The 57,671-nt window shown below is 72.8% G+C and carries 30 protein-coding genes (1 of these 30 running past the window's edge); 6 read left to right on the top strand and 24 right to left on the bottom strand.

What is annotated here, in order from left to right; genetic code table 11:
• From ACH4SP_RS05645 to ACH4SP_RS05610, 8 genes are all read right to left on the bottom strand, one after another.
• Positions 1 to 975 carry the 5' portion of a hypothetical protein gene (locus ACH4SP_RS05645; protein WP_398409671.1) on the bottom strand. 1,086 nt of this gene lie to the left of the window's left edge, so only the first 975 of its 2,061 coding nucleotides appear in the window; its start codon is at positions 973 to 975; its stop codon lies off the left edge, out of view.
• Positions 972 to 3,395 carry a hypothetical protein gene (locus ACH4SP_RS05640; protein WP_398409669.1) on the bottom strand — a complete coding sequence of 808 codons (2,424 nt, stop codon included), beginning with the start codon at positions 3,393 to 3,395 and terminating at the stop codon, positions 972 to 974. The genes ACH4SP_RS05645 and ACH4SP_RS05640 overlap by 4 nt, the downstream gene beginning before the upstream one ends.
• Positions 3,392 to 4,498, bottom strand: a complete 1,107-nt coding sequence (locus ACH4SP_RS05635) for a hypothetical protein (RefSeq protein ID WP_398409668.1) — start codon at positions 4,496 to 4,498, stop codon at positions 3,392 to 3,394. Before ACH4SP_RS05635 ends, ACH4SP_RS05640 begins: the two co-directional genes overlap by 4 nt.
• 68 nt (positions 4,499 to 4,566) lie before the next feature.
• Positions 4,567 to 5,349, bottom strand: coding sequence for a Crp/Fnr family transcriptional regulator (locus ACH4SP_RS05630; protein WP_398409666.1), 783 nt, complete (start codon positions 5,347 to 5,349; stop codon positions 4,567 to 4,569).
• Positions 5,350 to 5,717: 368 nt separating this feature from the next.
• Positions 5,718 to 8,282, bottom strand: coding sequence for a polynucleotide kinase-phosphatase (locus ACH4SP_RS05625; protein ID WP_398409665.1), 2,565 nt, complete (start codon positions 8,280 to 8,282; stop codon positions 5,718 to 5,720).
• Complete coding sequence (locus tag ACH4SP_RS05620) at positions 8,279 to 9,766, bottom strand: 3' terminal RNA ribose 2'-O-methyltransferase Hen1 (RefSeq protein ID WP_398409663.1); 1,488 nt, start codon at positions 9,764 to 9,766, stop codon at positions 8,279 to 8,281. Before ACH4SP_RS05620 ends, ACH4SP_RS05625 begins: the two co-directional genes overlap by 4 nt.
• Before the next feature lie 57 nt (positions 9,767 to 9,823).
• Positions 9,824 to 10,735 (bottom strand): homocysteine S-methyltransferase, encoded by a 912-nt coding sequence (gene mmuM / locus ACH4SP_RS05615; RefSeq protein WP_398409661.1) that lies wholly within the window; start codon positions 10,733 to 10,735, stop codon positions 9,824 to 9,826.
• A gap of 77 nt (positions 10,736 to 10,812) precedes the next feature.
• Positions 10,813 to 11,736, bottom strand: coding sequence for an LLM class F420-dependent oxidoreductase (locus ACH4SP_RS05610; RefSeq protein WP_398409659.1), 924 nt, complete (start codon positions 11,734 to 11,736; stop codon positions 10,813 to 10,815).
• Between the two features lie 246 nt (positions 11,737 to 11,982).
• On the opposite strand from ACH4SP_RS05610, the gene ACH4SP_RS05605 reads away from it, so the two are divergent.
• Complete coding sequence (locus ACH4SP_RS05605) at positions 11,983 to 12,282, top strand: hypothetical protein (RefSeq protein ID WP_398409657.1); 300 nt, start codon at positions 11,983 to 11,985, stop codon at positions 12,280 to 12,282.
• Between the two features lie 11 nt (positions 12,283 to 12,293).
• Here the strand turns inward: ACH4SP_RS05605 and ACH4SP_RS05600 are convergent, their stop codons facing one another.
• From ACH4SP_RS05600 to ACH4SP_RS05575, 6 genes are all read right to left on the bottom strand, one after another.
• Complete coding sequence (locus ACH4SP_RS05600) at positions 12,294 to 12,830, bottom strand: DUF6099 family protein (protein WP_398409655.1); 537 nt, start codon at positions 12,828 to 12,830, stop codon at positions 12,294 to 12,296.
• Between the two features lie 121 nt (positions 12,831 to 12,951).
• Positions 12,952 to 13,371 (bottom strand): nucleotide pyrophosphohydrolase, encoded by a 420-nt coding sequence (locus tag ACH4SP_RS05595; RefSeq protein ID WP_398411727.1) that lies wholly within the window; start codon positions 13,369 to 13,371, stop codon positions 12,952 to 12,954.
• A 104-nt stretch (positions 13,372 to 13,475) separates the two neighbouring features.
• Positions 13,476 to 14,657, bottom strand: coding sequence for an AAA family ATPase (locus tag ACH4SP_RS05590; RefSeq protein WP_398409652.1), 1,182 nt, complete (start codon positions 14,655 to 14,657; stop codon positions 13,476 to 13,478).
• A 56-nt stretch (positions 14,658 to 14,713) separates the two neighbouring features.
• Positions 14,714 to 15,103 carry a cell division protein SepF gene (locus tag ACH4SP_RS05585; protein WP_398409650.1) on the bottom strand — a complete coding sequence of 130 codons (390 nt, stop codon included), beginning with the start codon at positions 15,101 to 15,103 and terminating at the stop codon, positions 14,714 to 14,716.
• Between the two features lie 273 nt (positions 15,104 to 15,376).
• Complete coding sequence (locus ACH4SP_RS05580) at positions 15,377 to 16,732, bottom strand: carbohydrate-binding protein (protein WP_398409648.1); 1,356 nt, start codon at positions 16,730 to 16,732, stop codon at positions 15,377 to 15,379.
• 90 nt (positions 16,733 to 16,822) lie between these two features.
• The gene (locus ACH4SP_RS05575; RefSeq protein WP_398409646.1) at positions 16,823 to 18,163 is read right to left on the bottom strand and encodes a class II 3-deoxy-7-phosphoheptulonate synthase; all 1,341 of its coding nucleotides are present in this window, start codon (positions 18,161 to 18,163) and stop codon (positions 16,823 to 16,825) included.
• Between the two features lie 193 nt (positions 18,164 to 18,356).
• Between ACH4SP_RS05575 and ACH4SP_RS05570 the strand changes: the two genes are divergently transcribed.
• Both ACH4SP_RS05570 and ACH4SP_RS05565 read left to right on the top strand, forming a co-directional pair.
• Positions 18,357 to 19,931, top strand: coding sequence for an anthranilate synthase component I family protein (locus ACH4SP_RS05570; protein ID WP_398409643.1), 1,575 nt, complete (start codon positions 18,357 to 18,359; stop codon positions 19,929 to 19,931).
• Positions 19,932 to 19,999: 68 nt separating this feature from the next.
• Positions 20,000 to 20,575: an anthranilate synthase component II gene (locus ACH4SP_RS05565; RefSeq protein ID WP_398411725.1), complete on the top strand. Its 576-nt coding sequence runs from the start codon at positions 20,000 to 20,002 to the stop codon at positions 20,573 to 20,575.
• On the opposite strand, the gene ACH4SP_RS05560 is transcribed toward ACH4SP_RS05565, so the two are convergent.
• On the bottom strand, positions 20,514 to 21,977 hold the full coding sequence (locus ACH4SP_RS05560) for a PLP-dependent aminotransferase family protein (RefSeq protein ID WP_398409641.1): 1,464 nt from the start codon (positions 21,975 to 21,977) through the stop codon (positions 20,514 to 20,516). The genes ACH4SP_RS05565 and ACH4SP_RS05560 overlap by 62 nt on opposite strands.
• Before the next feature lie 121 nt (positions 21,978 to 22,098).
• On the opposite strand from ACH4SP_RS05560, the gene trpD reads away from it, so the two are divergent.
• Positions 22,099 to 23,157 carry an anthranilate phosphoribosyltransferase gene (gene trpD / locus ACH4SP_RS05555; RefSeq protein WP_398409639.1) on the top strand — a complete coding sequence of 353 codons (1,059 nt, stop codon included), beginning with the start codon at positions 22,099 to 22,101 and terminating at the stop codon, positions 23,155 to 23,157.
• 7 nt (positions 23,158 to 23,164) lie between these two features.
• Here the strand turns inward: trpD and trpC are convergent, their stop codons facing one another.
• From trpC to ACH4SP_RS05510, 9 genes are all read right to left on the bottom strand, one after another.
• On the bottom strand, positions 23,165 to 23,983 hold the full coding sequence (gene trpC, locus ACH4SP_RS05550) for an indole-3-glycerol phosphate synthase TrpC (protein ID WP_398409636.1): 819 nt from the start codon (positions 23,981 to 23,983) through the stop codon (positions 23,165 to 23,167).
• Positions 23,984 to 24,188: 205 nt separating this feature from the next.
• Positions 24,189 to 25,076, bottom strand: coding sequence for a DUF2268 domain-containing protein (locus ACH4SP_RS05545; RefSeq protein ID WP_398409634.1), 888 nt, complete (start codon positions 25,074 to 25,076; stop codon positions 24,189 to 24,191).
• A gap of 75 nt (positions 25,077 to 25,151) precedes the next feature.
• Positions 25,152 to 26,006 (bottom strand): thioesterase II family protein, encoded by an 855-nt coding sequence (locus tag ACH4SP_RS05540; protein WP_398409632.1) that lies wholly within the window; start codon positions 26,004 to 26,006, stop codon positions 25,152 to 25,154.
• Between the two features lie 164 nt (positions 26,007 to 26,170).
• Positions 26,171 to 30,844, bottom strand: a complete 4,674-nt coding sequence (locus ACH4SP_RS05535; protein ID WP_398409630.1) for an amino acid adenylation domain-containing protein — start codon at positions 30,842 to 30,844, stop codon at positions 26,171 to 26,173.
• 5 nt (positions 30,845 to 30,849) lie between these two features.
• Positions 30,850 to 43,848 (bottom strand): amino acid adenylation domain-containing protein, encoded by a 12,999-nt coding sequence (locus ACH4SP_RS05530; RefSeq protein ID WP_398409628.1) that lies wholly within the window; start codon positions 43,846 to 43,848, stop codon positions 30,850 to 30,852.
• 1 nt (position 43,849) lies between these two features.
• Entirely contained in the window at positions 43,850 to 50,383 is a 6,534-nt protein-coding gene (locus ACH4SP_RS05525; protein ID WP_398409626.1) for an amino acid adenylation domain-containing protein, read from the bottom strand.
• A 128-nt stretch (positions 50,384 to 50,511) separates the two neighbouring features.
• On the bottom strand, positions 50,512 to 51,846 hold the full coding sequence (locus ACH4SP_RS05520) for a serine hydrolase domain-containing protein (protein ID WP_398409623.1): 1,335 nt from the start codon (positions 51,844 to 51,846) through the stop codon (positions 50,512 to 50,514).
• 172 nt (positions 51,847 to 52,018) lie between these two features.
• Positions 52,019 to 54,592: an ABC transporter permease gene (locus ACH4SP_RS05515; RefSeq protein WP_398409621.1), complete on the bottom strand. Its 2,574-nt coding sequence runs from the start codon at positions 54,590 to 54,592 to the stop codon at positions 52,019 to 52,021.
• 4 nt (positions 54,593 to 54,596) lie between these two features.
• Positions 54,597 to 55,361: an ABC transporter ATP-binding protein gene (locus ACH4SP_RS05510; protein WP_398411723.1), complete on the bottom strand. Its 765-nt coding sequence runs from the start codon at positions 55,359 to 55,361 to the stop codon at positions 54,597 to 54,599.
• A gap of 294 nt (positions 55,362 to 55,655) precedes the next feature.
• Between ACH4SP_RS05510 and ACH4SP_RS05505 the strand changes: the two genes are divergently transcribed.
• Positions 55,656 to 56,900 (top strand): sensor histidine kinase, encoded by a 1,245-nt coding sequence (locus ACH4SP_RS05505; protein WP_398409619.1) that lies wholly within the window; start codon positions 55,656 to 55,658, stop codon positions 56,898 to 56,900.
• The gene (locus ACH4SP_RS05500) at positions 56,888 to 57,541 is read left to right on the top strand and encodes a LuxR C-terminal-related transcriptional regulator (RefSeq protein WP_398409617.1); all 654 of its coding nucleotides are present in this window, start codon (positions 56,888 to 56,890) and stop codon (positions 57,539 to 57,541) included. Before ACH4SP_RS05505 ends, ACH4SP_RS05500 begins: the two co-directional genes overlap by 13 nt.
• The last annotated feature ends 130 nt before the right edge of the window (positions 57,542 to 57,671 follow it).

Here is a 57,671-nt window from a genome sequence, read left to right as displayed (position 1 = left end):
CTTGACCTCCTCGCTGAGGTCGATGAAGACATGGACGCGGGTCGTCAGACCGAGGTCCCTGCCGAGGTCGATGTGGCCCGCCTCCACCTCGGCCCTGACCGCGTCGTCGGCGCGGTGCGAGTCGGTGAGCCGGAAGCGGCGCGACACGCTGCGCAGCCCGGCGAGGAGTTCGTCGTGCAGCAGCTCCCCCACGTCCCAGACGTTCTGGCGCACGACGGTGAGCGGGTCCTCCACCTCCCAGCGCACCCGCGCCGTCGCGTCGAAGAACGCCGCGTCGCCGTTGGCGGGCAGCCTCAGGTCGAAGGAGGTGACGTGCATCCCGAGCAGCACTTCGAAGATGGTGTAGGGCGAGCCGATCCAGGGCTTGTTGACGTCCTCGCGGCGGTCGGGCCACACGACGCTGTGGCCGCCGTTGTTGTAGCGCATGACGGCGGCGATCTGGCCGCTCCTGCGCACGTACGGCGGCCCGTACTCGCCGATCAGCGGGCCCAGCGGCTGCTGGTCCTGCCGCTGCCCCCGACCCGGTCCCAGGCCCTGGCCCTGGCCCCGGACCGGCTCGTTCGCCCGGCCCTGGCGCATCCCGCGCCCCCGGCCTTCGCCCCGGTCCTCGTCCCGGTCCTGGCCCTGCTCCCGGCCCTGGCCCCGGCCGGGACCCTGTCCCTGGCCAGGCCCCTGCCGACGTCCCGGCTGTTCCGCCCGTGCCCACTCGTCCCGCTCTTCCCGGTCTCCTCGGTCCGCCCGGTCCATCTGCTCCACCCGCTCCCGCTCCCGCTCCGTCCCGGTCCCGTGCTCGCCCCTCAACCAGGGCCTCTCATGCCCCTGCTGCTCCTGGCGCCCCGACCGCTCCTGCCGCCTCGGCTCTCCCTGCCGTGCCCGCTGCCCCCGCCGCTCCTGCTGTCCCGGCTGCCCCAGCCGGCCCGTCCACTCCTCGTCCTCCTCGTCCTCCCAGAGCTCCCGGCCCTCCCGGTCCGTCATCCCCCGGCCCCCTCTCCCACCGCGCTCCACATCCGATGGGCCGCCGACTTGTCCAGCGGGTCCCCCGGATCCCGTACGAGCCGGTCCAGCAGGTTCCGCAGCCGGTCGCGGTCCCGGCGGTCGGCGGCGAGCAGCGGCAGGAACCGGCAGACCAGGCGCAGCTGTCCGGCGTCGCCCGCCGACCGGCGCAGCCAGCTGCCGAGCGCGTCCAGCGCGGCCTCGCCCGACCGGGCGGTGGACAGGGCGTGCCGGATCAGGTCCGCGAGTCTGCGGGCCAGTTCGGGCCGCGTCAGCAGCAGCGCGGCGATCAGCGGCCGGGATCCGTGCCGCTCCATCTCCTTGTCCTCGTGCAGCCCCCAGAGGTACGTGGCCCTGGTCTGCAACGCCCTGATCACCGCGAGCAGTACGAGGTTGGCGAGGACGCGGCGGTCCTCGCGCAGCCAGCCGCCGAGCCGTTCGACGACCAGGGCGGGTTCGGCCCCGGCCAGCAGCCGGGTCACGCTGAAGGAGGCGGTGACGAGTTCGTCGATGTCCACGTCGTCCTGCCGCACCACCTTGGCCAGTTCGTCGAGCGAGGCGCCGACGGACCCCGCCGCCATGCCGTACCCGTGCGTCAGCAGCGCGGTCGTCCGCAGGGACCCGTCGCCGCTCTTCGCCCATTCCTTGAGCATGGCGCGGGCCGCCGGGCGCACCGTCGGCTCGCGGGACGCCTCGGCCAGGGCCGTGGCCGCGGCCAGCTGGAGGGTCGGGCTGTCCAGTGCGGCCATGGGGCGGAGCAGCTCCCCCGCTCCGTACACCCAGTCCCAGGAGCACAGCACTCCGGCGGCGATGGACGCCCGTACCCACAGCTGCGGGCGCGGGTCGTCGCACAGGGCGCGCAGCCAGCGCGACAGCGGTCCGCGCACGTTGTGGTAGCCGTGCCACACCTCCTGGAGCACGGCGGTGGCCAGGCCCCGCCCCTGGAAGCGGACGGCGCGCATCGGCACCTTGGCGTCGCCCAGGTCGAACTCGTCGTCCTCGACGACGGCCCGTGCGAGCGCCGGCCGGTCCACGTCGTGCACCGCGAACAGCCGCCTGCCCACGGCCTGTTCGGGGTCGAGCGTCATGGCCAGCTCCCAGGCCAGCTGCTCACCGGCCTCCGCCGTGAGGCTGTACGAGGAACCGTTGAACACCGCGACCGCGATGCGGAAGGCGGTGGCGTCGAGCACCGGAAGGGCCGCCGGAAGCGTGCCGGGACGGTCGGCGTCGGCGAACCAGGACCGCGCCTGCGCCCGTACGACCTCCGCGCAGCCGAGCATCAACTGAGCCTCCGTCAGCTTTCCGCCCACCCGGTGGGCCAGCTGTTCGGCGATGCGCGCGGCCTCCCGCGGCCGCAGCTCGTCCAGCCCGAGCGCGTCCTTGGTCTCCGCCCGCTCGAAGAGCCGCTGCGCCTCCCCCAGCGCACCCTCGGGCGCTTCCTTGAGCAGTACGCGCAGGTGGCGCTGGAGCACCTCGCCGGTGCGCGGCGGTCGGCACGGCAGCCCGTACCTTCCGCGCAGGAACTGCCCCGCCAGTTCGCCGCCCCCGGCCAGCACGACGGCGTACGCCTTGGACTCGGCGAGCAGCCCGCTCAGCCGGTCGAGGTGCAGCCCGGTGGGACGCCCGGTGTCCCGCCCGTACGCACCGCCCCGCTGCTCGCCGCGGCGCGGTTCCCTCTCGAACTCGGAGCCGTACGAGGGCTGTTGGCGGCCGTCGTCCGGGGGGAGTTCGAGCAGGTATCCGTGCCCCTCCTTGAGGTCGGACGCCTCGATGCGGCGCAGCGGGATGCCGGGGTCCAGCCGGTGGACCCGGTCCTGGTTGAGCTCGGAGAGGAGGGCCAGCGCGGTGGCCGTGCGGCCGCTTCCCGGCTCGCCGCAGAGCACCAGGAGGTGGCACGCCCGCAGGAGTTCCTTCATCCGCTGGTATCCGGTCGCCTCGCAGTAGACGTCCGCGAGCCGGTCCAGCTCCTCCTTGGGCACGGGGCCTGCGACCATGGCGCCGCCGGCCGCGCCCACCCCGTACTGGAGGATGGTGTTGCCCTGGAGCACCACGCTGTCGCCGCCGGTCGCGAAGTGGCTCCCGGCCGGCCCGCGCAGGGCGAAGTTCTGCAGCGCGGCGTGGGCCGTCCCCGACCCGCCGGTGCCGCCCGACCCGACGAGCGACCCCCGTCCCGCCTGGTCGAAGGGGCTGGCCTCGGCCTTCTGTCCGTCCCCGTCGGAGCCGCCTTCGCCGTCGGCGCCACCGGCCGGCCCGTCCCCCGGGCCCCTGCCGCCACGCCCGCCCCTGTCGCCGCCGCCCGCGCCGTCCCGGCCGGGTCCTGCGGCCTGCCCCGCCTCGGCACCGGCACCGGCTCCACCACCACCACCGGGATCGGGCGACGCTCCCTCGTCGGGATCGCTCATGTGCCGCTCCGGTGGGCGTCGTCGGCGGGCGCGGATGCGGGCGCGGGGCCGGATGCCGGGCCGGATGCGGACGCCGGGCCGGGCGCGGGGCCGGATGCGGGGTCGGCAGGCACGGGTGCCGGGGGATCGTCGAAGGCCGCCCCGCCCCCGTCACCCTCGCTGCCGACCGGCCCGCGCACCGGCTCCCCTCTCGGCCCCGGCTCCCTTCTCGGCTCCCGCTCCGGCTCCCGTTCCCGTTCCCGCCTCCGCGTCCCCTCCTTGCGGATCCCCGTGAAGCCCCCGTGGATCGTGCTGCCGGTCACGCTCAGGTTGTCGCCGCCCACGTGGAACTCCTGGGCCACCGACCCCACTTGCGGACCTCTCGCACCGGGCGGCGGTGGGCCGTCCCCCTCCCACGTCCCACCGCCGCGTCCGGGCTCCGCGGCCTGCTTCGCCGCGGTCGGAACCCCGGGCCCGGACACCGCCTCCACGGACGGTGCCTCCAGCCCCGGGACATGGAACCAGGCGGTCTCGTCGGTCTCCTTCGCACGCACCCGACCGCTCAGATACTGCTGCGGCTCGATGTACCGGCCGCCGTCGGCGACGACGTTCGCGTAGAGCCACTCGGAGACGACGAGCATCAGAGCGGACTCCGGCGCCGCCTCCATGACCCGCTTCGCGGTGTCGCTGTCGCACAGCCTGCAGGTCAGGTCGACGGCTCGGCCCACCAGCCCCCGCCCGTCGTCCAGCACCGGCCCGACATGCATCCCCACGCGCATCCGCAACCGGTCCGACCTGCCGTGATTGTGCTCGCGCAGATTCTCGTAGACGGTGCTCAGCCAGCGCCCGACCATGAGCGACGAGGGCACGTCAGCGGGCAGCGCGGCCAGGATCCCGTCGCCCCGGTCCTCCTGGTGGAGCCTGCCGGGCGGTACTCCGACGACCGCGAACGCCTCCCCGAACGCCGCGTACATCGCCTCCCGCATCCGCTTCTTCGTCTCCAGGCCCATGGACCCGGATCCGCAGACGTCGCCGAAGACCACGAGCCGGTTGACCGCTGCCGGCTGTGCTCCCGGCCCGCCAGGTCCCGCCCCGTTCGCCGCCGCGCCCGTCGATCCGTACACCGTCGCCTCCTGCGTCCTCGTCCGCCGGTTTCACTCTCGTACCGTCCGCCACCACGCGATGTAGCCGTTTACACATCCGGCCCGCCTTTCTCCCCGGGTCCCGGTCCGGTCCTCGTGCCGGGTCCCGCCCCCGGCCGTGCCCCTTGCCCGCCGCGCGGGGGCGGCCCGGCCCTGCCCTGTGCCAGCAGGAGGAGCAGCTCCATGTCGGTCACGGTCACCCGCCGATTTCCGGTGTGTACGACGTCCTGCTCGCGCAGCAGCCGCAATGCCTTGGCGACCGCCTCCCTGGTGGCGCCCACCGCGGAGGCCAAGTCGTGCTGGGGAAGCGGAAGTTCGACGACCACAGCGCCGTCCGCCGCGGTCCTTCCGGCCCGCTGCGCGAGTTCGAGGAGCCGTACGGCGAGCCGCCGCAGGACGGTCTCCGACGCGAGGGAACGCCGCTCGCTGTCGGCGCTGCGCAGCCGCGCACTGAACTGACGCATGATCAACGCGGTGGCGTGCGGCCGCGCGGAGAGGAAGTGCCGGAACCGCTCCCCGCTGATGGAGGTCGCCTCGACGGGACCGAGCGCGGTCACGGTCGCGCTGCGCGGTCCCTGGTCGACCGCGGCGAGGTCTCCTATCACCTCACCCGCCCCACGGAGCGCAAGGATGAGGCGGGCGCCGCGCTCGGTGGAGACGGAGACGACGGACCACCCGCTGCGCACGGCCAGCACGAAGGTGCCGGTGTCGCGCTCCTGGAGCATGACCTGCCCCGGTTCGTAGACGCACGGTGCTCCCAGGCCGAGCAGGGTTTCCCGGTCCTGCCGCGAAAGGGCATCGAGAAAGGGGCGGCCCTGCCCGAAAAGACTCATCGCCTCGCCCCCGTTGGCACCCAGGACGCGACGTGGTGACGATGCGTCAAGCAGAGAGGAAAGGAAGACTAGGCACCTGGCACACCCGAGTCAAGAACGATCAACTCCTCTTTCTCAGCAGCACAGTTGATGATCACTCAGATCGAAAAGGCATGCGAAGGACCCGGGTGCCCGACCCGCGCACGGGGCCGCGGCACCCCGGCAGCCGTACCCCCTGCTCCACCTGCCCCATCGCGCCCCGCCCGCCCGGAAACGACTGAGACCGCAGCCGTCCCGGCTGCGGTCTCAGTCGTACGGGCCGGCCCATCGAACGGCCCGGCGGCCCGGTAATCGGTCAGGCACTCGGTCGGGCACTCGACCGGCGACCCTCAGAGGCGAGGGTCCACCGGCTCCGACTCCAGTGCGAGCACTGCGAACACCGCTTCGTGCACCCGCCACAGCGGCTCGCCCCCGGCCAGCCGCTCCAGAGCCTCAAGCCCCAGCGCGTACTCCCGCAGCGCCAGCGAACGCTTGTGCCCGAGGAACCGCTGCCGCAGCTTCTCCAGCTGTTCCGGCCGGGTGTACTCGGGACCGTAGATGATCCGCAGGTACTCGCGGCCGCGCACCTTGATGCCCGGCTGCACGAGACGGCCCTTGCCGTCCCGCGCCAGCGCCTGGAGCGGCTTGACGACCATGCCCTCGCCGCCCCTGCTGGTCATCTCCAGCCACCAGTCGACACCCGCCTGCACCGACGACTCGTCGCCGGTCTCGACGACCAGCCGGCGGGTGGTCCTGAGCAGCCCGGTCGGGTCGTTCTCCACCAGCCGGTCCAGCCAGGCCAGCTGCCGGTCGTGCGGTACGCCCGCGAGCGAGCGCCCCTGCACGGCGAGCAGCTGGAAGGGGGCGAGCCGCACCCCGTCCAGGCCCTGGGTCGGCCAGCAGTACCGCCGGTAGGCCTCGGTGAACAGGCCGGCGTCCGCCGCCCGTTCGCGCTGCCGGACCAGCAGTTCGTCCGCACCTTCGACACCGCGCGACACGGCGGCCTCCAGGGCGGCGAGCGCGCCGGGGAAGGCGGCCCCCGACGCCGCACCGACGGCGGCGTACTGCTGCCGCAGCAGCCCGGACGCCTTCAGCGACCAGGGCATCAGCTCAGCGTCCAGCAGCAGCCAGTCGGTGTCGAGCTCCTCCCAGAGCCCGGCCTCGTCCACCGCGGTGCGCAGCCGGGCGAGCACCAGCTCGCCGATCGCCTCGTCGTCGAAGAACGGCCGCCCGGTGCGCGTGTGCACGACCCCGGTGGGACCGTCCGCCCCGAACCGCTCGCGCGCCGCCCGTGCGTCGCGGCACACCAGCACCACGGCCCGCGAGCCCATGTGCTTCTCCTCGCACACGACCTTCTCGACGCCGTCCGACCGGTACTGCGCGAACGCCTCGGCGGGGTGTTCGAGGTAGCCCTCCACCTTGGAGGTGCCCGTGGGCGCCATCGTCGGCGGCAGGTACATCAGCAGCTGCGGGTCGACGGCGAAGCGGCTCATCACTTCGAGCGCCGCCGCCGCGTTCTCCTCGCGGACCGCCACGCGCCCGTGCTCACTGGTCTCCACGGTCCGCCGCCCCGCGACATCGGCAAGGTCCAGCGGACGCCCGTCGTGACCGCCGGGCGCCTCGGCGAGCAGCGGCTTGACCGGCTCGTACCAGACCTTCTCGGCCGGTACGTCGACGAGTTCGCGCTCGGGCCAGCGCAGCGCGGTCATCTTCCCGCCGAACACCGCGCCGGTGTCGAGGCAGATGGTGTTGTTGATCCACGAGGTGTTGGGGACCGGCGTGTGCCCGTAGACGACGGCCGCACGGCCGCGGTACTCCTCGGCCCACGGGTAGCGCACGGGCAGACCGAACTCGTCGGTCTCGCCCGTGGTGTCCCCGTACAGCGCGTGGGAGCGGACGCGTCCGGACGTACGCCCGTGGTACTTCTCGGGCAGTCCGGCGTGGCAGACGACGAGGTCGCCGCCGTCGAGGACGTAGTGGCTGACGAGGCCGTCGATGAAGGTCTTCACCTGCTCCTTGAAGCCGTCCTCCTCCCTGTCCAACTGCTCGATGGTCTCCGCGAGTCCGTGGGTGTGCTGGACGTTCCTTCCCTTGAGCCAACGTCCGAGCTTGTTCTCGTGGTTCCCTGGCACGCACAGCGCGTTTCCGGAGGCGACCATTCCCATGACCCGGCGCAGTACGCCGGGGCTGTCCGGGCCGCGGTCGACGAGGTCGCCGACGAAGACGGCGGTCCGGCCCTCCGGGTGCGCCCCGTCGACGTAGCCCAGCTTCCCCAGCAGCGTCTCCAGTTCGGAGCGGCAGCCGTGGATGTCGCCGATGATGTCGAAGGGGCCGGTGAGGTGGGTGAGGTCGTTGAAGCGCTTCTCCAGGACTATCTCGGCCGCCTCGACCTCCTCGACGCTGCGCAGGACGTGCACCTTGCGGAACCCCTCGCGCTCCAGTCCGCGCAGCGAGCGGCGCAGTTCGCGCTTGTGCCGCTGGATGACGTGGCGGGGCATACCGGCCCGGTCGGGGCGCTCGGCGTTGCGTGCCGCGCACACCTCCTCGGGCAGGTCGAGGACGATCGCGATCGGCAGGACGTCGTACTTCCTGGCGAGCTGGACGAGCTGCTTGCGGCTCTCCGACTGGACGTTGGTGGCGTCGACGACGGTCAGCCGGCCGGCTTCGAGGCGCTTGCCCGCGATGTAGTGCAGCACGTCGAAGGCGTCCCGGCTCGCGCTCTGGTCGTTCTCGTCGTCGGCGACCAGACCGCGGCAGAAGTCCGAGGAGATGACCTCGGTGGGCCTGAAGTGCCGGCGCGCGAAGGTGGACTTGCCGGAGCCGGTGGCGCCGACCAGGACCACGAGGGACAGGTCGGTGACCGGGAGCCTGCGCGGTGCGGTGGTGCCCGGTGCTGCTTCGGTGGTGCTGCTCATGCGACCTTCGCCTCCTTCACGTTCTCGGTGTTCTTGTCGTCGGGCGTGGCCATGGTGAAGACGGCCATCTGCGTGGGCGGCCCCACCTCCGGGTCGTCCGGCCCGACGGGCACGAACTCGACGCCGTACCCGTGCCGTTCGGCCACCTTCCCCGCCCAGCCGCGGAACTCCTCCCGCGTCCACTCGAAGCGGTGGTCGCCGTGCCGGACATGCCCGGCGGGCAGGGTCTCCCAGCGCACGTTGTACTCGACATTCGGCGTGGTCACGACGACCGTCCTGGGCCGCGCCGACCCGAAGACGGCGTATTCGAGGGCGGGCAGCCGCGGCAGGTCCAGGTGCTCGATCACCTCGCTCAGCACGGCGGCGTCGTACCCGGCCAGCCGCTTGTCGGTGTACGTCAGCGAGCCCTGCAGCAGCGAGACCCGCTCGGCCTGCCGCTCGCCCATCCGGTCCAGCTTCAGCCGTCGCGAGGCAATGGTGAGCGCCCGCACGGACACGTCGACACCGACGATCTCGGTGAACTTCACATCCTTGAGCAGCGCCTGCACCAACTGCCCCTGCCCACAGCCGAGATCGAGCACCCGGCCGGACCCGGCCGCACGCAGCGCCCCGAGGATCGCCTCCCGGCGCTGCACGGCGAGCGGCGTCGGCCGCTCCTCCGTCTCGGTCTCCTCGGCCACCGCGTTGTCGATCTCCTCGACCACGATGTCGTCGGCGTCCGCGAGCCGCGCCAGCTCCAGCCTTTCAGTGGCCTGCCGGGTCAGTCCCCAGCGCCGCGACAGGTACCGGCTGGTGATCAGCTTCTGTTCGGGGTGCTGCGGCAGCCAGCCCTCGCCGGCCCGCAGCAGCTTGTCGACCTCGTCGGGCGAGACCCAGTAGTGCTTGGCGTCGTCGAGCACCGGCAGCAGTACGTAGAGGTGCCGCAGCGCCTCGGCCAGCCGCAGCTCTCCCTCCAGTACGAGCTGTACGTAGCGCGAGTCGCCCCACTCGGGGAACTGCGTGTCCAGCGCTACGGGCACCGCCTCCACCGTGCTCCAGCCCAGCGGTGCGAACAGCTTCTCCACCAGGGCGGCGCCCCCGCGCGCGGGCAGCGCCGGGACTTCGATGCGCAGCGGCAGCGGCTCGGCGGCACGCTCCGGGCGGGCGTTGCACACCCCGTGCAGGGCGCTCTTGAAGACGGTGCTCAGGGCCACGGCCAGCAGCGAAGAGGCCGCGTAGGGGCGGTCGTTGACGTACTGCGAGAGTGCCGCGTCGGGTGAGCCGCCACGCCCCTTGCCCTTGCCGCGCCGGACCAGCGCCACCGGATCCACCTCAAGGAGCAGCGCGGCCGTACAGCGCTCGGCGGTCGCCTCGGGATAGAGGACGTGCGCCGTGCCGTGAGAGGTGGAGAACGTCTGCTTCCGCTCGGGATGCTTGTGCAGCAGAAATCCGAGGTCGGTCGCCGGGCGTTCCTGGGTGCCGGTGGTACTGATCGTTATGAACACGCGTCCGAGTATCGCCCGGTTCGCCCGCTCCGACCATGGGTTTTCCCAGAAGAAGGCTCACTCTCCGCGGGATCCCACACCCGCCGCGAGACCGGCGATCTGCTCGGGTCCGACCCTGCAGCAGCCTCCGACCAGGCGTGCTCCGGCCGACTGCCAGGCCCGCACCCGGCCGGGGTCGAAGGTGCCTTCCCCCGTCCAGCCGCGCCCGGCCGCGTCCCACTCCTCGCCGCTGTTCGGGTAGACGACGACCGGCTTCCCCGTGACCTCGGCGGCGATCTCCACCGCCCGGTCGGCGTCGGCCGGTTCGCAGCAGTTCACCCCGACCGCGATCACCTGGTCGTTCCCCGAGGCGAGTGCGAACGCGTCGGCCAGCGGCTGTCCGGCCCGGGTCCGCTCCCCCGCGATGCTGTACGACAGCCAGACCGGCACCCCGCACCCTTCGGCCGCCCGCAGCAGCGCCTCGGCCTCGTCGGCGTCCGGCACCGTCTCCAGGGCGAGCACATCGGGCCCGGCCCCGGCCAGGGTCTCGATCCTCGGCCGGTGGAAACGCTCCAGCTCCCGCACCGACAGCCCGTACCGCCCCCGGTACTCGCTGCCGTCGGCGAGCATCGCCCCGTACGGCCCGACCGAGGCGGCCACCCACACCGGCCACGGCCCGGCCGCACCCGCCGCACGCGCCAGCATCACGCTGCGGGCCAGCAGCCCGGCCGCCTCCGCCCGCCCGGTGCCCCGCTCGGCGAACCCCTCGTACGTCGCCTGGTAGCTGGAGGTGATGAGCACCTGCGCACCCGCCCGCACATACGCGGCGTGCGCCGCCCCGATCTGCTCCGGGTCGTCGGCGAGCAGCCGCGCCGACCAGAGCGCGTCGGACAAGTCGCAGCCCTGGGCCTCCAACTGGTTGGACAGCCCGCCGTCGAGGACGAGAGTCCCCTCGGCGAGCACAGCGGAAAGCGGGCGGGTGGACTGCACGACGACTCCTGACGGCGGACGAAGGGAGGAGGGAAGGAGGTAGGTGGGGAGGGGAGACGAGGCCGGCTCAGCTCAGCTCAGCTCAGCTGGGACAGCACCTGCGAGGAGATCAGATCCAGGTGATCGAGGTCGTCCAGGTCCAGCATCTGGAGATAGACCCGGGACGATCCGATCGCCTCGAACTGTCCGATCCGGTCCACCACTTCGGCGGGCGATCCCGCCAGTCCGTTCGCCTTGAGCTCGTCCACCTCCCGTCCGACGGCCGCCGCCCGGCGCGCCACCTCCGCGTCGTTCTTGCCCACGCACGCCACCAGTGCGTTGGAGTACACCAGGTCGTCCGACTTCCGTCCGGCCTGCTCCGCCGCGGCCCTGACCCTGCCGAACTGCCGCGCGGTGTCGTCCAGCGAGGCGAACGGGATGTTGAACTCGTCGGCGTACTGCGCGGCGAGCCGCGGTGTACGGACGGCCCCGTGGCCTCCGATCAGCACCGGCACCTTGGCCTGGGCCGGCTTGGGCAGCGCCGGGGAGTCCGCCAGCTGGTAGTACGTCCCGTCGTAGCTGAAGGTCTGGCCGACCTCCGTCTCCCAGAGCCCCGTGACGATGGCCAGCTGTTCCTCCAGCCTGCCGAACTTCTCCTTCGGGAACGGGATTCCGTACGCCTTGTGCTCCTCCTCGAACCATCCCGCGCCCAGACCCAGTTCGACCCGGCCGCCCGACATCTGGTCGACCTGGGCGACCTGGATGGCCAGCACCCCGGGGAGCCGGAACGTGCCCGCGGTCATCAGCGTCCCCAGCCGGATCCGCTCGGTCTCCCGGGCGAGCCCGGCCAGCGTGATCCAGGCGTCGGTCGGTCCGGGCAGCCCGTCGGCGGCGCCCATGCTCAGATAGTGGTCCGACCGGAAGAAGGCGTCGAAGCCCAAAGCCTCGGTGGCCTTCGCGACGGTCAGCAGCTTCTCGTAGCTCGCCCCTTGCTGGGGCTCGGTGAAGATTCGAAGATCCATGCCTCCATCCTGCACCTTCGAACTGTCGTCAACCCCGCTGATCCCACCTGTCCCCCATCTGCCCGGTCGGGTGAAAACTCGTCATCGTGGGGGTCCTCGCACTGCCGTGCCAGTGACCGGTCCCCGAAGCGCTCGTTTCCTCGGGCGGAGCCGGACAGCCCGGCCCCCGCGCCGACGACCGCTGCCGGGGCGTTGACAGCAACACCGCCCTCCTCCACCGGGAGGGCCCGGGCCGAGGAGGCCGCCATGTCCCAGGAAGCCGTGCCTGATCAGACCGCGTCCGCAAATCCGGTGCAGCAGTCCGTACCGGGCCAGCAGGCCGCTCCGAAGGGCCTGTTGCAGCAGATGGAGGAACTGATGGCGGCGCTGACCGCCGATCTTTCGCAGCTCGACGCCGATCTGCAGACCACGGGCGACCGCCCGCCGACCACCGGCACCACCGGCACCACCGGCGCCCAGGAGGGTCACCGCGAAAGCCGTGGCGACGGCCGCTCCGACAGCCGCGCCGACGGCCGCCACAGCGGCGGCCACGACCGGTCCCACTGACCGGAGCAGGGTCATGACGGCCCCGCCGCCGAGTCGTGGGCGGCGCCCTGCAGCCTGCCGTGCTCCCACACCGTGAGCCGGCGCAGCAGTCCGCGCACCCGGTCGTTCGACTCGTCGGCGGCGTCGATCGCTTCGATCGTCTGCCAGTAGAACCCTTCCTCGTCCGCGGCGCAGGCCACCCCGACGAGCGCGATCCCCACCTCTCCCAGCAGACCGCCCAGGCCCACCAACGCCCCCCGCGCGTCGGTGACTTCACCGAGCTGCGCGGCCCTCGGCCGCAGTTCGGGCGGCTGCCCGGCCGGAAAGCCGGACACGGCCGACCCGCCGGCGCTCAGGGTCGACCAGTCGATCGTCCCGCAGCCCCTGCCACCGGCCTCGCAGAGCCCCTGTGCCTCTCCCCGCAGTTCCGGCGGGCCCTTCATGGCCAGCATCCCGCCGATGGCCTGGGTCAGCGCCTGCGCCTGCCAGGCTTCTGTCAGGATGTCCAGCGGCGCCTGGCTCTGCGCCAGCGCATGTCTGCCGACCCGAATGAGTCTCACCGCGTCCATCAGCGACCCCCGTTGCCGTCCCACTCTCTCCCTGTCCACTACCCAGAGTGAGGGGAAGGGGACAGGAAAACCAGGGCTATGCGGAAATCTGTGGACACAAATGCGGTTGTGGATATTGCCATCACTCCGAAGAGTGACGAATCTCCTTCTCTGCGGCTTCCGGACCCCCGGTTTCCGGCCCCCCGGTTTCCGGACCCCCCGATTCCCGCGCCCCTGCTTCCGGAAGCCCGGCCCCCGGTACGGGGAAGCGCAGTTCGTTCCGCTCGATCTTGGCGGCCAGCGCTGCCAGCGGGTCGATCCCCAGTACTTCGCAGAACTGCAGCAGATAGGCCAGGACGTCCGCGACCTCGTCGGCCACCCGGTGCGCGGAATCCGGCTTCTCCATCACGCGGGCGGACTGCTCCGGGGTCAACCACTGGAAGATCTCCACCAGTTCGGACGCCTCCACACTGAGCGCGGCCGCCAGGTTCTTGGGCGTGTGGTACTGCCCCCAGTCCCGCGCAGCGGCGAACGCGGCCAGCCGGCGCCGGAGCTCCGTCACCTGGTCCACCGCCCGGTCCGTCACCTGGTCCGCCGCCTGCTCCGCCGCCACCTCGGGTTCCGTACCGTCCACGCCCGCCGCCGTTCTCGAATCGTCTCTCACGGCTACAGGTCTACCACCGCCACACCTGCCGCCCCACGCACGCACGAGGCGTCCGTGACCGTACCGACCAGCCTGATGTGTCCACGCCCGCACATCCGCCCGGCCAGCTCTCCCAGCGCCCGCGCCTGCCGCCGGTCCAGGCCCCGGTCGAAGCCGTCGACCAGCACCGCGAGCGCCTGGTGCGCGTCGGGCACCTCGCCCACGTACTCCATGTCCAGCACCCGCGGCCCGGTCAGCAGCACCAGCGCGAGCGCCAGATACCTCAGCTCGCCCTCGCCCAGCCGCCCGAGGGGCGTCGCTCCCCCGGCGCCCCGGCCGAGCACCGCCCGGACCGTGCCGTCGGCCAGGTCCTCCGCCGTCAGGTCCTCGACCGGTCCTGCGCACCCCTCGCGCGCCGCCGCGACGAGTGCCGTGTGGCGGATCGCGCACTCGTGGCCGGTGCGCCGCAGGACCGCAGCGAGGTTGTCGCAGCCGCGCCGCAGCAGCCCCTCGCCGGGCACCACCGGCGCGCGCATCCGCTGCGGCTGCGGATCGCAGACGTACACCGACCGCAGTGCGACGAGCACTTGCTCGGCCGCGGCCAGCACCCGCAGCTCGCCCTCCGTCCGGCCGGCCACCCGCAGCGGCAGCAGGGCCGTGCCCAGCCGGTCGTCCGGCAGCGGCGCACGCGTCACCCGCGCCGCACCCGCCGTGTACCAGGCCGCCTGGACCGTGCTCCGCCCCGGGTCGCGCAGCACGGTGGTCAGGAGTTCCTGCCCTTCGCACGTCAAACGTTCGCTGACGATCCTGAGTTCCGGCTCCGCCTGAACCGCGAGGTCGAGATGGACGGGACCGGCCGGGCCGTCGACCGTGCAGCCGATGCGGAATCCGCGGCGTCCCTGTCCATCGGTGGCCACCCGCTCCGGCACGCAGTCGGCCGGTGCCGGGAACGCCTCGTCGAGTCCTTCGCCTGCCCCCAGCCTGGCCAGCGCCTCGTACACCCGCAGCACCGTCGTCTTGCCGCTCCCGCTCGGCCCAGCGACGAAGGTCAGCGGACCCAACGGAAACACCGCCCCGCGGTGCGGACCGAAGGCGGAGAGCCGCAGTTCGGTGACCTCGGGGCGGTGCGGGCGTACGGAGTGGGAGAGGGACGGAGGGGTGACGGAAACAGGAACGGGAGGGTGGGTGAGCGAAGGCACAGTCATGATGCGGACGCTATGCATCCGCATCATTGACGAACCGTTACACCTGGGAAGTCTTCCTACGATCGAGGGACGGCCGTGGCCTCGACGCCCTCGACCTCCATGCCGACCGGCGCGAGCAGGAACACGTTCCGGTCGACCCGGTGCATGCCGCTGCCGAGGCCGAAGACCACACCGCTGCTGAAGTCCAGGATCCGCTTGGCGACATCGGTCTCCGCGCTGGTCAGGTCCAGCAGCACCGGAATCTGCGCGATCAGGTACTCCGCGACCTCCCGCGCGTCCGAGAAGATCTGAACCCGCAGGACGATCATCCGCCGCTGCTCCACCGCCTCGTACTCCTGCGGCATCGTCCGGTGGTCGGTCCTGGACGGCCATTCGTTGCGGCTGCGCAGCGGTACGACCTGGGCGAGCCCTTCCCACTGCTCGTCGGTGACGTCATACCTGCTCACCGGACCACCCCACCCACGTGCTGTATCTGCATCCGGCAATTCTGACGCCCCTCACCCGTACGGCCTACCAGCGACACGGTACAGAAGGTAATCAGCCGCACATTCTCCGCCTCGGCCGCACATTCTCCGTCAGGGAATTCGCCGCACAGCGCCGCACAGCAGTGTGTCCGGTGCCGCGGAACACGGCACCGGACGACGGGTCACTGCCTGCCGCCTCCTCCATGAGGCGGCGGTTGCCTCTATGAGGCGGCGGTCACACGGATTGCCAGGCGGTCACACGGCCTGCCAGAGGGCCGGGACGTTCGGGGGCGTCCAGCCCTCCTGCGCCTGGTGGCCCTGGAGGCACCGGTAGGTGACACCCCCGTACGTCACCTGGGCGCCCGTCGCGTAGACGGTGCCCACCGCCCAGGTGCCGCCGGGCTCACCCGGGCCGGGGCCCGGGTCGTCGTTGGTGGTCTTGAGGGTCAGACCGTACCCCTGGAGCAGGGGGTTGATCGGCTGGTAGAAGGTCGTACCGCCGGATCTGCAGTTGCCGGAGCCGCCGGAGGTGACGCCCTGCGCCTGGCTGCCGGATATGAACGAGCCGCCGGAGTCGCCCGGTTCGGCACAGACCGAGGTGCGGGTCACCCCGGTGATGGTCCCCTCGGGGTACGTCACGCTGGTGTTGTGCTGCTGGATGGTGCCGCAGTGCCAGCCGGTGGTGGATCCCGACCGGCACACGGAGGCGCCGACCGCCGCCTGGGTCGATCCTGTGACCTGGACGTTCCCGCTGCTGCCCTTCACGTACGGCGTCGCGGTCCAGTTGGAGTTGGTGGCCACCCAGGCGGTGTCGCGGCCGGGGAAGGTGGAGGCCTGGAAGGAGCCCTGTGCGACCTGGTTGTAGCCGGTGGTGGTGGTGCCGGGCCGTCCGCAGTGTCCGGCGGTGGCGAAGCCCTGCTGCGTCCCCTTGGTGATGGCGAAGCCGACCGAACAGCGGCCGCTGCCGTTCATGTAGTACGCGTCGCCGCCCCTGATGTCGTAGAGCGGACGGGGCTGCTGCGCGGACTTCTCCGTCCGTACGAGCGCGGGGTCGACCCCTGCGGCTGCGACGAGGGCCTTCGCGGCGGCCGGGTGGACCGCCTGCAGGGTCACCTTGTTCGTCCTGACATTCACGAAGCGGACGGGTACGTCCTTCGCAGCTGTCGCCGCGGCGGCCCTGTCGAGCTTCGCCAGCGCTGTGTCCAGCTGCCGCAGGGTGTGCGGTACGACGAGGGCGCGTGCCCCCTTCGACTCGATGGACGGCACGTCGGCGGCGTCGGTGGTGGCCACGGTCAGCGTCCCGGAGTCGGCGCCCTGTACCCAGGCACCGCCGAAGTCCCGCCCGAGCGCGTTCTGCAGCAGGCCGGCGACGGCCCCCGCCTCGGCCTCGTTCACCAGTCGCGCGGTGGCCTGCTGCGCGGTGACGCCGAGGTCGCGCTGCATGGCCCGCAACAGTTCGGGGGATGCCTTGCCGACGCCCAGGGTGTCGGAGGCCGAACGTGCGGCGGCCGCGGCGGGGTCCGCGGACGCGGTGCCGGGCAGCCCGGCCAGCACGAGCGCGCCGACCGCGGCGAACGCGGCGCAGGCCGCCTTGGCATGTCTGTGGAGCATGCGGGTCTCTCCTCGTTCTCGGTGGGGGTACCGAAACCGTAGGAGGGACAACTGCTCTGCGGGAGCTGCCAGTTGACCCCTCGGTCGGTGTTATGGCCCGAGCGGGCCGCGGTACATCTCGGCGAGCAGGAACGCCAGGTCGAGGGACTGGGCGTGGTTGAGGCGGGGGTCGCAGGCCGTCTCGTACCGGTGGTGCAGGTCCTCCGCCAGTACCTCGTTGCCGCCGCCGGTGCACTCGGTGACGTCGTCGCCGGTGAGCTCGACGTGGATGCCGCCCGGGTGGGTGCCCAGCGCCTGGTGGACCTCCATGAAGCCGCGCACCTCGTCGAGCACGGTGTCGAACCTGCGGGTCTTGTGGCCGCTCGCCGCGGTGGTCGTGTTGCCGTGCATCGGGTCGCTGACCCAGCAGACCAGCGCGCCCTCGGCGTTGACCTTCTCCACGAGGGTGGGGAGCAGGTCCCGGACCCGGTCGGCGCCCGCACGCACCACGAAGGTCAGCCTGCCGGGTTCGCGGTCCGGGTCGAGCCGGTCGATGAGCTTCAGGACGGTGTCGGGCTGCGTGGCAGGGCCGAGCTTGACCGCGACGGGGTTGTGGACCTTGGAGAAGTACTCGACGTGCGCGCCGTCCAGGTCCCTGGTCCTTTCACCGATCCACAGCAGGTGGCCGCTGGTGGCGTAGGCCCGGCCGGTCGCCGGTTCGGTGCGGGTCAGGGCGGACTCGTAGTCGAGCAGCAGCCCTTCGTGGCCGACGAAGAACTCGGCGGTGCCCAGTTCCCGGGTGTCGACCCCGCACGCCTGCATGAAGTCCAGGCTGCGGCCGATCTCGTCGGCCAGTTCCTCGTAGCGCTCGCCGGCCCGCGAGTCGGCGACGAAGCCCCGGTTCCACTCGTGCACCTGGCGCAGGTCGGCGAATCCGCCCGTGGTCAGGGCCCGTACCAGGTTGAGCGTCCTGGCCGACGCCTCGTACATCAGGCGCAGCCGCCCGGGGTCGGCCCGGCGGGCCTCGGCGGTGAACTCCAGGCCGTTGACCGCGTCGCCGCGGTAGGAGGGCAGGGCGAGGCCGTCCCGGTGCTCGACCGGGCTGGAGCGCGGCTTGGCGTACTGTCCTGCCATCCGGCCGATCTTGACGACCGGCAGCGCGGTGGCGTGGGTGAGCACGACGGCCATCTGCAGAAGCGTCCTGAGGCTGCCGCGGATCGTGTCGGCGGTCACCCGGTCGAAGGTCTCGGCGCAGTCCCCGCCCTGGAGCAGGACGGCCTCGCCACGGGCGACGGCCGCCGTCCGGCGGCGCAGTCGGTCGCATTCGGCGGCGAAGACCAGCGGAGGGGCCGTCTCCAGCCAGCCGGTCACGGCACGCAGTTCTTCCGTGCCCTGCCAGTCCGGCTGCTGTCCTGCGGGAAAAGCACGCCAGGATTCTGCGGCTGTTCTCATGCTTCTTTTCATTACTGCCTTCCGGTGCGGAGGCCAATAAAGAACGTGTGCCCACTCAATCCGCGCGGCCCTTCCGGGTCAAGCTGTTCGGGAATGGCCCGCATCGGCTGCGGGGAATTGGTCTGGCCCGGCTCTCGCATCCGCTGATTCACTCGCTCCCGGCCGATTCCAAAGGGAGCAGAGGGAGTTCACCTTGCCGGAAACAACGACGATCGGCGTACGGGTCACCGCGGCGGGGCTGCCGCGGCACGACCCCCTCGATCTCTACGTACGTCTGCGGGACTTCCTGCCGGAGCAGGACGTGTTCCTCTTCGAGAGCATGGCGGGCGCCGACCAGGACCGGCGGTCGGCCGTCGTCGGCTTCGGCCGGCTGGCCGAGATCCGGGTGTTCGACGGCCACATCGACCTCGACGGAGCGCCGGCCGTCACCCGGGCGCTCGCCGCGGCGGCCGAGGGTGCCGGGCTCACGGTGGACCGCACGGCCGAGGACGGGTCCGAGGTCGGTGCCGGGTCCGAGTCCAAGTCCAAGTCCGGGTCCGGGTCCGGGTCCGGTGTGCGACGGTTGCGCTTCGCGACCCCCGACCTGCTCTGGGAAGCGCTGGCCGCGGCGCAGCGGGTGTTCGCCGTGGAGAGCACCGTGCCCACCACCGCCTACGCGTTCGGCTTCCTGACGTCCCTGGCGTACGAATCGGCCTGGCTCATGGAGTCGTTGCCGGCCAGGACCGTGGCACCGCGGGTTCCGGACATGACGCTCACGCTCTTCCAGGAGACCGTCTGGTACGACCTCGCGACGGGAGGCGTGCGCCGACTGCGCGCCGAGAGCCCGGAGTTCCCCGCCCCGGCGGCGGGCGTCGACGTCGGCACGCTGGCTGCTGAGGCGGCCGGGGCGGCCAGGAGCGCGCCGGAGGCGCCCGTACCGGAGGCTCCCGTACCGCTGTCGGTGCGCGACAGTGTGAGCCGCGAGAAGTTCCTGGGATGGGCCGAGAGGTGCCTGGCACACATCGGAGTCGGTGACATCTACCAGATCCAGATCGGCCATCGCCTCGACGTCCGCTCCGCCCTGACGCCCGTCGAGGTCTACCGGCGGCTTCGCCATCGCAACCCCTCGCCGTACATGTTCCTGATGCCGAGGGCGGGCAGCACCCTGATCGGTGCGAGCCCGGAGCTGTTCTTCCGGATCGAGGGCGGGGAGATCACGATGCGCCCCATCGCGGGCACCGCCCGGCGCGGCCCCGACGAGGAGGAGAACCAGCGCCGCATCAAAGAGATGCAGGAGAGCACCAAGGAGCGGGCCGAGCACATCATGCTGGTCGACCTCTGCCGCAACGACATCGGCCGGCTGGCCACGCCCAGCACCCAGCCCGTGGACCGGCTGATGGCGGTCGAGGGCTTCTCGCACGTCTTCCACCTCGTGTCGACGGTCTCCGGTCGGCTGGAGGCGGGTGTGGACGCGTGGCGGGCGGTGCGCGCGACGTTCCCCGCGGGGACCATGACCGGCGCCCCGAAGGTGCGCGCCATGGAGATCATCGACGAGTTGGAGGAGGAGCGGCGCGGCAGTTACGCGGGCGCCGTGGGGCTGGTGGACGTACGCGGCTGGAGCGAACTGGCGCTGTGCATCCGCACGGTGGAGTACGACGGGGAGACCTACTCCACCCAGAGCTCGGCGGGCATGGTCGCCCAGTCGGAGCCCGCGGCCGAGTGGCGGGAGACGCTGGCGAAGATGGGGGCGGCCTACTGGGCGCTCACCGGTGAGGAGTTGCAGTCGTGAAGGAGATCGAGGAGACCCGGAAGGCCCAGAAGACCCAGGGGACCCAGAAGGCCGAGGAGTTCCAGGACATGCGGGTGCTGCTGATCGACGCCTACGACAGCTTCGTGCACATCATCGACCAGTACCTGCGCACTCTCGGGGCGCGGACCGAGGTCGTCCGGTCGCTGTCCCGCTCGCCCGGCCGGCTGGCGGCGTCCGAACCCGACGCCGTGGTGCTCGGTCCCGGCCCCGGCCACCCGGCCGACTCCGGCCATGTCGAGCTGGTGCACGAGTTCGCCGGCCGGGTGCCGCTGCTCGGTGTCTGTCTGGGGCACCAGGCGATCGCGCTGGCCCACGGCGGCCGGGTCGAGGTGGCGGGCGAGCTCATGCACGGGCGGACCAGTACGGTGCGGCACGACGGGGCCGGGGTGTTCCAGGGGCTCGGCAACACCCTCGAAGCCACCCGCTACCACTCGCTGATCGTCTCCGACCCCCTCCCGGAGCCGCTGGTCTCCACGGCCTTCGCCACCGACCACGGCTATGTGATGGGCCTTCGGCACCGGACGCTGCCGATCGAGGGCGTGCAGTTCCACCCCGAGAGCATCACGACCAACGGCGGTCTTGCGATGCTGGAGAACTTCCTGCGGATGCGGGCGACCGTCTGACCGCCGCCACCTCACGGACGGCCTCCGCCACCTCACGGACCGCCTCCGCCACTCCGGCGCGCGGCAGGTGTGCGTGCCCGACCACCAGGGCGGGCGCCCCGCCTCCCGGCCGGACGTGGAACGCCGCACCTCCGCGCACCAGTACGGACCGGCGCAGCGCCCCCGCCACCAGCGCGGCCTCGTCCGTGTCCCGGGGCAGTCGTACGTACGCGTGCAGCCCCGCGGCCCGGCCGACGACCTCGGCGCCCGGCAGGTGTCCGCGCACCGCCTCGTCGAGGGTTTCCCTGCGGCTGCGGCACAGGGCGTTCAACCGCCGCAGATGGCGGTCGAACAGCCCGCTGCGCAGGAATTCGGCGAAGGCCAGCTGGGTGAGGGTCTCGGTGCCCAGGTCGTGGCGGGCGCGCGCCCTCAGCAGCCGGTCGAGCAGCGGCCGGGGCGCGGCCAGCCAGCCGAGCCGCAGGCCGGGGGCGAGCGACTTGCTCGCCGTACCCGCGTGGACGACGCGGTCGGGGGCCGTGCGCTGGAGCGCCAGGGGGCGGGTGGCGCCGCGTTCGTACCAGAGGCCGCCGTCGTAGTCGTCCTCGATCACCCAGCCGTCCCGTTCGCGCGCCCAGCGGACCAGTGCCTCGCGGCGCCGTGCGGAGAGGGTGACGCCGGTGGGGTACTGGTGGGCGGGGGTGACCAGGACGGCCCGGACCCCGGACGCGGCGAGGGCGTCGACGTCGATGCCCTCCTCGTCCACCGGCAGCGGTACGGTCCGCAGTCCGCTCCCGTGGACGAACCGGCGCTGCCCTGGATGGCCCGGGTCCTCGATCCCCAGGGCGCCGATCCCCAGGTCCGGCAGGACCGCGCAGAGCAGGCCGAGCGCCTGGGCGAAGCCCGCCACCACCATCACCTGGTCCGCGGTGGTGCGCACGCCGCGCAACCGCCCGAGGTAGTGGCCGAGTTCGACGCGCAGGGCCGGTGCGCCGGCCAGCGGCGGGTAGTCGTGGTCCGCGGGCCCGGCCGCGTGCAGGACCCGCTGGTAGCAGCCGAGCCACTCGCGCCGGGGGAACGCCGGGAAGTTTCGGCCGCCCGGACGCAGGTCCCAGCGGACGGCGGGGATCCGCCCCTCGTCCAGCAGGGCGGGCACCACGGCGGGTTCGGCGTCCAGGTGGCGCACGACGCGGGTGCCCGCGCCCTGGACCGCCTCCAGGTACCCCTCGGCGACCAGCTGTCCGTACGCCTCCACCACCACGCTCCGCGACACGGCGAGGTCGTCGGCGAGCCGGCGGCTGGACGGCAGCCGGGTGCCCGGGTGGAGGATTCCCTCGGATATCTCCTTCTTGATGAAATGCTGGATCTGAGAAGTCAGGGACGTCTCGGATTCTCGGACGACCTCGACCGCCACATGCAGGGCCACCGACCCTCCCCCTCTCGAATTGGACCGTACGGCTGCCCGGTCAGTGGTCTGGAATGCGTGCGCGGGAATTCACAGAATTGACGGCGAAGACCCTTTCTGGCGTCGCTCAAGGAGAATCCCCGTGACTACCGAGCCGCAGGGCCGTACCTGGCCGGAATTGCTGAACGCGCTACTGAGCCGCGAGGACCTGTCCGCGCGGGACACCGCACGGGCCATGGACGAGGTGATGACCGGAACCGTCGGCCCCGCACGGCTGGCCGGGCTGCTGGTGGGCCTGCGCGCCAAGGGCGAGACCGTCGAGGAGATCGAGGGTCTGGTACGTGCGATGCTCCGGCACGCCGTGCCCCTGGAGGTGCCGGGGCCCGCGCTGGACATCGTCGGCACCGGCGGCGACGGGTCGAACAGCGTCAACATCTCCACGATGTCGGCGGTCGTGGCGGCCGGCGCCGGGGCCCGCGTGGTCAAGCACGGCAACCGCTCCGCCTCCTCGTCCTGCGGATCGGCCGACGTGCTGGAGGAGTTGGGGGTGTCGCTTGACCTTCCGGCGGACCAGGTCGCGGCCGTGGCCGAGGAGACCGGCATCACCTTCTGCTTCGCCCCGCTGTTCCATCCGGCCATGCGGCACGCGGCCGGGACTCGCCGGGAGCTCGGCATCCGCACCGTGTTCAACATCCTCGGTCCGCTCGCCAATCCCGCCTCCCCCGCCGCCCAGGCGGTGGGGGTCGCGGACCGGCGCCAGGCCCCGCTGCTCGCCGGGGTGCTGGCCGGGCGGGGGGTGTCGGCGCTGGTCTTCCGGGGCGACGACGGAATGGACGAGCTGACGGTCACCACTACCTCCACGGTCTGGTCGGTCACCGGCTCCGAGGTGCGCGAGGAGACCTTCGACCCGCGCGACATCGGCATCGGGTACGCCGACGCGCGGGTGCTGCGCGGCGGCGACCGTGCTCACAACGCCCGGGTGGCCCGCGAGGTGTTCGCCGGGGCGCGGGGGCCGGTCAGGGACGCGGTGCTGCTGTCGGCGGCCGCGGGTCTCGCGGCGCTGCAGCCCAGCGCCCTGCCGGTCGCGGAACGGCTGGCGGCCGGGGTGGAGCGGGCCGCCGAGTCCCTCGACTCGGGTGCGGCCGCGGCCGTGCTGGAGCACTGGGCGGCGGTCACGGCGAAGCTGGCGCGGGAGGGGTGACGTCCCGTCACTGCGAAGCCGTTCCGGGAGCGCTGACGGTCCTGCGGCCGGCGGCGACCAGGGCGGCCACGGCCTCCCTGGCGCTGCCGCCGGTCACGACGGACTCGCCGACCAGGACCGTGTCCGCGCCGAGGGCGGCGTAGTGCGCCGCGTCGCCGGGGCCGCGGACGCCCGACTCGGCGATCCGTACGACGTCCCGCGGGATGCCCGGCGCGAGGCGGGCGAAGGTTCCCCGGTCGACCTCCAGGGTGCGCAGGTCGCGGGCGTTGACACCGATCACCCGGGCGCCGGCGTCCAGCGCCCGGTCCGTCTCCGCCTCGTCGTGCACCTCCACCAGCGGGGTCAGCCCGATCTCCCCGGCGAGCGCGACGAGTTCGGCGAGCAGCGGCTGTTCCAGCGCGGCGACGATCAGCAGCGCCAGGTCCGCGCCGTGTGCCCGCGCCTCCCAGAGCTGGTAGGGCCCGACGATGAAGTCCTTGCGCAGTACGGGGACTTCCACCCTGGCCCGGACCGCGTCCAGGTCCGCGAGCGAGCCGCCGAACCTGCGGGACTCGGTGAGGACGCTGATCGCCGCGGCGCCGCCCGCCTCGTAGTCCGCCGCCAGCGCCGCCGGGTCGCCGATCGCGGCGAGCGGCCCTTTGGAGGGGCTGGCCCGCTTCACTTCGGCGATCACGGTCAGACCTTCCGCTCCGCGCAGCAGCGCGGCACAGTCGCGGCCGGGCCCGGCCTGGGCGGCCCGGTCCTGCAACTCGCCCTCCGACACCCGGTGCTGTCGTTCCGCCAGGTCGGCGCGTACTCCTTCGACGAGTCCTTCGAGCACGTTCATCGCTGCGTCCTTCCGCTCCTGCGCACACCGGCTGCTACCGGTCGGAACTCTAGGGAGGGGAGGCGACGGAGAGCCATGTCATTCAGCGTTCGGTAAAACTCGCAGGTGGGTTCTTGATTCGGCCGGTCCTCACGCGTCGGCCCTCGCTCGCAGGACCTCGCTCGCAGGTCCGCACCCGCCATCGGTCCGCACCCGCCACCGGTCCTCACGCGTCGGTCGGCACCCCCGCGTTGGCGAGGATCTCGCGGGCCGGCAGCGCGACGCTCTCGGCGGCGGTCAGGCCGGACGCCGCGAGATGGGCGTCCACGATCCGCAGGCCCACCGCGTACCCGGCGAGGTCCGGCAGCCCGACGGGGGCGCACCCCATGAGCTCCGCGGTGGCGTCGCCGTACACGTACGGCGGCAGGTTCTGCATCCCGGCCACGTCGATCGCCGCCACGATCTTCTCGTGGGCCTCGTCCAGTTGCGCATCGGACAGCGCCGTCACCCAGGGGACCATGGCCCGCTCGCCGGCCAGTTCCCGTACGAACGCCTCCGCCAGCCCCTCGGCCACGACCTGCTCGCCGACCGTGACCGTCGCGGGGTTCCAGACCACGTTGGCGTACCGCACGTTGTGGTGGAGCTCGTGCGCGGCGGCGTGGCCGATCCTGGCGAGGCTGATCTCGTTGGGCCACATGACCAGCAGGATCGCCCCGGGGAAGCCGCCGATGCCGAAGTAGCCGCTCGAACGGACCGTCAGGTGGTGGTCGTCGGGGTTGCCGAGCACCAGGACGACATGCACCGTGTCGGCGGTCGCGGCCCCGGGCGCCGCACCGGCCAGCCGCTCCCGTGCCGCGTCGAGGCGGCCTTCGATCTCGCTCCACACCCCCGCGTCCCGCATCTGCCGCAGCGCCGTGAGGTGCCGCGGGTCCTCACGGTCGAGCGGGAAGCCGCTGCCCGTGCTGTGCATCTGCACCATGTCCACATCACCCAGCACGGACAGCGCGCTCCGCAGCGGACCGAACATCTCCCTCAGGGCGTCGGGCCGTTCCCGCAGCGGCAGTCGCAGGAGTTCGGCCATCGCGGACGCCGTGTCGTGCACCACAATCTTCATGTCCCGGACGCTAGGCCCTCCTGTTACGGGAGGGTCAAGGCCGTTTGCGGGAGGGCCGAGGGCGTTACGGAGAGATCAGTGCGAGCCGACCGCCGCTGCCGCCCCTGCCACTTCCCTCTCCCCCGCCGCCCGTCCGAACACGGCGAGGTCCCTGCGCACGGCCCGCACCACGTCGGGCAGTCGGTCGTCCAGGTAGAAGTGGCCACCGGGGAAGGTGCGGGTGGTGAACCCGCCCGTGGTGTGGCGTTCCCACCCGAGCACGTCCTCCCGTGCGACATGCGGGTCCGCGGCGCCGGCGTAGGCGCTGATCGGGCACCGGAGGGTGGTGCCGGGAGCGCTGCGGTAGGTGTCCACCGCCTCGAAGTCCGCCCGCATCGCCGGAATGATCGCTTCCATCAGTTCCTTGTCGGCGAACACGGCCGGGTCGGTGCCCGCGAGTTCGGCCATCGCCGCCACGATGCCCGCGTCGTCCCTGAGGTGCCTGCCCCGGGGCTGCGGGACCGAGGGCGCTCCCCGGCCCGAGGCGATCAGTCCGGTCACCCCTCCCGTACGGGGCTGCTCCTGGAGTCGCAGGGCGACTTCGTACGCGACCATCGATCCCATGCTGTGGCCGAACAGTGCCAACGGCCGTCCCGTCAGGGGCCCGAGCGCGTCGGTGATCGCGTCCGCCAGCGCCCTGATGTTCGCGAGGGGCCGCTCGGCGATGCGGTCCTGTCTGCCCGGGTACTGCACGAGCAGCACTTCGGCCTCGGATGACAGTGCGGCGGAGAGCGCGCGGTAGGCCCCCGCCGAGCCGCCGGCGTGCGGGAGGACGACCAGGGTGGGGCTGTCGCGCGGCGGCCGGTGGTACTGGCGGAGCCAGTCGCCGAGAACGGGGTTCCCGGTCCGTGGCACCGGAGCGTGCTGGTCCTCGAAGGGGTTCGTCGTCATGGAGCGTCCTCGGGTCGGCTCGGGGGTCGGGGTCGGTCGGGGATCGGTCGGAGGTGGTTCGGGGGTCAGGGGCGGTCGGGGGATCGGTCGGAGGTGGTTCGGGGCCGGCAGGCGGGCCGGGACGCCGGGCCGGGCGGAGTCGGTCCGCCCGGCCCTGCGTCGCGTCAGGCTGCCGCGCGCACCAGCTCCCGCAGGAAGCCGAGCATCTCCTCAAGGAAGCCCGTGACCTCGGCCTCCTCGTACGCCTGGCCGGGATAGGTGCAGCTCAGCTCAAGGCGGCCGCCCTGCACGCCGCCCACCACGTCGAGGAGGTACACCCGCTGCTCCGTGGGCTCGTGCTCCTGGCCCTCGTGCGGCAGGTGAGCGGCGATCAGGTCGTCCCCGGTGAACCGGGAGTCCCACTGCCCCAGGTAGTTGAAGCTCGCCAGCGCGCCGGGGCCGGGGACCTGGCCGGTACCAGGACCGCTGCCGAGTACGGGGTCCCCTCCGCGCGGGGACGACGCCAGGTGGTGCAGGGCGCCGTACCCGATGCCCCGGCGGGGCAGCGCCCGCAGCCGGCGCTTGACCGAGCGCACCGTGCGGGCTGCCTCCTCGCCCGCGGCCGGGGCCGTCAGGGCGAGCGGGTAGACGGTGGTGAACCAGCCGACGGTACGGGTCAGGTCGACGTCCTCCAGGATGTCCTCCTCCCGGCCGTGTCCCTCCAGGTCGACCCGCACCCGCTCCCGGCCTGTCCACGTGCACAGCGCCCGGCCCAGTGCGGCCAGGAAGACGTCGTTGATGTGGGCCCGGTGCAGGCCCGGCACCTGACGCAGCAGTACGTCGGTGTCCACCGGGTCGAGCGAGACGCGCACGGTGCGCGCCTCGGCGACGGTGCCGGGGTCGGGGGCGTGGGCGGGGTCGCTCCGCACATCGGCAGTGGTGCCCGCCGAGGCCTCGGTGACGCCCTTCCAGTAGTCGACCTCGTCGTCGAACCCGCCGCTGTCGGTGTGCGCCTTGAGCCGCTGCACCCAGTGCGGGAAGGAGGTGCTCCGCGGCCCGAGGTCGGCCTGGCGTCCCGCCGTGAGCTGCGTGTACGCGGTGCGCAGGTCGTCCAGCAGGATGCGCCAGGACACCCCGTCCACCACCAGGTGGTGTGCCGTCAGGAAGAGCCGCGGCGCACGTGCCGCACCCAGGTCCATGAACACGGCGCGCGCCACGGGCCCCGCACCGATGTCGAGTCCGCGCTGTGCTGCCAGGACCGCCTCGTCGACGCGGTGTTCGAGCCGGTCGTCGGGTACGTCGGAGAGGTCGAGCCGGGACAGGAGCACGCTCCCCCGCGCCTCGGCGACGGTCTCCTGGTGCCACTGCCCGTCGGCGTGCCGGAAGCGCAGGCGCAGGGCGGCGTGGTGCTCGGTCAGGGCGGTCAGGGCGGACCTGAGCACCTCGGGGTCGGTGCCGGTGACGAGTTCGAGCAGCAGCGACTGGTTGAAGTGGTGCGGGTTGGCGGTGTGGGTGTCGAAGAACCACTGCTGGACGGGGGACAGCGGGACGGGGCCCGCGGGCGTGGTCTCCGCCGCCCCGGCGGACCGCTGCTCCTCGGTACGGACCACCTTGGCGAGCTTGGCGACCGTCGGGTGCTGGAACAGGTCCCGGACGGTGAGGACGAGTCCGGCCCGCCGGGCCCGGGAGACGATCTGCGTGGAGAGGATCGAGTCCCCGCCGAGGTCGAAGAAGTCGTCGTGCACGGAGATCTCCTCCGCCCCCAGCACCGAGCCGAAGACCTCGGCCAGGGTGTGTTCCTCGGGCGTGCCGGGCAGCACCCGCTCCGCCGCGGCCGCGACGGGCACGGCTGCCAGGGCACGCCTGTCCACCTTGGCGTGGTTGGTCATCGGCATGCGGTCGAGGACGACGAAGGCGGACGGCATCATGAAGGCGGGGAGGGCGAGGGCGAGCTGTTCGCGCACCTCGGCCGTGTCGATGCCGTCGGGGACCGTGGGCACGAGATAGCCGACCAGCTGTTTGCGGCGGTCGTTCTCCAGCACCAGTACGGCCGCCTGTGCGATGCCGGGCAGGCGCAGCAGCGCGGTCTCTATCTCGCCCGGCTCGACCCGGAACCCCCGGATCTTGACCTGGTCGTCGGCCCGTCCCCGGAAGTCGATGTCGCCGGTGGCCAGCCAGGCGCCGAGGTCGCCGGTCCGGTAGAGGCGGGCGGCCGGGTCGGCCCTGAACGGGTGCGTCACGAAGCGCTGTCCGGTCAGTTCGGGACGGCCCAGGTAGCCCCGGGCGACCCCGGGTCCGCCGATGTAGATCTCGCCGGTCACGCCCACCGGGACGGGGGCGAGGTGCGCGTCGAGCACGTACACCTCGGCGCCGGGGATGGGGCGGCCGATCGGCAGCCGCCGCATGTCCTGGGGGATCTCGCCCTCGAAGAAGGTGGCGCCCACGGTGGCTTCCGTGGGCCCGTACCCGTTGACGAACCGGTGGCTGCGCGCCCACACCCGGGCGAGGTCCACCGGGCACCGGTCGCCGACCGCCAGTACGACGGAGCCGGGGGCGAGCGCCTGCGGGTCGAGCGCCGCCAGCGCCGCCGGGGGCAGGCTGAGGAGTACGGGGCGGCCGGCCGCCAGTCCTGTGACCAGCTCGGGGCCGATGGCGTCGGCGCCGGGTTCCGGGAGTGCCAGGGCCGCCCCGTTGGCCAGGGCGACGAAGGTCTCCCACACGGCGCCGTCGAAGCTCGGCGACGACAGCTGGAGCACGGTGGAGCCGACGCCGACGGCGAACCTGCGGCCGCAGACTCCGACCATGCTGACCAGCCCGCGATGGGTGACCAGAACGCCCTTGGGCTGTCCCGTCGACCCCGACGTGTAGATGACGTACGCCAGGGCGTCGGGGTCGGAAGGACCGTCCTGGAGGGGTCCTGTGCCGCGGGTCTCGACGGCGGGCAGCCGGGTGTCCACCGCGATCACCTCGGCGGGTCCGCCGCTGAAGTCCTCGGCGAGCGAGCGCTGGGTGAGGACGACGGGCGCCTCGGTCTCGGTGAGCATCAGGGAGCGGCGGGCGGCGGGGAAGGCCGCGTTCAGCGGCATGAAGGCGGCGCCCGCCCGCAGTACGGCGAGCGTGGCCACCACGAGGTCGGTGCCCCGGTCGAGGCAGACGCCGACCACGGAGCCCCGGCCCACTCCGAAGTCCTGGAGGTGGCGCGCCAGTTGGTTGGCCCGTCCGTCCAGTTCTCCGTACGTGGTCCGCTCCGTGCCGCACTCGACCGCGACGGCGTGCGGGTGGAGTGCCGCCTGCCGGGCCACCAGGTCGTGCACGCCCGCGTCGGTGGGCACGCCGGAGGGTTCGTGCGGCCACTGCGCGGTCAGCCGGCCGTGCTCCGCGTCGGTCAGCAGGGCGTGCCGGGACAGCGGCAGGTCCGGCTGTCGTACGAGGGAGCCCATCAGGGTCACCAGATGGCCGGCCAGACGGTGCACGGTCGACTCGTCGAAGAGGTCCCCGCTGTACTCCAGGTCGACGTGCAGCGCGCCCTCGGGGCGTTCCTCGAAGCCGAGCACGAGGTCGAACCCCGTGCTGGCCTGCGGGAGCCTGATCTGCTCGAAGTGCACGCCCGCGAGGTCGAGTTCCGACTCCGGCTGGTTCTGCAGGACGACCAGGACCTGGGCCAGCGGCATCCTGCTGGCGTCGCGTTCCGGCTGGACCGCTTCCACGACCTGCTCGAAGGGGACCTCCTGGTGGCCGAACGCGTCGAGCACCACTTCGCGGGTCCGGTGGAGGAACTGGCCGAACGTCAGGTCGGGTTCGACCTGCGAGCGGAGCACGAGCGTGTTCAGGAAGAGCCCGATCACCTTGTCGAGTCCCGGGTGGTCGCGCCCCGCGACGGGTGTGCCGACGGCGATGTCGGTCTGTCCCGTGTACCGGCCGAGCAGGACCTGGGTGGCCGCCGTCAGCGTCATGAAGAGGGTGGCCCTGGACTTCTCGGCGAGGGTGCGCAGACCGGCCGCGACCTCCCGCGGCACCTCGAAGCTGTGGACGCCGCCCACCGAGGTGCGCAGGGCGGGGCGGGGCCGGTCGGTGGGCAGTTCCAGCGGGCTCAGGCCGGCCAGCCTGTCCTGCCAGAAGCGCAGTGACTGCCGCGGTGCGTCGCCGGAGAGGCGGTCGCGCTGCCACACCGCGAAGTCCGCGTACTGGAGGTCGACGGGGGCGAGGTCGGCGGGCCGGCCCGCGCGTTCGGCGCGGTAGAGCTCGCCGAGGTCGGAGGCGAAGACGCTGAGCGACCAGCCGTCGTGGCTGATGTGGTGCATGGTCAGGACCAGCACGTGCTCCCGTGCGGTGAGCCGGGCGAGGAGCACCCGTACGAGCGGTCCGACCCGCAGGTCGAAGGGGCGGGCGAGTTCGGCCCCGATCTCCTTCTCCAGCTGCGCACGGCGGTGTTCCTCGTCGTGGCCGTCGAGGTCGACCCCGGTGAAGGGAACCTCGGCGCCGGGGTGCACGATCTGCACGGCCCGGCCGTCGACGGAGTCGAACGTCGTACGCAGCGACTCGTGCCGCGCCACGACGCCGTCGAGGGCGCGGCGCAGGGCCTGTGGGTCGAGGTCGCCCGTGAGCCGCAGGCCGAAGGAGGAGTTGTAGCCCACGGAGGCGGGATCGAGCTCCTGCAGGAACCACATGCGCTGCTGGGCGAAGGACATGGGCAGCGGGGCGTCGCGGGGAGCGCGGGGTATGCGGTCGTCGTCGTCCTGCGGTGCGGCCGCGGGCTCTTCGTCGCCGGCGAGCCGGCTGCGCAGGAGTTCCCGCAGGTGCTCGGGGAGGGCCGCGATGCGGTCCTCGCGTGCCCGGGCGGTGTCGGTTGTCTCGGACACGGACCTCAGCCCTCTCGTACGGTGGTGGATTCCTGGGCTGCCGCCTCTTCCAGCTGGCTCAGCAGCAGTTCCTCGATCAGTTCGGCGAAGCCCGCGACGGTGGAGGTGTTGAGCAGGTCGCGGAAGGAGGGGCGGACCCCGAAGGTCTTCCGGACCCGGGTCAGCACCTTGAGGCTGATGATGGAGTGGCCGCCGAGCTGGAAGAAGTCGTCGTGGGCGCCGACCCGTTCCAGGCCCAGGGCGTCGGCCCAGAGTCCGGCGACGGCCCGTTCGGTGCCGGAGCGCGGGGCGATCCACTCCGTGTCGTCGGCGGTGGCGGTGCCGGGCGAGGGCAGTGCGCCGACGTCCACCTTGCCGTTGGCGTTGAGGGGGAACTCGTCGAGTGCGACGAAGGCCGCGGGGACCATGTACTCGGGCAGCCCGGCCGCGAGGAAGGCGGCCAGCCCCGCGGTGTCCGGGGCCCGGCCGTCTGCGGGCCGGACGTATCCGACGAGCCTGCGGGCCTCCTCCTCGCCCTGGACGACGACCACGGCGCGGGAGACGTCCGGGTGGCCGGCGAGGGTGTTCTCGATCTCGCCGAGCTCGATGCGGTAGCCCCGCAGTTTGATCTGGTTGTCCCGGCGGCCCAGGAACTCCAGGCTCCCGTCGGAGAGCCGCCGGACCCTGTCGCCGGTGCGGTAGAGGCGCTCGTCCGGGGCGAACGGCGCCCGGGGGAAGGCCTGTTCGGTGAGGTCGGGGCGGCCCAGGTAGCACCGGGCCAGTCCGGCTCCGGCCAGGACCAGCTCGCCGGGTGCCCCGACGGGCAGCACCTCCAGGTCGTCGCCGAGCACGTAGGCCCTGATGTTCTGCAGGGGGCGGCCCAGTACGGGGCGGGGGCTGTCGGCCAGCGGGCAGATCAGCGCGTCGACGGTCGACTCGGTGGGTCCGTAGAAGTTGAAGGAGAGCAGGGAATCGCGGGCGCGGAGGCGGTTCCACAGCGCACCTGAGATGGCTTCGCCGCCCAGGGCCAGTCCGCGGAGCCGCAGGTCGGGGCGGTCGAGGAGGCCGCAGTCCAGGAGTTGCTGGAAGTGCGTGGGGGTGGTCTGCAGGAACTCGATGCCGTGTGCGGTGACGTAGTCGGTCAGCGCTGCGGCGTCCCGGCGGGTGTCGTCGTCGACGAGGTGGAGTTCGTTGCCGTGGACCATCCACAGCACCGGGTTCCACGAGGCGTCGAAGGAGGCCGGGGCCAGGTGCGCCACCCGCAGCGGGCCGCCGCCCGCGTGGTGGGCGACCGGGCCGAAGACGGTCCGCCGGTGGCTGTCGTAGAGGTTGGCCAGGCTGCCGTGCTCCACGACGACGCCCTTGGGGCGGCCCGTGGAGCCCGACGTGTGGATGATGTAGGCGGCTGCGTCGGGGGCGACGGGCCGCTGCGGGGCGGTCGGCGGGCAGCTGTCGATGCGCTGCCGGTCCCGGTCGACGGCCACCGTGGTGGCCCCGCCGCTCGGCAGTCGTTCCCGCAGGTGGTCGTGGGTCAGGACGACCGTGGCCCCCAGGTCGTCGAGGAGGTGGGCCAGGCGCTCGGCGGGGGCGGCCGGGTCGAGCGGGGCGTAGGTGCCGCCCGCCTTGAGCACGGCGAGGAGGCAGGTCATCAGGTCCGTGCCGCGTGCGACGCAGACCGCTACCGGTGCCTGGTCGGTCACGCCCAGGTCGATCAGGTGGTGGGCCAGCTTGTTGGCGCGTCGGTCGAGTTCCGCGAAGGTGAGCGCGTCGGAGCCGCTGACCACGGCGGTGGCGTCGGGCGTCAGGGCGGCCTGTTCGGCGAACAGTTCGTGCACTCCGCGCCCGGCGTCGTAGGCGATCTCGGGGCCCTGGTGGCCTTCGAGCACCTCGCGCCGGTGCTCGGGGCCGACCGCCATGAGCTGGGACAGGGTGCGCCCGGGGTCCTCCGCGATGTCCTCCAGCAGGGCCCGCAGGTCGCCCATGACGCGCGTGACGGTCTCCTCCTCGAACAGGTTCGGCTCGTAGGCGAGCCGGAAGGAGAGCGCGTCGCCCGCGTAGACGGCGAGCACCAGGGAGTAGTTGGTGGGCTCCAGGGAGCGTGCGTCACGGATGCGGACGCCCTGCTCGGCGCCCATCTCGCCGTCGAAGGGGTAGTTCTCGAAGACGACGTAGCTGTCGAACACGTTGGTGCCCGCCGGGATCTCGCTCCACTCGCGGATCTGGGCCAGCGAGATGAACTCGTACTGCCGTGACTCCACCTGGTCCCGCTGGATCGCGGACAGCCATCCGAGCAGGTCGCTCCGGGCGTCCACCTCGGTGCGCACCGGGAGGTTGTTGATGAAGATGCCCACGATCGATTCGGCCCCGGGCAGGTCGGCGGGCCTGCCGGAGACGGTCGATCCGAAGCAGACGTCGGTCCGGCCCGAGTACCGCGAGAGGAGCAGCGCCCAGGCGCCCTGGGCCAGGGTGTTGACCGTGAGGCGGTGCTTGCGGGTCAGTTCGTGCAGCCGGGCCGAGAGGTCGGCGGGCAGGCTGAAGGTGACGGCCGCCTCGGATCCTGCCCGCAGGACGTCCTTGCCGCCGTGGTCGACGGGCAGCGGCGTCGGCTCGGTGAATCCTTCGAGCGCCTCGCGCCAGTGCCGTTCGGCGGCCTCGACGTTCTGGTCGGCCAGCCAGGCCACGTAGTCGCGGAACGGCCGCCGGGTGGGGGCCGCTTCTGCGTCGAGGCCGCGCACCTGCAGGTAGTGGCCGAGCAGTTCGGAGATCAGCTCGGCGCTGCTCCAGCCGTCGAGCAGCAGGTGGTGGGTGGTCCACACCACGCGCACGCTCCGCGCGGACTCGACGACGAGGACGACCCGGGTGAGCGGCGCCTGCGACAGGTCGATCCCGTGCGTCCGGTCGTCCCGCAGGAGCTGTTCCAGCCGGGCCTCGCGCTCGGCGTCCGTGAGGTCCGTCCAGTCCAGGGTCTCCAGCGGGATGCGCACCGCCTGGTGGACCACCTGGAGCGGCACGGGCACGTCCTCCCAGAGGATGGACGTGCGCAGTACGGGCGTACGTCCGGCCAGCCGCTGCCACGCCTCGGCGAGGGCTTCGGGGTCGTCCACCCCGTCGAGGACGAACGAGAGCTGGCCCAGGTAGATGCCGTCCCCGGCCTCGGTGAGGCTGTGGAACAGCAGCCCGTTCTGCATGGGGGTGAGCGGGTAGAGGTCGTCGATCCGGCCGCTGCGCGCGGTCAGCAGGTCCAGGGTCTTCTGCTCGATCCGCGCCAGCGGGAAGTCCGACGGGGTGGCCCCGCCCGCGGGGTGCGCCCCGCAGTGCTCCACCAGGGCGCCCAGGCCCTGGACGAAGCGGTCCCCCACCTCTTGGACGGTCGTCTCCCGGTGGATGTCCGCCGAGTAGTAGAGGTCCGCCTCCAGCACCCCGTCCCTGACCTGGACCACGATGTCCAGGAGGTACTCCAGGAGGTCGTCGGGGGCCTGCTCGGTGCCGAACCCGAGCCGGGCGCCGCCGATCAGGGCGTTCTGCTCGGACTCGCCGTGCTGCCCGGACTGCTGACCGGACTGCTGACCGGCGCTCTGGCCCAGGTAGTTGAAGCCGACCTGGGCGCGGGGCGTCTCGGCCAGGATCTCGGCGGGCGCGCCGGCCGGGCTGAGGTGGCGCAGCGCCCCGTAACCGATGCCGCGTCGCGGGATCCCGCGCAGCTGCTCCTTGACCGACTTGAGCCGCTCGCCCCAGTCGCCGTCCCCTCCGCCGTCCCCTCCGCCGTCCCCGTTCCCTTCGCCGAGGTGCAGCGAGACCGGGAAGCTGCTGGTGAACCAGCCGACCGTGCGGCTGGTGTCGACGTCGTCGAAGAGGTCCTCGCGGCCGTGGCCCTCCAGGTCGAGCAGGACGTCCGGGGTCCGGGTCCAGTCGGCGAGCGCCTGACCGAGCGCGGTCAGCAGCACGTCGTTGACCTGGGTGCGGTACGCGGCGGGCACGTCGTGCAGCAGTGCCCGGGTCCGCTCGCGGTCCAGGGTGACCCGTACGCTGCGGGCCGAGCCCACGGTGGGGGTGCCGGAGGAGTCGACCGGCAGCGGGGTGCGGTCCCGGCGGCCCACGGTCACCCAGTGGTCAAGTTCGTCGTCGAAGCCGCCCGCGGTGGTGTGCTCGGACAGCCGCATCGACCAGTCGCGGAAGGATGTGGTCCGCGGGCCGAGGTCGACCGGCCGCCCGGCGGCGGCCTGCGCGTACGCCGTCTCCAGGTCGGTGAGGAGCACCTGCCACGACACCGCGTCCATGACGAGGTGGTGGGCGGCGAGGAAGAGCCGCGGGGTGCCGCCGGTGCTGCCTTCCGGGACCGGGGTGCCGCCGGCGCCGTCCGCCCCCGCGTCACCGTCCACGAGCAGGGCGCGCACCAGCGGCCCTTCGCCCAGGTCCAGCGATGCCTGGCAGCGGGTGGCCGCCTCGTGCAGGGCGAGGTCCGGGTCGGCGGCGCCGGAGAGGTCGGCGGTTTCGAGCGGCCACCCGGATGCGTCGGCCGGCGCGTTCTCCTGCTGCCAGCGCCCGTAGGACGAGGTGAACCGCATCCGCAGGGCGTCGTGGTGTTCCGTGAGGGCGTCCAGCGCGGCGGCGAGCGCCTGCCGGTCGGGGCGCTGTGCGAGGTCCAGCAGGACGGACATGTCGTAGTGGTGCGGCGCGGCCGTGTGGTGCCGGAAGAAGGACCGCTGGATCGGGGTCAGGGGCACCCTCCCCGCGACGGGCTGCGAGGCGGGCGCGGCCGGGGCCGCGGGGCCGTCGGCTCCGGTGGCGAAGGCCAGTTCGGCGATGGTCTGGTGGGCGAATATGTCCTTGGAAGACAACGTCAGACCCTTCTGCCGTGCACGGGTCACGACTTGGATGCTCAGGATGGAGTCGCCGCCGAGGTCGAAGAAGTTGTCCTCGACCCCCACGCGGTCGGTGCGCAGCACCTCGGCCCAGATCAGGGCCAGGGCCTCCTCGACGGGGTTGCGCGGGGCGACATGGGCGGTGCGGAGCGGTTCGGCGGGGCCGGGGGCGGGCAGGGCCCTGCGGTCGACCTTGCCGTTGGCGTTCAGCGGGAGCGCGGCCAGTTCCACGAAGGCGGCGGGGACCATGTAGCCGGGCAGGAGGGCCGTGAGGTGGGTGCGCAGCCCGCCGGGGTCGAAGGACTCGCCCGGCAGGACGGTGACGTAGCCGGCCAGCCGGGTGGCGCTGCCGTCCCGGTGGGCGGCGACCACGGTGTCCGCGACGGCGGGGTGGCTCCGCAACGCGGCCTCGACCTCGCCGAGTTCGATGCGGAAGCCCCGTACCTTGACCTGGTCGTCGCCGCGTCCGGCGAACTCGACGGTCCCGTCGGGCAGGTACCGGGCGCGGTCCCCGGTCCGGTAGAGACGTCCGTGCGGGTCCTGGCCGAACGGGTCGGGCACGAAGCGCTGTTCGGTCAGTTCGGGCCGGTTCAGGTAGCCGCGGGCCACTCCGGGGCCGCCGAGGTGGAGTTCCCCCGTCACCCCGGCCGGGACGGGCCGCATCGCCTCGTCGAGGATGTACGTGCGTACGCCCGGAATCGCCCGGCCGACGGGCACCCCTGCGGTCCTGGGCAGTGCGCCGCGGACGACGGTGTAGAGGCAGGACTCGACGGTGGCCTCGGTGACGCCGTAGCTGTTGACCACGGTGGTGGCCGGGTCCGCCTGCTCCAGGAGCCTGCGGCAGTCCTCGGTGCGCCAGTAGTCGGAGCCGACGGCCAGCACGCGCAGCGGGGGAAGTCCGCCGCCGCGCCGCGCCGCCTCCTCGACGAGCACGTTGGCCAGCGAGGGAACCGTCTCCAGGTGGGTCACCCGGGCGCTCGACATGAGGTCGAGCAGCCTGCCGGGATCGGTGGCGGCCTCCGCCGGTGCGATCACCAGAGTTCCGCCGTGGCACAGCGCGTGCACCAGGTCGGAGACGAACACGTCGAAGGACATGCTGGCCACGGAGAGCTGGCGGACGGCACCCTCGTCGAGCCGGTACGCCTGCTTCCAGGACTCGGAGCTGTGGCTGACGCTGCGGTGTTCGACCATCACCCCCTTGGGGCGTCCGGTGGAGCCCGAGGTGTAGATGACGTAGGCGAGATCGTGCGGGCCGACGGCGGTGTCCGGCGCGCTGTCCGGCAGGGCGTCGATCTCCCCCGCGCACGTGTCCAGGCACAGTACGGGCGCGGGCCCGGACGGCAGGGCGGCGGCCAGCGAGCTCTGGGTGAGCAGCAGGGCTGCGGCGCTGTCGGCGAGAACGAATTCGAGCCGGTCGGCGGGGTGCTTCGGATCGAGCGGTACGTAGGCTCCGCCGGCCTTGAGCACGCCCAGTACCGCGACGACCATGTCCAGGCCGCGTTCCAGGCAGATCGCGGTCACCGTGCCGGGTCCCGCGCCCGAGCCGACGAGGTGGCGGGCGAGCCGGTTGGCCCGCGTGTCGAGTTCGGCGTAGCTCAGTGCGTCCGCCCCGTACACCACGGCTTCGGCACGAGGGGTCGACTGCGCCTGTGCGGCGATGAGTTCGTGCAGGCAGCCGTCATCGGCGCCGGTGGCGGCGCCGGTTCCCCAGTCGTCGAGCAGCCGTTCGCGCTCCTGCTCGGAGAGCATGGGCAGGTCGGCCAGCAGCCGGTCGGGGTCGTCCGGCATCGCGCACAGCAGCGTGATGAGGTGCTCCGCCATCTGCTCGACGCGCAGCCGGTCGAAGAGCTCCCCGTCGAAGGCGAGCAGCAGCCCCAGCCGGTCCTCGTCGGTGTAGGCCGTCAGGTCCAGCGGGAAGGTGGTGGTGTCCCTGGCGACGACGTCGCTGACGCGCAGGCCGTGTGCGGCCGCCGCCTCGTCGTTGCCGGGATAGTTCTCGAACACGACGATGCTGTCGAAGAGGGCGGTGCCGCGCGGGACTTCGCCGAGCGCCTGCACCTCGCTCAGTGCGAGGTGCTCGAAGCGCCGTGCCTCGACCTGTTCCCGCTGGAGGGCGCCCAGCCAGTCGAGCAGCTTCTCGCCGCCGGTCACCTCGGTCCTGACCGGCAGGGTGTTGAGGAAGTTGCCCACCATGGACTCCACGCCCGGCAGTCCGGCCGGGCGGCCGGAGACGGTGGCGCCGAAGCACACGTCGCTCTCGCCTGAGTAGCGGGACAGCAGCAGCGCCCAGGCACCCTGGACGACGGTGCTGAGGGTCAGCCGGTGGCGCCTGGCCATGCCGGAGAGCTCCCGGGCCTGTGCCGCGGCCAGCTCGACCCGTACCAGCTCGGTGGCCCGGGACTGGCCGCCGGGCACGGGCAGCCGGTCGAAGGGCAGCGGGGTGGGCGTGCCGAATCCCGTCAGGGCGCGCCGCCAGTACTCCCGTGCCTCCTGCGTGTCCTGGCCGCCCAGCCAGGACACGTACTCCTTGAACGGCGGCCGGGCCGGGGGCTCCGCCTGGCCGGTGTCCGCGCCCCCGGTCGTTGCGTCCGCGCCCCCGCCCGGTGCGTCCGCGCCCCCGGTCAGCCTCCGGTACAGGGCGAAGACGTCGGCGAGGATCTGGGAGGTGCTCCAGCCGTCGAGGACGACGTGGTGGAACGTCCACACCACGCGGACCGCGTTCCCGGTGACGCGCACCAGGTTCAGCCGGGTGAGCGGGCCCGTCGCGAGGTCCAGACCGACCGCGCTCTCCTCGTCCATCAACTGCCGCAGCAGCTCGGCGTGTTCGGCGGCCGGCACCCCGGTCCAGTCCAGGTGGAGGATCTCGGGCGCGGTGCGGCGCCGGACGATCTGGACCGGCTCCGGCAGGTCCTCCCAGGCGAGGTGGGTGCGCAGCGCGGGCGTCGCGGCCACCACGCGGGCCCAGGCGTCGGCGAGTGCCTGCGGGTCGTCCACGCCGTCGAGCAGGAAGGACACGTGGTCGAGGTAGGCGCCGGGCTCGGCCAGGGAGTGGAAGAGCATGCCGCTCTGCATGGGGGTGAGCGGGTAGATGTCCTCCACCTCGGTGCCGGGGCCCGCCAGCCGGTCCACGGCCCGCTGGTCGAGCCGGGCGAGCGGGAAGTCCGACGGGGTGGCGCCTCCCGACTCCGGGTCCAGGCAGTGCCGGACGAGCTCGCCGAGCGCGGCGGTCAGGCCGTCGGCGAGCCGTCGCACCGTGGGCCCGTCGTGCAGTGCGGTGGAGTAGTGGAAGGTGAAGTCCAGCTTCCCGGCGCGCACTTCGCCGACGATGTCCAGTACGTGGGGTCGGTGCTCCAGCGGGCTGTGGTCGACCCCGAAGTCGAACTCCTGGGCCAGGTAGGGGCCTGTGCCGTCGGAGCTGTCGTGCCACTGCCCCAGGTAGTTGAAGCTGATCTCCGGCGTGCTGGCCGCGGGCAGGGTGCCGGGGGCTGCGAGGTGGCGCAGCGCCCCGTACCCGATGCCGCGCCGGGGCACGGCCCGCAGCGCTTCCTTGGTCCGCCGGATCAGGTCGCCCAGGGGCAGCCCGTACGGTGCTTCGAGCAGCGCGGGGAAGATCGAGGTGAACCATCCGACGGTACGGGTGAGGTCCACGCCGTCGAGGATCTCCTCGCGGCCGTGTCCTTCGAGGTCGACGACGGTGCGCTCGTCGCCGGTCCAGCGCGAGAGGGCGAGGGCGAGGGCCGCGAGGAGGATGTCGTTGACCTGGGTGCGGTAGGCCGCGGGCACCCGGGTCAGCAGGTCCTTGGTCTGCTCCTCGTCCAGTCCTGCCCGTATCTCCTCCACCGAGCCGACGGTGTTCTCGCCGTCGTGGTCCAGCGGAAGCGGGCGGCCGGTGCGCGCGGCGAGCTCCGACCAGTGGGCGGTCTCCTCCGCGAATCCGCCGCCGGTGGTGAAGTCGGCCAGCGCCCGCGCCCAGTCTCGGTAGGACGTGGACTTGGGCCCGAGGTCGATGTCCTCGCCGCGGGCCGCCTGGCGGTGGGCCCGGTCGAGGTCCTCCAGCAGGATGCGCCAGGAGACGCCGTCGACCACCAAGTGGTGGACGGTGAGCAGGAGTTGGGGCGGCAGTCCCGGGCCGTGGTCGAAGAGGACGAAGCGGGCCAGCGGTCCTTCGGCCGGGTCGAGCCCGGCCTGGGCCTCCTCCGCCAGGGCACGCAGGGCGTCCGCCCGTGCCCCGGGGGCGAGGGGGCCGAGGTCGTGGCGCTCCAGGCGGAGGGTGTCGTCCGTGGCGAGGTTGTACTGGCTCCGGCCCCGCGGTCCTACGGGAAAGCGCATCCGCAGGGCGTCGTGGTGGTCCGTCAGCGCCCGCAGCGCCCGCTCCAGCGCCTGCGCGTCGGCCGAGGGCTCCAGGGTGAGCAGGACCGACTGGTTGAAGTGGGCCGGCCGGCGGGTGTGGTGGGCGAAGAACCACTCCTGCACGGGGGTCGTCGGAGCGGCACCGCTGACGGGTCCCGTACTGGCCCGGGTCCCGGTGACGGGGACCGCCACCCGGGCCAGTTCGGCGATCGTCTGCCGGGAGAAGAGGTCCTTGGAGGTCAGCTCAAGTCCGGCCCTGCGGGCCTTGGCGACGACCTGGATGCTGAGGATGGAGTCGCCGCCGAGGTCGAAGAAGTTGTCCCGCGTGCCGACGCGGCCGACGCCGAGCACCTCGGACCAGACCTGGGCGAGCGTGCGCTCCGCCGGTGTGGCGGGCGCGGAGTCCTTGGCGAGCGGCCCGTCGCGCTCCGGCGGGGCCGGCAGGGCGCGCCGGTCGAGCTTGCCGTTGGGCGTCAGCGGGAACTCGGCGAGCACGACGAAGGCCGAGGGCACCATGTAGGCGGGCAGCCGGGCCGCGGCGAACTCCCGCAGCGGGTCCTCGCCCGGGTCGCCATCGGCGGTGTGCCGGACGTAGGCGACCAGCGCCTTGCGGTGCTCGGAGGCGTGCACCAGGACCGCGGCGGCGGCGACCTGCGGATGCTGTTCGAGCACGGCCTCGATCTCGGCGGGCTCGATCCGGTAGCCGCGCAGCTTGACCTGGTTGTCGACGCGCCCGAGGAACTCCAGGGTGCCGTCGGCCAGCCAGCGTACGAGGTCTCCGGTGCGGTAGAAGCGGGAGTCCGTGCCGGACAGGGGGTCGGGGACGAACCGTTCCGCGGTGAGCTCCGGAAGGTTGAGGTAGCCGCGGGCCACGCCGGGGCCGCCGACGTACAGCTCGCCGGGGACGCCCGTCGGGACGGGCCTGCGCCGTTCGTCCAGGACGTACACCGTGGTGTTCGAGATGGGTCGGCCGATGGGTATCGAGGCGGCCGCGTCGGCGGTGCGCACGTGGTGCGAGGTCGCGAAGGTGGTGGTCTCGGTGGGCCCGTATCCGTTGACGAGGCGCCCGGGGGGCGCGGCCGCCGCGAGCACCTGCGCCGCGCGGCGCGGGTTGACGGCGTCGCCGCCGAACAGCAGGGTGCGCAGGCCCCCGAAGGCGTTCGGGTCCGCCGCCGCGACCTGCTCGAACACGCCCGCCGTGAGCCACATCGTGGTGATGCCCCGGCGGGCGATCTCGGCGGTGAGCGCGCGGGCGTCCAGCAGGGTGTCCTTGTCCACCGGGGCGAGCCTGGCGCCGCAGGTGAGCGGCCCCCAGATCTCGAAGGTCGCGGCGTCGAAGGTGGCGTCGGCGGCCTGCGCCACGACGTCGTCGGGCCGCAGTTCCACGTAGTCGGCGCCGCACACGAGCCGCACGATCGAGCGGTGCTCCACCACCACCCCCTTGGGGGTGCCGGTCGATCCTGAGGTGTAGATGACGTACGCCGCGTCGTCGGCGGCCGTGCGGAGCGCGGGGGCGTCCCCCGGCCGGGCGGCGATCGCGTCCGCCTCCCGGTCCAGGCAGACCAGCCGCGCGGGTTCCGCGGGCAGCCGGTCCAGCAGTCCCGTGCTGGTCAGGCAGACGGGCGCGGCGGTGTCCGCCAGCATGTACCGCAGCCGCTCGGCGGGGTGGCCCGGGTCCAGCGGCACGTACGCGCACCCGGCCTTGAGCACCGCGAGCAGGGCCGTGAAGAACTCGGGACCGCGCGGGAGGCAGACCGCGACGCGCGACCCGGGGGCGGCCCCGCTGTCCAGCAGGTGGGCGGCGAGGCGGTTGGCCCCGGTGTCGAGTTCGCGGTAGGTGAGCCGGTCCGGTCCCCCGGTGTCGACCGCCACGGCGTCCGGGGTGCGGCTGGCCTGCTCGGCGACGAGGGCGTGCACCGTGCTGTCGGCCGGGTGGTCCACGAGGTGTTCGGCCCAGTCGCGGGTGAGCGTGCGCAGTTCGTCGTCGGGCAGCAGCGGCAGGTCGCCCACGGCGCGGGACGGGTCCTGCGCGATGCCCGCGAGCAGGACCTGGAGGTGGCCGACGAGCCGGGCCGCGGTCGGGGCGTCGAAGAGGTCGGTGTTGTACTCCACGGTGCCGGCCAGTTCGCCCGTGGCCGTCTCGGCGAACTCCAGGGTGAGGTCGAAGATCGAGGAGACGGACGGCGGGCGGAACTCCCGTACGTCGAGCCCCGGCAGGGCGAGCGTGCCGCCCGGCGTGTTCTGGAGCACCACCGCGGCCTGCACCAGGGGGGTGCGGCTGGGGTCGCGCTCGATGTGCAGCGCGTCGACCAGCCGGTCGAACGGGATGTCCTGGTGGGCCAGGGCGTCCCAGACGGTGTCGGCGACCTTGGCGAGGAAGTCGGTGAAGACGGCCTCGGGGTCCACGTCGGAGCGCAGGACCAGGGTGTTGACGAAGAATCCGACGAGGGGTTCCAGCTCGGCGCGGTCGCGGCCGGTCGTCACGGTGGCGAGGGCCACGTCCCGCTGTCTGCTGTAGCGCCCCAGCAGTACCTGGGACGCCGCGACCAGGGTCGAGAACAGGGTGCCGCCGTGGCGCTGTCCCAGCTCGCCGAGTCCGGCGGTCACCGCTGCGGGCACCCGGAATTCCTGGAGTGCTCCGACGGTGGTGCGCACGGCGGGGCGCGGCCGGTCGGTGGGCAGCTCCAGGGGCGGCACGTCGGCCAGTTCGCGCTTCCAGAAGTCCAGTTGGCCGGTGAGCGCGACGTCGTCGAGCTGCTCGCGCTGCCAGCGCGCGTAGTCCCGGTAGCGCACCGGGAGCGGTGCCAGCTGCGGCGGGCGTCCCGCGATCGCCGCGGCGTACAGCTCGCCGAGTTCACCGGCGACGATGCCCTTCGACCAGCCGTCCGCGGCGATGTGGTGCATGTTCAGCAGCAGTACGTGCTCGTGGTCGGCGAGCCGGACGAGCAGCGTGCGCAGCAGGGGCCCGTCGGCGAGGTCGAAGGGGCGCTCCAGCTCGGCGCGCACCAGTTCCCCGACGCGCGGTTCGCGCTCCGTTGCGGGCAGCTGCCGCAGGTCGACGCAGGTGGTGGCCGGCCCGTCCGCCCGGCCCACCACCTGGTGGGCCAGGCCGTCGACGGTGGCGAAGGTGGTGCGCAGGGGTTCGTGCCGGTCGACGAGGCCGTGCAGTGCCCGGTCGAGTGCGTCGGTGCGCAGCTCGCCGGTGAGCCGCAGGCCGAGGGTGGAGCCGTACTCCACCCCGTCCGGTTCGAGCTGGCTGAGGAACCAGAGCCGTTCCTGTCCGAAGGAGAGGGGCGGCCGGGGTTCGTCGGCGACGGGGATCGGCTCGGGTGCGCGGGAGGCGTCCCCCTGCCCTACCAGGCGTGCTTCGAGGAGGGCGTCGAGTGCCGCGTCCTCCGCTGCCGCGAGGGCGTCGGGTGCCGTGCCCTCCGCTGCCGCGAGGGCGTCCGGTGCCGTGCCCTCCGCTGCCGCGAGGACGTCCGGTGCCGTGCCCTCCGCTGCCGCGAGGACGTCCGGTGCCGTGCCCTCCGCTGCCGCGAAGGCGTCCGGTGCCATGTCCCCCGCTGCCGCGAAGGCGTCCGGTGCCATGTCCCCCGCTGCCGCGAGGACGTCCGATGCCGTGCCCTCCGCTGCCGCGAGGACGTCCGGTGCCATGTCCCCCGCTGCCGCGAGGACGTCCGGTGCCATGTCCCCCGCTGCCGCGAAGGCGTCCGGTGCCATGTCCTCCGGTGTCACGAGGGCGTCCGGTGCCGTGTTCTCCGGTGTCACGAGGGCGTCCTGTCCCTGGTTTCCGCTGTCGGTCGTGTCGCGCATGTCATTCCCCTCGTCCGCTGTCGCGGGTTGCGTGGTCCGCCTTCTCGCGGCGCAGTTCCGCGCGCGCTCCCGCCCGTACGGCCTCGGCGAGCGCGGCCACGGTGCGGGCGGTGAAGACCTCCCGGGCCGGGATCCCGACGCCGAAGAGCTCCTGGATCCGGGTGGTGATCTGCAAGGTCAGGATGGAGTTGGCGCCCTTGTCGGGCAGGTCGTCCTCGACGCCGATCCCCTCGACGCCGAGCAGCTGTTCCCAGGCCTGGGTCAGGGCCCGCTCGACGGCGTTGCGGGGGGCCAGGTAGGGCCGCTGCCGCTCGGCTCCCGGTGCGGGCAGCGGCAGGGCGTGGCGGTCCGTCTTGCCGTTGGGGAACCGGGGCAGGGCGGCGAGGACCACGAGGGCCGAGGGGATCATGTACTCGGGCAGGTGCCGGGCGAGTTCGGCCCGTACCGCATCGGTGTCGGGGGGCGGGACGCTCCCGGACTGGAGGAAGCCGATCAGCTCGGTGTCTCCCGAGGGCCGCCGCCTGGTCACGACGGCGGCGTCGGTCACCCCTTCCAGGCCCCGGAGCGCGTTCTCGACCTCGCCCAGTTCCAGCCGGTAGCCGCGGATCTTGACCTGGTCGTCCACCCGGCCGAGGAATTCCAGTTCGCCGTCGGGGAGCCATCTGACCAGGTCACCGGTGCGGTAGAGCCGTCCCTCACCGTCCGGGCCGAAGGGGTGTTCGCCGGAGGAGCAGTCGCCGAAGGGGTGGTCCAGGAAGCGCTCGGCCGTGAGGTCGGGGCGGTTGAGGTAGCCGCGGGCCAGGCCCGCGCCGCCGATGTAGAGCTCGCCCGGCACCCCCACGGGCACCGGGGCGCGGCGCTCGTCCAGCACGTAGACACGGGAGTTGGCGATGGGCGCGCCGATGGACGGCAGCCGTTCGTCCGAGGCGTCGCCGCGTTCCTGGAGCAGGCTCACCGTGGTGAGCACCGTGGCCTCCGTCGGCCCGTAGTGGTTCAGCAGCGTGAAGGGCGCGTCCGCGGGGAGCCTGCGCCGCACCACGTCGGCACCGGTGAGCATGTGCCGCAGCCGCCCCTTGCCGAGCGCGGGCTGGTCCAGGAGGGACTCCAGCCGGGGCGCGGGTACGACGGTCATGGTGATCTCGCAGTCCACCACCCACTGGGCGAACCGGCCCGGCTCGTCCAGGAGTTCGTCGGCGGCGAACCAGAGGCTCGCGCCCGCACCCAGGGTCCCCCACACCTCCACCACGGTGGGGTCGAAGCCGGGGGCGACGAGCTGCGAGACCCGGTCGTCGGGGGTGATCCGGTAACGCTCGCGGTACCAGTCGCACAGGTTCAGGACGCCGCGGTGTTCGACGAGTACGCCCTTGGCCTTCCCGGTCGAGCCCGAGGTGTAGATCACGTAGGCCAGGTCGTCGGGCGTGCCGCCGGACCCGGTACGGCCGGTCTCGGCGCCCTCTGTGTCCTCGGCATCCTCCGCGGCTTCGGCTGCGGCTGCGGCTTCGACGTCCTCGACGTACAGCACTTCCCTGTCGCCCACGACCTGACCGCCCGTCAGGCCGCGCTGGGTCAGGACGGCCTCGACCCCTGCGTCGTCGAGCATGTACGCGGCCCGACCCTCCGGCAGCGCGAGGTCCAGCGGGAGGTAGGCACAGCCCGCCTTGAGCACTGCCAGCTGGGCCACGACCAGCTCGATGTCCCGGGCGGTACGGACCGCGACGACGTCCCCCGGCCGGGCGCCCCGGTCGGCCAGCCGACGGGCCAGGAGGTCCGCCCTGGCGTCCAGCTCCCCGTACGTCAGCCGCCGTTCCCCGGAGACCAGCGCCAGGGCGTGCGGGTCGCGGCGGGCATGACCGGCGACCAGCCGGTGCACGCTGCCGTGCCGTGCGGGGTCCTCCGCGGTGGCCGTGTCGTTCCATTCGACCGTCACGCGCCTGTGCTCGGCGTCCGACATCATCGGCAGCCGGCCGATGCTCCTGCCGGGGTCGGCCGCGAGCGCGTCCACGAGGACCAGCAGGTGCTCGGCGAGCCGTGCGACGGTCTCCGGCAGGAAGAGGCCGGTGTTGTACTCGATCAGTCCGGTCAGGGCGCCGTCCCGTTCCTCGAACTCGAATCCGAGGTCGAACATCGCGGCGAGCCGGGGCAGCGGGACCTCCTCGGCGACGAGCCCTCCCGCCGAGGCGCCCTGCGGGCGCTTCAGGGTGATCGCGGCCTGGAAGAGCGGGGTGCGGCTGGGGTCGCGCTCCGGTTGCACGGCGTCGACCAGCCGGTCGAAGGGCAGGTTCTGGTGGGCGAACCCCTCCAGGACCGTCTGCCGCACCTCCGCGAGGAACTCGGCGACCGTCAGCTCGGGCCGCACGTCGCTCCGCAGGACCAGGGTGTTGACGAAGAACCCCAGCACGTTCTCCAGTTCGGCGTGCTCACGTCCCGACACGACGGTGCCGAGCGCCACGTCCTGCTGCCGGGCGTAGCGCGAGAGCAGCAGCTGTACGGAGGCCACCAGCGCGCCGAAGAGCGTGGTGGACTGCGCCCGGCACAGCGCCGTCAGCCGGTCGTGGAGCGCGTCCGGAACCCGGAAGGTGTGGGTCGCGCCCGCCGTGGTCCTGGTGGCCGGGCGGGGCCGGTCGGTGGGCAGGTCGAGCGGGGCGGTCCCGGCCAGCTTCCGGCGCCAGTAGGCCAGTTCCTCGTCCCTGTCCCCGTCCGGTGCGTCGAGCCGGGCGCGCTGCCACACCGCGTAGTCGGCGTACTGCAGCGGCAGCGGCGGGAGCTGCGCGGGGACACCGCTGTCGGCCTCCTCGTACAGGGCGCAGAACTCCCTGGCCAGGATGGTCTTGGACCAGCCGTCGGTGACGATGTGGTGCATGTCCAGGAGGAGTACGTGCTCCTCGTCGGCGACGCGCACCAGCAGGACCCGCAGCAGCGGCCCGGTGCCGAGGTCGAAGGGGACGGTGGCCTGTGCGCGCAGCAGCCGGTCGAGTTCCGCGGCGCGTTCGGCCGGTGCGAGGTGCGTCAGGTCGGCGCGGCGCAGCGGGACCGGCCGCGGCGGGTGCACGGTCTGTGTGCTCCCGTCCGCCCCCGACGTGAAGGTGGTGCGCAGGATCTCGTGCCGGGCCACCAGTGCCTGGATCGCGGTGTGCGCGGTGTCGGGGGCCAGCGGGCCGGTCAGCCGCAGGGCGGTGCCCGAGTTGTACTCGGTGCCGCCGGGCTCGAAGTCGTGCAGGAAGAGCAGGCGTTGCTGCCCCGACGACAGGGGAAGTTCCGTCTGCCGGTCCACCGGGACCAGGCCGGAGGCGAGCGCAGGGGCGTCGCCGAGCCGGGTCGCGAGCGCGGCGACGGTCGGCGCCTCGAAGAGGGCCAGGATCGTCACCTCGCAGCGGAGGACGGCCCGGATCCTGCCGATCAGCCGGCTCGCCAGCAGCGAGTGGCCGCCGAGGTCGAAAAAGCTGTCGTCGACGCCGAACCCGTCGGCGCCAAGCACCTCGGAGAACAGCTGGTGGAGCTGCTCCTCCCGGGCGGTGCGCGGCGCCCTGCGGCCGGCGGCGCCGTGCAGCAGGGGCTCGGGGAGTGCGGCGCGGTCGATCTTGCCGTTGGGGGTGAGGGGGAATCCGGCGAGCTCCATCACCGCTGCGGGGACCATGTAGTCGGGCAGCGCGGCGGCGGCGTGGGCGCGCAGCACCGCGCTGTCGGTGCGCACGCCCGCGGGGGGCACGACGTGGGCGACGAGGCGTGCGTCACCGGCCCCGTACTGCTTGACGCTCACCACGCACTCGGCGACGGAGGGGTGCCGTGCCAGGACGGTCTCGATCTCGCCCGGTTCGATGCGGAAGCCGCGCACCTTGACCTGGCTGTCCGCCCGGCCGAGGAACTCCAGGTTCCCGTCCGCTGCCCAGCGCACCACGTCGCCCGTGCGGTACATGCGGGCGCCCGGCCTGCCGTACGGGTCCGTGAGGAAGCGTTCCTCCGTCAGGTCCGGCCGCCCGAGGTAGCCCTGGGCCACCCCTTCGCCCGCGATGAACAGGTCGCCGGCCACTCCGGTGGGGACCGGCCGGAGGGCGGCGTCCAGGACGTAGACCCGGGTGTTGCCGATGGGCCTGCCGATCGGGGGTGCGCCCGCTCGGTCGTCGAGCCGGGCGGCGGTGGACCAGATGGTCGTCTCGGTGGGCCCGTAGAGGTTGGTGACCTCCGAGCCGAGTGCGCGCATGGTGTCGGCGAGGGAGCGCGGCAGCGCTTCCCCGCCGACCGCCATGCGCAGTCCGCGCAGCGCCTCGGGATGGTGGGCGCACAGTGCCTGCCACAGGCTGGGGGTCGCCTGCATCACAGTCGCCGACGCCTGGGTCAGAAGCCGGGCGAGTGCCTGTGGATCACGGACACTCGCCCTGTCGGCGAGGACAAGAGTGGCGCCGCTGATGAGCGGCAGGTAGATCTCCAGGGCCGCGATGTCGAAGGAGACGGTGGTGACCGCCACCCAGGTGTCGTCCGCGGAGAGCGGGAACAGGTCGGCCATCGCGGCCAGGAAGTTGGAGAGTGCGCGGCGGCCCACGACGACGCCCTTGGGCAGGCCGGTGGAGCCCGAGGTGTAGATGACGTAGGCGGCGTCCTGGTCGCCCGCGGCCGGATTCGGCACCGGGTTCGTGGCCGGGTTCGGCACCGGGTTCGTGGCGGGCAGTGCGTCCAGCCGCCGCTTCGTGTCCGGGTCGTCGAGCACCAGCAGTCCCCCCGTGGCGGCGGGGAGGCGGGGGACGGTCGAACCGTCGGCGACCACCACGGCAGGCGCGGTGTTCCGCAGCACGTACGCGATCCGGTCCTCGGGGTACTCCGGGTCGACGGGCAGATACGCGGCGCCCGTCCTGGCCACCGCCAGCAGGGTCGCCACCAGGTCCCGGGTGCGGGGCAGGGCGATCGCGACGAAGGTCCCGGGTCCTGCCCCGAGTTGCAGAAGGGCGTGGGCCAGCCGGTTGACGCGCGCGTCGAGCTGCGCGTACGAGATCTCCTCGCCCGCGTGCACCAGTGCCACGGCGTCGGGGTGGAGCCGCGCCCGCTCCTCGAAGAGGGCGGCGGGCCCGGCCGGCGGAACCGGCCGCACCGTCTCGTTCCACTGCTCCAGCAGCCGGTGGCGCTCCGCCGCGTCGAGCACCTCGAAGGTGTGCAGCGGGGCGTCCGGGGAGCCGACCGCCGCCGTCAGCAGGCGTACGAACGCCTCCGCCAGCCGCCGCACTCCGGGCTCGTCGAACAGCTCGACGGCGTAGCCGAGGGTCAGCTCGATACCGCGCGGCGCACCGTCGGCGTGCCGTTCCCTGAAGCGGAAGTGGAGGTCGAAGGGGAGGTGCGGGCGCGGCAGTTCCCAGACACGGGCCTCGACACGGGCCACTGGGCGGGACTCGACGCGGGCCTCGGGGCCGCCGAAGTCGAGGGGTGCGCGCACCCGGGACGTGACGTCCATGGCCACTTGGCACAGGGGGTGCCGGTTGAGGGAGCGCTCCGGCTGGAGCTCCTCGACGAGGCGGGCGAAGGGGAGGTCACCGTGGTCACGGGCCGTGGCGGCGAGGGCCGCGCAGTGGGCGGTCTGGTCCCGCAGGCTCCAGCTCTCGTCGGCGGCGGTCCGCAGCACCACGAGATTGGCCAACGGGCCGACCACCGGCGCGCGTTCGGGGGTCTCCCGGCCGGTCAGCCAGGTGCCGATCGGCAGGTCCCGGCCCGCGCCGAAGCGGGTGAGCGTCGCGGCGAGCGCGGCGTGCAGCACCGCGGCGGCGTCGGCGGCGCACTCGGCGGCGATGCGGGTCACCGCGCGGTGGAGTTCCTCGTCCAGCTCCAGCCCGAGTTCGGCGCCGCGGTACTCCGCCACGGCGGGCCTTACCCGCTCGGTGGGCAGGGAGAGCTGCTCGGGCATGCCGTGCAGGGCGGCGCGCCAGTGGTCGAGCTGCTCGGCGGCACGCGACGGCCGGTCCCCCTGCGGGGCGTCGAGGAACTCCCTCTTCTGCTGGGCGAGTTGGGCGTACTGGCGGGTGGTAGAGCAGGCCGGTGGCCGCCGGTTCCGCAGGCGCAGGGAGTACGCGTCGGCGAGGCTCTCGATCAGCAGGTCGAGCGAGGCCTCGTCCACCGCGATCCGGTGTGCCACCAGGACCAGTACGTGTTCGCCCGCCGCGAGGGCGAACAGCCGGGCGCGCAGCGGGTGTTGGCGGGTGAGGTCGAAGGGCAGCGCCGCCTCGTCGAGCAGGGTCCGCGCCAGCCGGGACGCCTCCAGCGGTTCCGCGGCCAGCCCGGCGAAGAGCTCCTGGGCGGGCCTTCTCTCGGGACGGCAGGCGCCCTCGTGCTCGGCGTACACGGTGCGCAGCACCTCGTGCCGACTGCTCACGTCGCCGAGCGCGTGGCGCAGCGCCGGGAGGTCGAGGGCCCCGGTCAACCGCAACGCGACGGACAGGCTGTGCTCCGCCCCCGAAGCGCGGAGCCGGTTCAGGAACCACAGCCGGCGCTGTTCGGGCGAGAGCGCTCGCTCGTGGGCGGTGCGCTGCACGGGAATGCGCGGAGGGAATTCCGTCACTTTCAAACTCCAACGAAGAGTGGACCGACACCGATTTCGCCCTGCTTGCGGCAGATCACGTGCGGGAGGGCAGACCAGCTGTGCGTGACAGATCAGCGGTGCGTAACAGATCAGCGGTGTGTGGCAGATCAGCTGTGCGTGGCAGCGGAATTCAATTCCCTGCGCAGCATGCGCCCGGAGAATTGCATGAGGTCGGTGGAACCGGTCGCCCGGTCCACCAGAAAGCGCCCCGTGAGGGGAAGGCCCGCGAGGTCCTGGCGGTGCGCCGAGAACTCGTCGTCCGCCGCGGCCTCAAGCCGGTAGCGGGCGCCGTCGTCGTCCTCCAGGAAGACCTCGCCGTCGCGGCCCGTACCGACGAGGTAGGTGGTGTCGCCGTTGGTCCAGGCCCCGGTGCGGCCCTGGAGGCCGCCGGTGCCCCGCGTCGCCCGCCGGGGCGGGGGCGCTCCCAGGTCCAGGCCATCGGCGCGCAGCAGTTCGGTGACCTCGTGCCATGCCGCCAGGCCTGCCGAGGAGTTGGTCAGCAGCGCGATCACCGTGCCGCCCTCGGGGTCGACGCGCAGGTTGCAGGTGGTCCCCGCGCCCGAGCCGTCCAGTCCGAACCAGGGCCGCTCCGGCGTTCCGTACCTGCCCCAGCCCAGCCCCCAGCCCGCGGCCAGCCCGAAGGGGGTGGCGCCGGGGGCCGCCGTACGCATCAGCGCGACGCTCTGCGCGTCGAGCAGTGCGTCGTGCAGGCCGTCCCGCCGGTCCAGGTGCAGCCGGGCGAAGAGCACCAGGTCCTCGACCGTGCCGGCCAGTGCGGCGGCCGGGGCCAGACCCGCGGGCAGCGCCGACTCCACCGGCAGCGGGCCGGTCCTGGTCGGGGCGTGCCCGCCGGTGATGCCGGGGCCCGGGACGAACGACGGCTCGATGCCCAGCGGGCGCAGCAGGAAGGAGGACACCGCGTCCGCCCAGTCCGTGCCGGTCACCTGCTCGATCAGCCGGCCGACGAGCACGAACCCCGCGTTGGAGTACGAGAAGGCGCTCCCCGGCTCGAAGAGGAGGGGCTGCGCGGCGGTGGCCGCCGCGTGCCGCCTGGTCGAGCGGCTGTCGCCCCGGTGGTCGCAGACCAGCCCGCCGGTGTGGCTCAGCAGGTGCCGCAGGGTCACGCGCGCACCGATGGCGTCCGGCGCGTCGGCGAACTCGGTGCCGTACTGCCCCAGGGGGGCGTCCAGTTCGAGATCGCCGTCGTCGACGAGCTGCATGGCGACCGTCGCGGTGAACAGCTTGGTGACCGACGCGAAGGGGAACCGCGGGAGAACCTCTCGGTCCCCCTTCCCGGTCCCCGTCCGCGCCGTTCCCGTCCGCGCCGTTCCCAGCCGCGCCGTTACCGACTCGCCGCTTTCGAGGAGCGCGAATTGCGCCTCGGGTATGTCATAGCTGTCGGTTATTCCATTGATTCGCTTGATCAGGGTTTCCGAATCCACAACGCCCCGCCCTGCGTGCCGAAATTCAAATTTCCTTCCGCTCGAATGAGGCTAGCATCGGGAATTCGGCGCGACAGGACCCTTAAGTCGCAGGCAAATAACGCTGGTTGACGCCGCGCGAGGGCTGCTCGCGGGGACTGCGCGTGGGGGCTGCGCGCGGCGTCCGGCGCGCCTACTCCCGCAGGCCGATGGCCAGCACGGGCGGTGTGCGCAGCGCCCACCGGGTGGGCAGCAGGACGGCCAGCGCGCCGATGGCCGTGGTCAGGGCGACGATCCCCAGGTAGAGCAGCGGGGGGATGTGGGGCACCGGCGAGCCGGTCAGCCCCAGACTCACGGTCACCAGGGGCAGCAGCGGCACCACGGTGCCCACCACCACGGCGATGATCACCACGATTCCCGCCTCCACCCGCATCATGCGCATCACCTGCTGCGCGGGTGCGCCCACCAGGCGGAGCAGGGCGAACTCCCGCACCCTGCCGAGGGTGGCCATCACCAGGGTGTTGGCCACCGCGATGGCGAGATAGCCGAAGATCAGCGCCAGCGGCAGGGCGCTGCTGAGCACGCTGGAGGTCGCCTGGCCCTCCTGGGCCGCCGACAGGCCCGCTTCGTCGAGCACCTCGGTGCCGGGGTACCGGCCGCCGAGGCCGCGCAGCGCCTCCTCCACCGCTCCCTTGTCCGCGCCGGGCGCGGCCTTGACGAACACCGAGTCGTTCAACCGGCGTGTGCTGTGCGCGAGTACGGTCTGCTGCGGCAGGGTGACGTCGCCGAAGCCGAGGCCCCGGTCGTACACCGCCACGACCACCGGCTTGTACTCGACGCCGTCGGGCAGGTGCAGCCGGGTCCGGTCGCCCACCCCCACACCGAGGGTGTTGGCGGCGCCGCCGCTCAGCGCCACCGTCCCGTCCTTGAGCCCGTCCACGCTGCCTTCGGTGACCTTCAGGTCCATCGTGGCGGCCAGGCCCCCGGGAGTCACGCCCTGCGCCTGGTACTTGAAGATCTCCGGCGAGTCCAGCAGCTTGCGCGAGGCGGAGAGTTCCACCCGGACGATCCCGGTCGCCGCGGCCACCCCCGGCAGCCGGGCCGCCTCTGCGGCCGCCGGCAGGGGCACGCCGCCGCCGGTCCCGGTGAGCGTGAAGTCGGCCACGATGCCCTGCTCGGCCTGGTCCTGGGCGGCCGCCGACGTCGTGGTCGGGATCACCAGCTGGACGAGCGCGAAACCGATCGCCAGGGTCAACGGGCCGATGCCCGCGGCCAGTCGGCGGGCGTGCGCACGGGTGTTGGCGACGGCCAGGAAGCCGTGCGGCCCGGTGCGCCTGCGGACCGGGCCCGCCAGCAGCCGGGTGGAGAGCGCGACCACGGGCGGGCCCAGGAGCAGGATCGCGACCACCATGACGAGGCCGCCGGAGCCCGCACCGGCCACCGCGAAGATGCTCCCGAAGAACAGCGGCAGCAGGGAGGCCGCGGCACCGAGGACGAAGAGCAGCACGCCGAACATCACCCGGCCCCGGCTCAGCCCCGGCTGCTCCACGGCGGCCTCCCCCATCGCCTCCACCGGGCGGATGGCGACCGCCTTGCGGGCCACGCCCAGCGCGGCGACCTCGGCGGCCAGCACGCAGACGGCCACCGCGACGACCATGGGCAGCACACCGTACGAGAACTCGAAGTCGTCCGGCAGGATCCCGATGGTGGTCAGGGCCACCCGCATGAGGCCGGCGACCAGCATTCCGGGCAGGCAGCCGAGCACCGCCGCCACCAGCGAGATCAGCAGCGCCTCGGCCGCCATCATCTTGTAGATCTGACGCGGCGTGGCCGCGACGGCACGCAGCAGCGCCAGTTCGCGCCGCCGCTGGTGCACGCCCAGCGCCAGCGTGCTCGCCACCACGATCATCGCGATGAGCACGACGACCGCCCCCAGTGAACCGGCCAGTTCCTGGAGGTCGCTGCGGGCGGTGGCCACGTCGGGGTTCTCCACCTGGCTGCGCTCCGGACCGGTGTGCGCGTGGAGGCCCTTGTCGGGCACCTCGTGCTCGATCCGTTCGGCCAGCTCCTCCGGGTCGGTTCCCGGCGCGGCGACCACGCCGACGGCGTTCACCTTCTCCGGGTCGCCGGACAGGGTCGCCGCCTGCGCCTCGGTGAAGAAGAGGGAGGCCGTACGCAGCGACCCGTCCCCGCTCTTCGGGGCCGCGACGCCCGTGACCTCGAACTCGGCGGCGGGCCCGGTGGCCGCCAGCTTCACCCGTCGGCCGGGCTCCACCCCGGCCCGTTCGGCGAGACCCGCGTCGATCACCACCTCGCCCGCCCGCTGGGGGGCGCGTCCCGCCGTCAGCGCGAAGGGGGCCAGCACGGCGCTGTCCCAGCCGTGCCCGACGGAGGGGCGGCCGTCCTCGCCCGCCACCAACTCGCCCGACTCACGCACGAGATGGGCGGGGAAGCTGACGTCGCCCACCGCCTTGGCCACGCCCGGCACCCGGCCGATCGCCGCGATCAGTTCACGGCTCACCGGGGCCGGTTCGGCCAGCGGCTTCTCCTTGGTCTTCTTGCCGTCGTGGACCTTGAAGGACTCCTCGCCGCTGACGATCACGGCGGCCGCCGCGTACCGCTGCGTGGGGGTGCCGGAGCCGATGCCGGACTGCAGGAGGATGCCGAAGGCCGTCACCAGGGCCGCCGCACCGAACAGCGCGACGAAGGCGCCCACGAGTCCGGACTTGCGCTCCCTGAGCGTCATGCGGACCAGTCGGAAGATCACCGCGTCACCACTCCCCGAGCCGCGTCATGCGTTCCGCGACCCGCTCGGGGGTCGGCGACTCCATCGTCTCGGCGAAGGAGCCGTCGGCGAGGAAGACCACCCGGTGCGCGAAGGACGCGGCGACGGGGTCGTGGGTGACCATCACGACCGTGTGCCCGGTGCTGTCCACGACGTGGCGCAGCAGCTGCAGCACCTGTCGTCCGGTGCGGGAGTCCAGGGCGCCGGTCGGTTCGTCGGCGAAGATCACTTCGGGGCGGGTGATCAGGGCCCGTGCGATGGCCACCCGCTGCTGCTGGCCGCCGGACAGCTGGGCCGGCCGGTGGCCCATGCGGTCGGCAAGGCCGACCTGGCGCACGACCTGCTCCAGCCAGCCGGGGTCGGGCGCTCCCCCGGCGAGCATCATGGGCAGGGTGATGTTCTCCGCGACCGTGAGCGAGGAGAGCAGGTTGTACGCCTGGAAGATGAAGCCCACGCGCTCCCGGCGCAGCATGGTCAGCTCCGCCTCGGTCAGCTCCGCCAGGTCCGTGCCGCCCAGGCGGACGGAGCCGGAGGTCGGCCGGTCGAGTCCTGCCGCGCAGTGCAGGAAGGTGCTCTTGCCCGCGCCCGAAGGTCCCATGACGGCGGTGAAGCTGCCCCGGGAGAAGTTGATCGTCAGGTCGCGCAGGGCGACGACCGCTCCCGGGCCCCGTCCGTAGCCCTTGCTCACTCCTTGCAGGCGTACCGCCCAGGGATCGGGGCCCGGCGCAGTGCCGCCGACGGCCGTGTCCAAAGTCCCGCTGCCGGGTGCCCGGCCGACGCTCTCACCGCGTGCCACCGCTGAATCTCCCTCTGCCGAAACGACCTCTTTGTCTTCCGTCTTCACGCTAGAGGCCCGGGGCGCGGCCCACCACGACGTGTACTGGTAGTCGAAAGGTGCAGCCAGCTGCCCCTTTTCGCGCCGTCGCGAAAGATCCCCGGGCAGTGCGGAAGCCGGGTGATAACGTCTCCAGGACGTGTGGAGGGGGAGCGGGCAAGCATGCGGGTGACTTCTCAGCGAACGGTTCCGCAGGGTCCCGTCCGGTCGATGACCTGGGACGCCTTCGTCTCCCGTTTCATCGCTTCGTTACCGTACGTACTGATCAACGGCGGTACCGCACTGCTCGCCCTGATCGGTCTCTACACCCTGGGCATCGCCTTCGCACTGATCCTGGTGGGCCCGGGTCTGCTCCTGTTACCCAGCCTGTTACGGCAGTTGCGCCGTGCGGCGGACCGCCACCGGGCCAGGGCAGCGGCCCTGCTGGACACCGAGATCCACTCGGACTACCGGCCCCTCAAGGGCGGCGTGCTGGTCCGGGCGCACACCCTGCTCACCGACCGTGCCACCTACGCCGACATCGCCTGGCTGCTGCTGCACTCCCTGTTCGGCCTCTTCAACTGCGCGCTGACGCTGGGGCTCACCGCGGGCGCGACGAGCTGGTTCACCACTCCGCTGTGGTGGCAACTCGTGCCGACCCCCGCCCAGTTCCTCCTCTGGGAGATCAGCACCTGGACCGCCTCGATGGGCGCCGTGATCGTCGGCCTCGCGTACGCCGCACTGGCCGGCCTCGTCGTTCCGCTGCTGGCCCGCGGGCATGCCCGGATGACGCGCTTCTTCCTGCAGCCGCGGCACCGGAAGGTGACCCTGGCCCGGCGGGTCGAGGTACTGACCGCCACCCGCGCCGAGGCCCTGGACGCCCATGCCGCGGAGCTGCGCCGGATCGAACGGGATCTGCACGACGGCGCCCAGGCAGGGCTGGTGAGCGTCTCGCTGCGGCTCGGACTGATCAAGCAGGCGCTCGTCCACGACCCGGCCCGCCTCCCCGAACTCATCGACCGCACCCACGAGTTGGCCGAGCAGTCGCTCACCCAGCTGCGGCAGGCGGTGCGTGCGATCTACCCGCCGATCCTGATGGACCACGGCCTGGCCGAAGCCGTCCGCTCGCTGGTCGCGGTCTGCCAGGTCCCCACCGAGCTCGACCTCGAAACGGACGGCAGCGGCAGACGCGCACCCGTCGCGGTCGAGTCCGCCGCGTACTTCGTGATCTCCGAGGCGCTGACCAACGTCGCCAAGCACAGCGGCGCCACCCACGCCCAGGTTCGCCTCTACACCACAGGAAGCAGGATCATCATCTCCGTACGTGACAACGGCAAGGGCGGCGTGTCGGAGGACTCCGGCAGTGGTCTGCAGGGGATCAGGCGTCGCGTCGCCGCGTTCGACGGCGCCACCGAGCTGTCCAGCCCGGTCAAGGGGCCGACCATCCTGCGAGTGGAGCTGCCGTGCGGATCGTGATCGCCGAGGACAACACCCTTCTGCGGGAGGGGCTTTCACTGCTGCTGACCAGTGCGGGGCACGAGATCTGCGCGATGGTCGAGGACGGCGAGACCCTGCTGCCCACGCTCCTCGAACACCGCCCCGACATCGCCGTCCTGGACGTCCGGCTGCCGCCGACCTTCCAGGACGAGGGGCTGCGGGCCGCCGTGGCCGCGCGCGCCGAGATCCCGAACCTGCCGGTGCTGGTGCTCTCCCAGTACGTCGAGCAGGCCTACGCCTCCAAGCTGCTCGCCCAAGGGGCCCTGGGCGTGGGCTACTTGCTCAAAGACCGCATCAGCAGGGTCGAGGAGTTCCTGCAGGCGCTGGAGCGGGTGGCCGGCGGCGGCGTCGCGATGGACCCCGAGGCCATCTCCCAGCTGATGGTGCGCCGCACCCACAACGACCCGCTCGCGGTGCTCAGTTCGCGGGAGCGCGAGGTGCTTTCCCTGATGGCGGAGGGACACGGCAACACCACCATCGGGAAGCTTCTGTTCATCGCCGAGACCTCGGTGAACAAGCACATCGGGAACATCTTCAACAAGCTGGGGCTGCCCACCACCGACGGCGGCCACCGCAGGGTGCGCGCCGTACTCACCTATCTGAACGCGGAGAACGGCTGAACGCGGAGAACGGCCGAGCGCGGGCAGCGGCCGGGCGCGGGCAGCGGCCGGGCGCGGGCAGCGGCCGGGCGCGGGCAGCGGCCGGGCGCGGGCAGCGGCCGGGCGCGGGCAGCGGCCGGGCGCGGGCAGC

The sequence above is a fragment of the Streptomyces sp. NPDC021093 genome, from assembly GCF_044333135.1.
Taxonomy (GTDB): Bacteria; Actinomycetota; Actinomycetes; order Streptomycetales; family Streptomycetaceae; genus Streptomyces.
This window is presented reverse-complemented; position numbering and strand designations above follow the sequence as displayed.

What these genes read in the sequence shown, in the direction of transcription:
- ACH4SP_RS05640 (WP_398409669.1), bottom strand. Translation starts at nt 3,395, where the DNA reads ATGAGCGATCCCGACGAGGGAGCGTCGCCCGATCCCGGTGGTGGTGGT.
- ACH4SP_RS05630 (WP_398409666.1), bottom strand. Translation starts at nt 5,349, where the DNA reads ATGAGTCTTTTCGGGCAGGGCCGCCCCTTTCTCGATGCCCTTTCGCGG.
- ACH4SP_RS05625 (WP_398409665.1), bottom strand. Translation starts at nt 8,282, where the DNA reads ATGAGCAGCACCACCGAAGCAGCACCGGGCACCACCGCACCGCGCAGG.
- ACH4SP_RS05610 (WP_398409659.1), bottom strand. Translation starts at nt 11,736, where the DNA reads ATGGATCTTCGAATCTTCACCGAGCCCCAGCAAGGGGCGAGCTACGAG.
- ACH4SP_RS05605 (WP_398409657.1), top strand. Translation starts at nt 11,983, where the DNA reads ATGTCCCAGGAAGCCGTGCCTGATCAGACCGCGTCCGCAAATCCGGTG.
- ACH4SP_RS05600 (WP_398409655.1), bottom strand. Translation starts at nt 12,830, where the DNA reads ATGGACGCGGTGAGACTCATTCGGGTCGGCAGACATGCGCTGGCGCAG.
- ACH4SP_RS05590 (WP_398409652.1), bottom strand. Translation starts at nt 14,657, where the DNA reads ATGACTGTGCCTTCGCTCACCCACCCTCCCGTTCCTGTTTCCGTCACC.
- ACH4SP_RS05580 (WP_398409648.1), bottom strand. Translation starts at nt 16,732, where the DNA reads ATGCTCCACAGACATGCCAAGGCGGCCTGCGCCGCGTTCGCCGCGGTC.
- ACH4SP_RS05575 (WP_398409646.1), bottom strand. Translation starts at nt 18,163, where the DNA reads ATGAGAACAGCCGCAGAATCCTGGCGTGCTTTTCCCGCAGGACAGCAG.
- ACH4SP_RS05565 (WP_398411725.1), top strand. Translation starts at nt 20,000, where the DNA reads ATGCGGGTGCTGCTGATCGACGCCTACGACAGCTTCGTGCACATCATC.
- trpC (WP_398409636.1), bottom strand. Translation starts at nt 23,983, where the DNA reads ATGAACGTGCTCGAAGGACTCGTCGAAGGAGTACGCGCCGACCTGGCG.
- ACH4SP_RS05545 (WP_398409634.1), bottom strand. Translation starts at nt 25,076, where the DNA reads ATGAAGATTGTGGTGCACGACACGGCGTCCGCGATGGCCGAACTCCTG.
- ACH4SP_RS05540 (WP_398409632.1), bottom strand. Translation starts at nt 26,006, where the DNA reads ATGACGACGAACCCCTTCGAGGACCAGCACGCTCCGGTGCCACGGACC.
- ACH4SP_RS05530 (WP_398409628.1), bottom strand. Translation starts at nt 43,848, where the DNA reads ATGCGCGACACGACCGACAGCGGAAACCAGGGACAGGACGCCCTCGTG.
- ACH4SP_RS05505 (WP_398409619.1), top strand. Translation starts at nt 55,656, where the DNA reads ATGACCTGGGACGCCTTCGTCTCCCGTTTCATCGCTTCGTTACCGTAC.